Here is a 57,671-nt window from a genome sequence, read left to right as displayed (position 1 = left end):
GAAGCCCTGGGAAATCAGCCACAGCGGGTTGTAGTAAGTCGTTTCATAGCGCTCGCCGCTGTCGCAGAGGATCGCCACCACCGAGCCGCTCTCGCGCCGCGCCACCATCTGCCGCGCCACCAGCAGCGCGCCAACCAGGTTGGTGCCGCTGGAGCCGCCGACATGCCGCCCCAGGCGCTGCGCCAGATAGTGCATGGCGGCCAGCGAAAGGTCGTCCGGCACCTTGCAGCAGGCGTCGAGTACGTTGGGCAGGAAGGACGCTTCCACGCGCGGGCGGCCGATGCCTTCGATGCGCGAACCATAGCTCAGGGTCAGGTCACGGTCGCCGGTGCGGTAGGAATCGAAGAACACCGAGCGTTCGGCGTCGGCGCAGAGCACACGGGTGTCATGCCGGCGGTAGCGCGCAAAGCGCCCCAGCGTGGCCAGGGTGCCGCCGGTGCCGGGGCTGGAGACCAGCCAGGCCGGCTCGGGGAAACGCTCGTGGCGCATCTGCTGGAAGATCGATTCGGCGATGTTGTTGTTCGCCCGCCAGTCGGTGGCGCGCTCGGCGTAGGTGAACTGGTCCATGAAGTGGCCGCCGGTTTCCTTCGCCAGGCGTTCGGACTCGGCGTATATCTGCGTCGGGTCGTCCACCAGGTGCGACTGGCCACCGTAGAAGGCGATCTGCGCGATCTTCTCCTTCGAGGTGCTGGCCGGTACCACGGCGATGAAGGGCACGCCGAGCAGCCGGGCGAAATACGCCTCGGAGATGGCCGTGGAGCCGCTGGACGCCTCGATCACCGGAGCGCCGGGCCGCAACCAGCCGTTGCACAGCGCGTAGAGGAACAGCGAGCGCGCCAGCCGGTGCTTGAGGCTGCCGGTGGGGTGGCTGGACTCGTCCTTGAAATACAGGTCCACGCCCGGCAGGCCGGGCATGTCCAGTGGGATCAGGTGGGTATCGGCGCTGCGTTGGAAATCCGCTTCGATGATGCGGATCGCCTCGCGAGTCCAGTTGCGTTCCTGGGCAGCCATCGTGTCGTTCTCCTGGCAGTGCAAGCAATTCAGTGAGTTCAGTCCAGCACACCGGCGGGCGACGTGGGCGGCGCACTGCGCCACTGGCTGAGGGCGACACCGGCAAACACCAGCCCGGCGGCCAGCGCCTGCTGGCCGCTGAGCACCTCGCCCAGCAGCAGCGCGGCGAAGATCAGGGTGAACACCGGGATCAGGTTGATGAAGCCGGTCGCCTGGCTCGCCGGCAGGCGGCTGACGCCGAAGTTGTACAGTCCATAGGCGCCGACGGTGACCACGCTGCCCAGGTAGACCAGCTCGAACCAGCCAGTCGGGCCGGGCGCCGCCGGCAGCCCGGAGGTTGCCAGCGCCAGCGGCAGGAAGAACACCGAGCCGATGAACGCCTGCATCGCGGTCAGGATGAAGGGCGAATAGCGCGCCGACAGGTGCTTGAGCAGCAGGGTGTAGCCGGTGGCGCAAAGCATTGCCAGCAGCTCGTAGAAGTTGCCCAGCAGCGGATTGGGTGCATGGCTGTCCGGCTCGCTGGCCAGGGTCAGCCAGAGCGAGCCGAGCACCGCCAGGGCAAAACCCAGCCAGGTGTTGCGGGCGATCCGTTCATGCAGCAGGAAAAACGCGCCAACCGCCACCAGCAGAGGCAGCAGTGCGGTGATCATCCCGGCCTGCGCGGCGCTGGTCTGCTGCAGCGCCAGGGACTCGAAGATGAAGTAAAGGCACGGCTCGCAGGCAGCCAGGGCGAGCAGCCACCTCCAGTCACCGGGTCGGTAGTCGATGCGCCCACGCCAGCGCCAGGCGGCGAGGAAGATCAGGCTGCCCAGTGCCATCCGGGCGAAGATCACCCACATGGCGGGCATTTCCTGGAAGGCGAATTTCAGCGCGATGAAGGAACTGCCCCAGAGCGCCATGGCCAGCACCAGGCACGCGAGGGCGAACGGCCGGGATTGCTGCACGGGACGCTCCAGTCAAAAGGTCCCCGGAGTATAGGAGGCGCACGCTTGCGGCCGACAGGTACAGAATCGTGGGGAAACTGTATGGGCCGGATTCGAACTGTAGGAGCGAGCTTGCTCGCGAACAAACTCACCGGCGGCTCCAGCGCCAGGGCGGTTCGCGAGCAAGCTCGCTCCTACGAAGAGCAACACCGCTCTGGCTCTGAAAGGATTCCAGAAAAACACCCGCACGCTCCGACTGCCCCGTTCAACGAGGGTATTTTTCGCCTAAGCGAAAAACCGGATATCCGGGGCAAGCCTTTTGGTTACTTTCCGGGGGGCGGCCATCCGGCGTTTGGAAAAGTAACTCGCCCGAGGGGGCGAAACGAGAAGCCCCAGCGCACACCGAAGCAACGCAGAACACCCAATCCAGAAACAGCACAAACAAGACTCAAAATCAGTCCCAGGGCTTGCCCTTGGTCCCCCGCTCCACCGGCACCCGCTGCTGCATCGCCGCCTTCGCCAGCAGGTGCGCGCTCACCGGTGCGGTGATGAAGAGGAACACGGTGATCAGGATCTCATGCAGGCTCACGCCCTCGCCGCGCGTACTGAAGTACAGCAGCGAGGCCAGCACCACGCCGCCCACGCCCAGGGTCGAGGCCTTGGTCGGCGCGTGCAGGCGCGTGTAGAAGTCCGGCAGCCGGTACAGGCCGATGGCGCCGAGCAGGGCGAACAGGCTGCCGGCCAGCAGCAGGAAGCAGACCAGCGCCTCGATGATCACGTTCATTCGATGATGTCTCCGCGCAGGAGGAACTTGCACAGCGCCACGGTGCTGACGAAGCCCATCACCGCGATCAGCAACGCCGCTTCGAAGTACAGGCCGCTGCCCTTCCAGATGCCGAACAGCACGATCAGCGCGATGGCTTTGATCGACAGCGTGTCCAGCGCGAGGATGCGATCCGCCACCGATGGCCCGCGGATCAGCCGCGCCACGGTGAGCAGCACCGCCACGCCCAGCAACGCCAGGCAGATCGGGATCACGATGCCGAGCATGCGAACACCTCCTTCAGCGGCGCTTCGTAGCGCGCCTTGATATCCGCCACCAGCGCCTGCGGATCGGGCACGTCGATGCCGTGGACCAGCAACGTACGGCGGTCGGCGGACAGGTCGGCGGAACAGGTGCCGGGGGTCAGGGTGATGACGCTGGCGAGGATGCTGATGGCCAGGTCATCGGTCAGCTCCAGGGGTATCTCGACGAAACCCGGTTGCAGGTTGGCCTTCGGCCCCAGCACCAGTTTCGCCACCTGCAGGTTGGCCACCACGATGTCGTAGAGCACCAGGCCGATGAAGCGCAGCAGCAGGCCCGGCCGCTGGATGCGTGGTGCAGCCAGCAGCAGGTTGCGGCACAGCAGCGGGATCGTCAGACCGAGAAAGCCGCCGAGCAGCCAATGGCCAAGGGAGAAATCGTTGACCAGCAGCAGCCAGCTCAGCAGCAGCACACCGCTGAGCAGCGGATGCGGGAAGAAGCGCCGGATCATGCGCCACCTCCCAGCAGGATCGCATGGCGATACAGCCCGGCATCCAGCAATTGCACGGCGGCGGCCTGGGTGTAGTCGATCAGCGGCCGCGCAGCGACCACCATCAGCGGTGCGCTGGCCAGCAGACCGAAGCTTGCCAGCATCTTCACCGGTTCGCGATTGGCGCTACCCAGCACGCTCAGTCCGGTGCGCCAGAACAGCGTGCTGCCAGCGCGGCTCAAGGCAACGATGGTTACCAGCCCGCTGACCAGCACTACGCTCCACAGCGCGATAGCCTCGCTGCCGCCGCTGACCGAGCGCAGCAGCATCAGCTTGCCGAGGAAACCCGACAGTGGCGGCAAACCGGCGACCGCGATAGCGCCGAAGAAGAACGCGCCGCCCAGCAGATGCGGCTGCAGCAACGCCGGGCCTTGCACCAGCCGGCCGGTTTTGTCGCCACGTTGGCGGGCGATCAGGTCGGCCAGCAGGAACAGGCCGCCGGCCACCCAGATGCTGTGCAGCAGGTAATAAAGCGCAGCGGACAACGCTTCCGGCGTGCCCAGGGCGATGGCCGCCAGCAGGGTACCGGCCGATACCACGACCAGATACGACAGCAGGCCTTGCAGCGTGGTCGCCGCGAGTGCACCCAGCGCACCGGCGACGATGCCGGCCAGTGCCAGCGGCCACAGCCAGACCTGCGCGAGGTTCGCCAACTCGCCGGCCTGCTCGCCGAAGATCAGCGTGTACACGCGCAGGATCGAGTAGATGCCCACCTTGGTCATGATCGAGAACAGCGCCGCCACCGGTGCGGTGGCTTCGGCGTAGGCCCTGGGCAGCCAGAAATACAGCGGCAGCAGCGCGGCCTTGAGGCCGAACACCACCAGCAGCAACAATGCCGCCGCACGCACCAGTGGCGCCTGCTCGACGCTCAGCTGCGCCACGCGCTCGGCCATGTGCGCCATGTTCAGGGTGCCGGTGATGCCGTAAAGCGTGCCCACGGCGATGAGGAAGAACGCCGAGCCGACGAGGTTGAGCACCACATAGTGCACACCCGCGCGCACGCGCCCTGCCCCGCCGCCATGCAGCAACAGCGCGTAGGAAGCGATCAGCAGGATCTCGAAGAACACGAAGAGGTTGAACAGGTCACCGGTGAGGAACGCGCCGTTCAAACCCAGCAACTGGAACTGGAACAACGGGTGGAAGCGCTTGCCGCGCTTGTCATCCCCGCGCAGCGCGTAGATCAGTGACAGGCTGGCGAGCAGCGCGGTGGCGGCAATCATCAGCGCGCTGAGGCGGTCCAGCACCAGGATGATGCCGAACGGCGGCTGCCAGTTGCCCAGCGCGTAGAACTGCACCACGCCGCTGTCGGCCTGCTGCAGCAGCACGGCGGCAAGCGGCAGCAGCGCCAGCGTGGCGAGCAGCGACAAGCCGCGTTGCAGGCGATCGCCGACCAGCAGCAGCGCACAGCCGGCGAACAGCGGCAGCAGGACGGGCAGGATCAGCCAGTGGTTCATCGGCCGTCCTCCCCGTTGCCGCCATCGACATGATCGCCACCAGTTTCCGCCAGCCCACGCAGAGCCAGGACGATGACGAAGGCGGTCATGGCGAAACCGATGACGATGGCGGTCAGCACCAGCGCCTGGGGAATCGGGTCCCCAGCGTTGGCGACCTTGCCGATCACCGCCGGGTCACCGGCAAGGCGGCCCATGGCGAAAAGGAAGAGATTCACTGCATAGGACAGCAGGGTCAGCCCCAACACGACAGGGAAGGTGCGTGCGCGCAGCAGCAGATAAACGCCGCTGGCGGTCAGCAACCCGAGGGCAATGGCGAACAGCGCTTCCATCAGTGCGCCTCCTTGGTCAGCGGCTCCGGCGGCGCAGTGACCGAACCCAGCCCGGAAAGAATCAGCAGCGTTGCGCCGACCACGGTGAAGTAAACCCCCAGGTCGAAGAGCATGGCGGTGGCCAGTTCGATCTCGCCCACCAGCGGAATGTGGAAGTGACCGAACGCCGAGGTGAGGAACGGGAAGCCGAAGAACCAGGCTCCCAGGCCGGTCAGCCCGGCGATCAGCACACCGAGGCCGGCGAGGCGGCTGTAGTCCAGCGGCAGGCGCGTGTTCACCCAGCGGCTGCCACAGGCGATGTACTGGAGAATCAGCGCCACCGAGGTGATCAACCCGGCAATGAAGCCGCCGCCCGGCAGGTTGTGCCCGCGCAGGAAGATGAACACCGAGACCAGCAGCGCCAGCGGCAGCAGCAGGCGCGACAGCGCGGCGAGGATGGGCGGGAAGCGATCCTTTGCCCAGGCGTGGCCTTCGTCGTCCTGCTCGCGGCGCAACAGGCGCAGGCCATCGAGCAGCGCGAAGATGCCGACGGCGGCGATGGCCAGCACGGTGATCTCGCCGAGGGTATCGAAGCCACGGAAGTCCACCAGGATCACGTTCACCACGTTGTGGCCGCCGCCACCGGTGACGCTGTTCTCCAGGTAGTAACCGGCGATGCTGTCGTACGGACGGGTCAGCACGGCATAGGTCAGCAGCGTCACCATCAGGCCGGCCCCGAGGGCGATGACGAAATCGCGCAGGCGACGCAGGCTGCTGGAGGTCTTCGGTGTGCGCATGGGCAGGTAGTACAGCGCCAGCATCAGCAGGACCATGGTCACCACCTCCACCGACAACTGGGTCAGCGCCAGGTCCGGCGCGGCGAAGCGCGCGAAGGCCAGCGCCACCAGCAGGCCGGCGATGCTGAGGATGACCAGCGCGGTGAGGCGTTGGCGGTGGAACCATACGGTCAACGGTCCGGCGATCGCCAGCAGCACCAGGCCCAGGGCGGTGATGCCGTCCAGGGCAGTCTGCTGGCGATCACCCTCGATACTCGGCAGCGGCGCGAGCGCGGCGAGCACCACAATGACCGCGGCCAGCACCAGCAACATCGAGTAGCGCTGCAGCGAGCCGTTCTCCAGATAGTCGGTGACCCGCGCGGCAAAACGCACCACGCGCTGCACCTGCTGCTCGAACACCAGCTTGGCATCCATCGCGGGCAACCCCGCGTACCAGTCGAACAGGGGCTTGCGCAGCACATAGAGCAGAACGCCGCCGGCCGTGGCGACGAAGCTCATGGCCAGCGGCACATTGAAGCCGTGCCAGATCGCCAGGCTGTACTCGGGCAGTGGGCCATTCAGGCTCGATGCGGCGGCGCCGGCCAGCAGCGGGCCGACGATGATGCCCGGCATGATCCCCACCAGCAGGCAGATCAGCACCAGGATTTCCACCGGCACCTTCATGTAGCGCGGCGGCTCGTGGGGATGCGGATTGGGCAGGTTGATCGGCTCGCCGTTGAAGAACACGTCGTGGATGAAGCGCACCGAGTAGCTCACCGAGAACAGCGCGCCGACGGTGGCCAGCGCCGGGATCAACCAGTTGAAGCTGCCCATCATGTTCTGCGCCAGGGTCTCGCCGAAGAACATCTCCTTGCTGAGGAAGCCGTTGAGCAGCGGCACGCCGGCCATGGACGCCGACGCCACCATCGCCAGCACAGCGGTATGCGGCATGTACTTCCACATGCCGTTGATGCGGCGCATGTCGCGGCTGCCGGTCTCGTGGTCGATGATGCCGGCGGCCATGAAGAGCGAGGCCTTGAAGGTCGCGTGGTTGATGATGTGGAAGATCGCCGCGACGTTGGCCATGGGCGAGTCCAGACCGAACAACAGGGTGATCAGGCCCAGGTGGCTGATGGTCGAGTAAGCCAGCAGGCCCTTGAGGTCGTTCTGGAACAGCGCAATGAACGCCCCCATCAGCAGCGTCGCAAGGCCGGTGAGGCTGACCAGGTAGAACCACAGGTCATTGCCCGACAGCAGCGGGTACAGGCGCGCCAGCAGGAACACGCCGGCCTTCACCATGGTCGCCGAGTGCAGGTAGGCTGACACCGGGGTCGGCGCCGCCATGGCATGGGGCAGCCAGAAGTGGAACGGGAACTGCGCCGACTTGGTGAATACCCCCAGCAGCACCAGGCACAACGCCAGCGGGAACAGCGGGCTGGCCTGCAGCACCTCGCGCGCGCCGAGCACGGTGCTCAACTCGAAGCTGCCGACCACGTGGCCGATCAGCAGGATGCCGGCCAGCAGCGCGAGGCCGCCACCACCGGTGACTGCCAGTGCCATCCGCGCGCCCTTGCGCGCATCCGAGCGATGGCCCCAGAAGCCGATCAGCAGGAACGACGACAGGCTGGTCAGCTCCCAGAACACCAGCATCAGCAGCAGGTTTTCGCTGAGCACCACGCCGAGCATGGCGCCCATGAACAGCAGCAGGAAGGCGAAGAAGCGCCCGGCGGGTTCTTTCTCGGACAGGTAATAGCGGGCGTAGAGGATGACCAGCAGGCCGATGCCGAGGATCAGCAGGGCGAACAGAAAGCCCAGGCCATCCAGGCGCAGGCTGAGGTTCAAGCCCAGTTCCGGCAACCACTCCGAGCGATACACCCGCGGATCAGCGCCCAGGACCGCGCGCTGGCTCAACAGCAGGGCCAACCCGGCGAGCGGCACCAGGCCGGTCGCGGCAGCACAGGCCGTTCGGCCGAAACGCTCGGCCAGCAGCGGCAGCAATACCCCGAAGAAAGGCAGCGCGATGATCAGCGCCAGAATCATGTCCTGCTCCTTCTCGCCAGCGGATGGCGTCCATACAAACGACCCCGCACCGCAGGGGCCGGCGTACGAAGGCCACGATTATCCATATCTATCGATTACGCGTCATGGATTGAATTATTACGAAAATTCAGCCCTGGTCGCGTCGGCAGTACCCCAGGTCGATTTTCCAATCCCCCAAAACGATAGCGCGCGACAGTCGGATCGACTGTCGCGCGCTGAGTTTCGATGGCCGCCACGGGTCGGCGGCCGGCAACCGGTCAGTGGGCGACGCGGCTGGTACCGTTGACGGTCAGGATGCGCACGCGCTCGCCAACACGGAACACGGCACCTTCGTCGACCTGCTGAACGTAGGCGCGGGTGCTGCCGTCGTCTTCGCGGACGGTGATTTCCACGCCCTGGGTACGGGTCAGGCCTTCCTCGGTAGCCGCACCGAGCAGGCCGCCGGCCACGGCGCCAATAATGGCGGTGACATAGCTGCCCTTGCCGCCACCGATGGCGCTGCCACCGATGCCGCCGACCGCAGCGCCGGCAACCGAACCGATCGGGGTCTTGGTGCCTTCGATCTTCACGGGGCGCAGGGCCTGGATGGTACCCATGCGAACATTCTGCACGGTACGTGCTTCTTCACGGGTGTAGGTATCGCCGGTCAGGCTGGACTGGCAACCACCGAGGGTCATGGCCAGGGCAGCAAACGTCACGGCGATCAGGGCAGTTTTACGCATTAGGGAACCTCCGAGTAGGGCTACGACTATTAGACTCCGACGACAGCCCGCCTGTCACGCCAGGTCGTGAAACAGCTGATCTCGATTCAGCTTTCGTACAGTTTGTGCCATATCCACCGAAATCGCCTGCCGTGGCTCAGTTTTTCCTGCGGGAGGATCGGTTAGGCTGGTGCCCGCAGAAGAAGCACCCCACCTGGATTCTCGCATGGACTACTTCATCATCGTCGTCACCACCGCTGCCGGCCTGTATTTCCACTGGTGGATCTACTGGCGCATCCGCCGCTGGATGGACCGCGACCTGGCCCTGTCGCTGGCAGGCGATGATCCGCACAAGCGCCATTACCTGCTCGAACGCCTGGCGGATGCCAAGCGCCAGAAAGTGAAACGCCGCGACCTCCCCGACTGGCTGCAACGCGCCGCCGACGACTACCGCGCCGCCTGAGCCAGCGACCAGAAGCGTGCCAGCGCCTCGGCGCGGTTTTCCAGTTCCTGCGCCGCCCGTGCGCAGGCATCGGCCAGGGTGATGGGCCCCGGCGCCAGGCTGAACGCCGCTTCGATCCCCGCTTCGCGCAATTCAGCCAGCCCTTCGCCAACGCTGCCCGCCAGTGCGATCACCGGCACGCCCGCGCGACGGGCGACATGGGCCACGCCCACCGGCGTCTTCCCATGCAGGCTCTGGCCGTCCAGCCGCCCCTCCCCGGTGATGACCAGCGACGCGCCGGCAAGCGCCGCTTCCAACTCCGACAGCTCGGCGATCAGCTCGATGCCCGGGCGGAACCGCGCCTTGAGGAAGGCCCGGCAGGCGAAGCCCAGACCACCCGCGGCACCGACGCCGGGGAACAGGCTGTGATCCTGCCCGAGAGCCTGCGCCGCTACTTCGGCGAAGCGTTTGAGAGCGGCGTCCAGTTGCTGCACCTGCGCCGGGTTCGCGCCCTTCTGCGGTCCGAAGACAGCGGAGGCGCCATGCGGGCCGCAAAGGGGATTGTTCACGTCAGCAGCGACTTCGACCTCGACCGCGCCCAGCCGCGGGTCGAGGTTCGACAGGTCGATGCGCTGAAGTTGCGAGAGCTGCGCGCCGCCGGCGCCCAGCTCCTTGCCCTGGTCATCGAGGAAACTCGCGCCCAGCGCCTGCAGCAGACCCAGGCCGCCGTCATTGGTGGCACTGCCGCCCAGGCCGATGATGATCTTCTTCGCGCCGGCATCCAGCGCCGCGCGAATCAATTCGCCCGTGCCGCGGCTGGTGGTGCGGGTGGCATCGCGCAGGCTTTCGGGCACCCAGTGCAGGCCGCTGGCGGCAGCCATCTCGATCACCGCCGTGGCGTCTGCCAGGCAGCCCCAGTGGGCTTTCACCGGCTGCTCCAGCGGGCCGCAGACCTCCAGCTCGCGACGTTCGCCCGGCCGCGCGGCCAGCACCGCATCCACCGTGCCCTCGCCGCCGTCGGCCATGGGCCGCAGCACGGTTTCGTCGTCAGGCCGGGCGCGCAGCCAGCCACGGGAAATGGCTTCGGCGACCTCAGGGGCGGAAAGGCTTTCCTTGAAGGAGTCGGGAGCGATGACGACTTTCATGGGACAGGTCCGTTGTGCGAGAGGATGGAGGGCATCCTACACCGCAGCACGGTTTTCCTGACGCGCGCAGGGGCGGACTTCGTCCGCGATTGTTCCGATTCAGACCTGAAACCCGAGTTGACCTGTAGGAGCGAGCTTGCTCGCGAACAACCCCAACGGGTGAGGCGGTTCGCGAGCAAGCTCGCTCCTACGAAGAGCAGGAGATCAGGGAGCGAGACGTTCGCGCACCCAGGCGCCGTTCTCGACGCGGAAGTTGAGGCGATCGTGCAGGCGGCTCGGACGACCCTGCCAGAACTCGATGCGGCTCGGCAGCAGGCGGAAGCCACCCCAGAAGTCCGGGCAGCTCGGTGCGCTGTCGGCAAAGCGCTGCTCCGTCTCGGCCAGCAATTGCTCCAGTTCGCCGCGGCCATCGATCACCCTGCTCTGCGGCGAGGCCCAGGCGCCCAGACGGCTGCCCAGCGGGCGCACGCGGTAATAGGCGGCGGACTCTTCGGCGGAGACTTTCTCCACCCGCCCTTCGATGCGCACCTGGCGTTCCAGCGCCGGCCAGAAGAAGGTCATGGCCGCGCGCGGGTTCTCCAGCAGTTGCTGGCCCTTGGCGCTTTCGTAATTGCTGAAAAAGGTGAAACCACGCTCGTCCAGGCCCTTGAGCAGGAGCACGCGGCAGTGCGGCTGGCCGTCGGCGTCCGCGGTGGCGAGCATCATCGCGTTGGGTTCGACCGGCAGTTGCTCGGTCTTCACCGCGTCTTCGAACCACTGGTTAAACAGGCTGAACGGTTCGGCGGGCGCCTGGGCCTCGGTGAGTCCATCACGGGTGTATTCGCGGCGCATATCGGCCAGGGTCTGGGCCATCGGAAATCTCCTGCAGAAGAAGTCCTTAAGCTTATCCAGAGTTGCGCCTTCGCGCTTGATCCACGACAAGCGTCATTCCAGGCGGAATGACGCTTTGCGTGCGGCGGATCAGTTGGCCTGGGCGAGCGCCAGCAGGCTGGTGCGCTGGGTTACCAGCACTTCGACGCGACGGTTCAGCGCGCGGCCTTCGGCGCTGGCGTTGTCAGCGCGCGGCAGGCTGGAGCCGACGCCCTTCAGGCGCAGACGGTCGGCGCCCAGGCCGCTGAGGCGGAAGATCGAGGAGACCGCCTGGGCGCGCTGCAGGCTGACCTTGTCATTGGTCGCCTTGTCGCCCGAGCTGTCGCTGTGGCCGAGTACCAGTACGCCGCTCTCCGGATCGTTCTGCAGCATCTTCGCCACGTTGCCCAGCGGCGCCAGGGTGATCGGCAGCAGCAATTCAGGGCGCTTGGGATTGAAGGAGCCTTCCACCGGCGCGATCAGTACCAGGGCGTTTTCGCGGCGCTCGACGGTGAACTTGCTGCCGGCTACCGCTTCACGCAGGGACTTCTCGTGCTGGTCCAGCCATTCCTTGCTGACCTTGGTGTCCTGCGGCTTGGCGGCCTTCTCGGCGCCAGGCTTGCTGTCGCTCACACCGAATGGCCACCACCAGTGGCCACCGGGCTGCTGGCTGCCGGCATCGGCGACCTTGGCTGCCTCGACCGTCTTCTTCTGCGGTGTGGGCGCGGCCGCGCTCGCTTCCTCGTCGCCACCGAAGGGCCACCACCAGTGAGCGGTGCCGGGCTTGGCAACGGCCACGGCGCTATCCGGCGCCTTGGCCTGGTCCTGGGACTGGAACTGGCTGCAGGCGGAAAGACCGACGCACAGCGCAAGAGTGGAGACTTTCAGCGAATTCGAGAACAGCAGGTTCATGGGAGCGATTCCACAAGTCGGAACATGAAGGGAGGCCAGGCGCCACCGGTAGGCGGTGGCACCCTGACTTCAGCAATCGGCTTAAGAGTTGTACATAACTTACTCAGTTGGAACGAGATTTTAATCGCGAACTGACGAGCGGCGCATGTTTGCACGCGGGGAACGCCGTCACGCACGCAAGCGCGACGGCAAAAGCGGACGACCTTAAGAAGGTGCGGCGGAAGGAAGGTTCCTCCCGCTCGTCGCTACAGGCAGTCGCCGGCGAGGCGCGCCAGGCGCTGGGCGCGTGGGTCCATCAGCACGTAGGGGCCAAGGGTGTTGACGACGAACCCGAAGGCCAGCTCACGCTCCGGGTCGGCGAAGCCGATGGAGCCACCGGCCCCAGGATGGCCGAAGGCCTGCGGGCCAAGGCCGTAGGTGGCGTTGGCGACATTCGGCTGGTCAAGCATGCAACCAAGACCGAAGCGCGTACAGGTCAACAAAGTTCGATCCTCGCCGACGGCATGTTCGCGGGTGAGCTCGGCCAGCAGCGCTTCGTCCAGCAACTTGCCCTGCAGGAGGCCATCGTAGAAGCCCGCCAGCGAGCGCGCATTGCCATGGCCATTGGCCGCCGGCTGCGACATGCGTCGCCATTCCGGCTTGTTGGTGCTGGTGAGCACCGACGGCGGATTGGTGAAGGCGCGGGTGGAAAGTGCGGCGGCGTCGGTCATCATGGTCCGTAGCAGCCGTTGCGCCGCGGCGTCGCCCAGGTTGCCCTTGCCGCGGGCGATGTGCGCTACACGGTGGAATTCGGCGTCATCCAGGCCGATGTGGAAATCCAGCCCCAATGGCTTGGCCGTTCGCTCGACGATGGCGGCGCCCGGCTCGCGACCGTCGACACGGCGGATCACTTCGCCGATCAGCCAGCCGTAGGTGATGGGGGCATAGCCATGCTCGGCGCCGGGTGTCCACCAGGGCGTTTCGCCGGCCAGCGCGGCCGTCATGGTGTCCCAGTCGTACAGCGCCTCGGGCGCCAGCGGCTCGCGAATCGCCGGCAGGCCCGCGCGATGGCACAGGAGCTGGCGCACGGTGATGCCCTGCTTGCCGGCCTGCTCGAACTCCGGCCAATAGCGCGCCACCGGCGCATCAAGGTCGAGCCGCCCTTCTCCCACCAGTTGCAGCGCAGCGACGGCAGCGAAGGTCTTGGTGCAGGAGAACAGGTTGAGCAGCGTATCGGCCTGCCAGTCCTGGCCCGGTTCCTTGCCCGCGCTGCCAGCCCAGAGATCGACCACGGTTTCGCCGCCGACCTGGACGCACAGCGCCGCACCGCGCTCCTGCGGGTCCTCGAACAGCGCGCTGAAAGCATCGGCAACGGGAGTGAAGCGCGGATCGCAGTGGCCGTTCAGGGTCATCTCAAACTCCGGAAATGAGCAGGGGCGAAGGCGCCATTCTTTCAGCGCGCTCCGCCCCTGGGAACCCTGCCGAAGGCAGGGTGCGGCTTCACGAATGACGAATCATTGCTCCGACGCCTGCTCCTCGTCATCGCTGTCGTCGGCCGGCACCGGTTTCGGTGCGGGCTCCGGCGCCACCTTGGCCGCAGCGCGGGCCAGTTCGTCGATACCTTTGAGCGTCTGCTGGTTGGCCTTGCGCACGGCGTCGACGAAGCCGGAGAACGGCAGGTCGGTGATGCCGACCAGGCCGATGTGACCGTTCTCGCCATCGAGCAGGCGGCCGGTCACCGGCTGGTCGAGGTACTGGAACCAGTGCGCGCCGACGATGTTCGGCTGCTTCGCCGCCTCGGCGAGAAAGCGCTGGTACGCCTCGCCACGCTGCTGCTCGTTGTACACCTCGGCGACACCGCCCCAGAACGGCCCGCGGTCACGGGAGCCGAAGTGGAACTCGGTGATGAGTACCGGCTTGTCCAGGCTGCGCACGTAGTTGGCGTCGAAGCCCTGCTCCGGCAGCGGCACGTAGAGGTTGAAGCTGAGGATGTCGCAGTACTGCGCGCAGGAGGCCAGCGCCTCCGGCGTGCTGACGGCGAAGCGCGGGCCGAGCAGCAGGTGGTTCGGCGCATGCCATTGCAGCGAGTCCTTCAGGGTCTTGAAGTACTGGTCGGCATACAGGCGCAGGAAGGCGCTGTAGTCCTGGGCAATGGCCGGGTGCGCTTCGCTCGGAACCGGCGCCTGGTAGCCCGGCGCATCGAGGTCTTCCCAGGAGCCCAGCTGCACGCCCCAGGCCTCGGCGAGCTGTTCGTGATCCTCGTACTTGTCCTTGAGCTGCTTGATGAAGGCGCGCTTGGCCGGGCTGTCGGTGGACAGCTTGAGCGTGCCGAAGGCCAGGGCGAAGTGCGCCTGGTCGTCGTCGCCACGGCCGGCCCAGGCCAGTTCATTGTCGGCGTAGTAGCCCAGCAGCCACGCATCCTCGCGATGGTCGCGGGCGGCGATGGCGATGGCGCGCTCGGCGGCCATGGCAAAGCGTGGGTCGAAGGGGTCGGGCATGGCGCCCCACCAGTCGTAGCCGGTGCTCACCGTGGCGTAATCGCCGCTGATGGACAGTGGCACGCTGTAGGGCATGCGCGGATCGTCGGCGAAGGCCGGATCACTCCAGTCGCCCAGCGTATTGAAGCCCCAGGAGCCCAGGCGCTGTACGGTGCGCTCGCGCCAGGCGGCTGCCGCGGCGTCGCCGGTCAGCCCACCATCGGCGCGGAAGCGGTTGGCGGCATAGAAATCGAACCAGCGCCCGTTACCGAACGCACGGCCCTGCTGGGCGCCGACGCCGCTGCGGTCGTCGCGCTGGCCGTAGAAGGCGGCCAGCGGCTCGTCCTCCTTGGGCAGGCTGGCGAACATGTATTCGCGGCCTTCGACGTAGGTCTGGCTGCTGTCGGCATTCACCGCGTTGACGCCCATGGACCAGAACGAGTGCCCTTCCGGCGTGACCAGCCACCAGCGGCCATTGCGCTTTTCGGTGCGGAAGAAGCCGGTGCCTTCGAAGGCCGGGCCATCCAGCAGCCCGCCAAAGGCGTCGCGGCCGGGCGCGGGCTTCCATTTGCCCAGCTGTTCGCCTTCGCCTTTCCAGGCGTTGGCCAGTTGCTCGGCACTCTTGACCTTTTCCGGCCAGTCGCTGCGGGTGGACTGGCCGAAGCCATCGACGATACCGGTGTACGCCTTGTGGTATTCGTCGTTGCCGGCGCGGGTGCCGAAGCGGCCGACGAGAATGTCCTGGGCTGCCTTGGGCGAAGTCAGGAACAGCTTCACCGCACCAACCTGGCTGCGATTCAGCTCGCCGGTGACCTTGCTCGCCAGCAACAGGCGCTGGCCGTCCTGGGTCACGGGCATGGGCACGCCGGCGCGCATGCCGAAATCTTCCGGGGCGATGGCGTGCAGCGGGATCACCAGGGTCTGCGCCGGGCCCGGCGGCAAGGCGATGCTCGCGCGCAGGCCGGGGGCGCCGGCAATCCCTTCGATTTCCACTTCCAGGGTGATGGCCCAGTCCATGGCGTTCTGGATGCGCAGGCTCATGCTGTCCGACTGCGACCAGTCCCAGCTGCCGCTGGACGGTGCCAGGCGCAGGGTCGGCTGCGGCGCCGGGTTGAAGTTCACCCGACGCAGGATCTCGCCCTCGGGCGTGGCTTCGGCGGTGGAACTGGGCAGGTCGGCGTTCTGTGTGGTGATCGAGACCACAGCCATCGGCTTGACGAAATTGAACAGGGTTTCATTACCGCCAGCCGACCAGGCCGGGGCACTGGCGATGGCCAGGCTGAGCAGCAACGGCAGATGCCAACGCATCGAAGTCATGGATTCGAATCCTTGCAACACGCCCGCCGGACGGCGGGCGATCGTTTGACAGCCAGCGCGGGAACTCGCTCCCGCACACTCAAGCAATTTCGCGGCGGAACGGCGGCAATGCATTAAGAATGGCCTTGCCATAGCGTTGCGTCACGACGCGACGGTCCAGCAGCGTAATGGTGCCGCGGTCCTGCTCGGTCCGCAGCAGCCGGCCGCAGGCCTGCACCAGGCGCAGCGAGGCGTCGGGCACGGCGATCTCCATGAAGGGATTGCCGCCGCGCGCCTCGATCCATTCCGACAGCGCCGCTTCCACCGGATCGTCCGGCACGGCGAAGGGAATCTTGGCAATCACCACATGCTCGCAATAGGCGCCGGGCAGGTCCACGCCCTCGGAGAAGCTGGCCAGGCCGAACAGCACGCTCGGCTCGCCATCGTCCACGCGGGAACGGTGCTTGTTCAGGGTTTCCTGCTTGGACAGATTGCCCTGGATCAGCACGCGCTTGCGCCAGTCGCGGTCCAGGCCGTCGAAGACTTCCTGCATCTGCTTGCGCGAGGAGAACAGGATCAGCGAGCCACGCGAACCTTCGACTATCTCCGGCAACTCGCGAATGATCGCGCCGGTATGCGCGGCAGCATCGCGCGGGTCGGCCTTGAGGTCCGGTACGCGCAGCACGCCGGCATCGGCATGGTGGAACGGGCTCGGCACCACGGCGGTGACCGCCGCGCGCGGCAGGCCGGCGCGCATGCGGTAGCGGTCGAAGGTGCCCAGGGCAGTCAGGGTCGCGGAGGTCACCAGTACGCCGTAGGCCACGTTCCACAGGTTGCGGCGCAGGGTCTCGGCGGCGAGGATCGGGCTGGCGTTGGCCTCGATGTCGTAGAAGGTGCCGCTCTCGGCGAGGGTCAGCCAGCGCGCCATGGGCGGGCTGTCTTCCGGGTCCTCGCTGGTGAAGGCGGTCCACAGTTCCCAGTTGCCCTGGGCGCGGGACAGCAGGCTGCCGAACAGCGGGTACCATTCTTCGGCCTGGTGGCTGGCGATGCCGACACTGCCCTCCCCGTCCATGGCTTCCTTGAGCAGTTCGGTCAGGCGGGTAAAGAGGTCGGTGAGCTTGGAAAAGCCCTTCTTCAGCTCGATGCCCATCTCGCGGATGTGCTCGGGGATCACCCCGCCTTCGAAGCGATGGCGCGGCCGCTCACGGCCTTCCATGTCCTCGCCGGCACGGAAGTCGCCGACCTCCTCGCAAGCAGTGAACATGAACTGCTGGTGCGTGCGCAGCTCGCGGGCCAACTCCGGCACCTGCTCGATCAGGCGGCCGAGATCGCCCGGCAGCGGGTTCTGCGCCAGCAGCTTGGTCAGGTTCTTCTCCACCTGGCCCAGCCAATCCGCGGTGGCGCGCAGGCGGGTGAAGTGGGCGAAGTGGCCGATGGCCTTGTCCGGCAGGTGGTGACCTTCGTCGAACACGTAGAGGGTATCGCGCGGGTCGGGCAGGATCGCCCCGCCGCCCAGTGCCAGGTCGGCCAGCACCAGGTCATGGTTGGTGACGATCACGTCGACCTTGGTCATGCCTTCGCGCGCCTTGTAGAAGGCGCACTGCTGGAAGTTCGGGCAATGGCGGTTGGTGCACTGGCTGTGGTCGGTGGTGACCTGCGCCCACTGCGCGTCCTCGATGGCTTCGGGCCATGAGTCGCGGTCGCCGTCCCAGCGGTTGCCGGCCAGGCGCTCGATCATCTGGTTGAACAGCTTGGTGGAGGTCTCGTCCACGTCGATGCGGAAGCCTTCCTCCTCGAACAGCTGGGCGGTAGCGCTCTGCGCCTGGCCTTCCTGCAGCAGGTGGTCGAGCTTGGACAGGCACATGTAGCGCCCGCGCCCCTTGGCCAGGGCGAAGCTGAACGACAGGCCGGAGTTGCGCAGCAGGTCGGGCAGGTCCTTGTGGACGATCTGCTCCTGCAGGGCGACGGTGGCGGTAGCGACGACCAGGCGCTTGCCGGCGGCCTTGGCGCAGGCGATGGCGGCAAGGCTGTAGGCGACGGTCTTGCCGGTGCCGGTGCCGGCTTCCACGGCGACCACGGCGGCATCGCCCAGGCGATGGCCTTCCTCGTCGCTGGCAATGGTCCCCAGGACCTTGGCGACTTCGGCGATCATCAGGCGCTGGCCGTAGCGCGGCTTGAGTTCCTTGGCCTCGAGGAAGCGCGAGTAGGCGCCCTGGATCGTGGCCTTGAGTTCGTTGCTGAGCATGGACTTCCCGGGCCCCGGAGCGTGTCTTGCGGACACATCCGGATGCTGGATAAATTTTCAGTGGTTCGAATCGGCGGCTATGATAGCGCGCTTGTCTTCAATCGCCAGCGGAGATCGTCCGAATGACACCCTTTGCCTTCGTCTATGCCCTGCACCTGCTGGCCGCCCTGGTCTGGGTCGGCGGCATGTTCTTCGCCTGGATGGTGCTGCGCCCGGCCGCCGTCGCCGCACTGGAAGCGCCGGCCCGGCTGAAGCTGTGGCTGGAGGTATTCCCGCGCTTCTTCCGCTGGGTGTGGGCGGCGGTGATCCTGCTGCCGGTGACCGGCGTGGGCATGCTGCACCTGAGCTTCAACGGCATGGCCGGCGCACCGCGCTACGTGCAGGTGATGATGGGGTTGTATGTGGCGATGCTCGCGCTGTTCCTGCGCATCCAGGCGCTGCAGCTGCCGGAACTGCGCCGCGCGGTAGGCGCCGAGGACTGGCCGGCTGGCGGTGCCGCGCTGGGCAAGATCCGCAAGACCGTGGGCTTGAACCTGCTGATCGGCATGGCGCTGGTGGCCTTCGTCGCAGCACGCCCGCACTGGTAAACAAAAGGCCCGCCTGGCTTGCCGGGCGGGCCTTGAGTTGGAACGAACCTGGGATTCAGAAGCGTTTCACGTCCAGGCGGCCTTCGCTGCCCTTCGCCCCTTCCGCACCGCCCTTGCCTTGCGCGCCGGGTCTCTCGCCCGCCACTGAATAGAACCAGCAGCCTTTCTCGCCGCTGCGCTGTCCGGCCTTGCCAGGCTTGCCGCCCGCACCGCCGGCACCGCCTTCCAGGCGTACCTTGACCTTCTCGACGTCGAACTGCTCCGGCACCTCCAGGCGTACCACGCCACCCGGTGCGCCCGTCTTGCCATCGGCGCCATCCTGCCCGTCACCGGCGGATTTGCCGCTGCCCCAGAGGCAGCCGGAAGTCTGTGCGCTGCCGCCGTCCAGGCCGTCATAGCCCGGTGCGCCGACACCGCCGCGGACGTCGATCAGCAGGTTCTCCACCGCCACATCCTGCAGCCGCAGCAGCAGATTGCGGCCGCCGCTGGCGGGCTTCTCGAAGCTGCCGGAGCTACCTTGCGCGGCGATCACGCTGCCGTCGGCGAGGTTGCCGTGCTGCACTTCGATCTGCAACGCATCATTGCCCGGGAAAACGCCGATCCGCGCATTCTTCGCCAGGTCCAACTCGCCGATCTTCAGCTCCTTGACCCGCGACGGGATCAGCAGCGCGCCCTCCGGGCCGACACTGATACGGTCCAGGCTCAGGCTGTCGCCCTTCACCGGCAGACGCAGCACGGTGTTGGCTTCCACCGAGACGGTGCCGGCAGCCGAACAGGCCAACGGGGCGAACAGCGCCAGGCCCAGCAGCGACTTACGCATGGGTATCTCCTTCTACTTTTGCGGGTGCCGGTTGTGCCACTGCCGGCTGCGGCAGGGTCGCGAAATGAAAGACGCCGAACAGCAGGATCTGCAGGCGATCCATGCCCGGATGCGGGCGCCCCTGCAGGCGCTTGCGCAGCGCCAGGACTTCGAGGATGTGGATCAGCAGGATCAGCGCGCCGGCCGCATTGAGCAGCAGGGCGAAGGGATGTGCGAAGGGTTGGATCAGGTTGGCCAGCACCGCCAGCCAGAACAACAGGGCAATCAGCTTGCCCAGCCCCAACAACGCTTTCATGAAATGCCCCCGGTTTTTTCTTTGCCGGGGAACATACGCCTCTGCTCCCGGCTATGCCAGTGGCAACCGGGAATGACAAAGGGGGCCACCAGGCCCCCTTTGCGGACTACATCACAGCGACTTACTGACGCGTGATCTTGATCTCTACGCGACGGTTCTCGGCGCGGCCTTCCTTGGTCTTGTTGTCTGCGACCGGCTGGCTCTCGCCATAACCGACCACCGACTTGATGCTGCTGGCAGGCACGCCGGCATCGACCAGGTAGTTGGACACGGCGTTGGCGCGGCGCTCGGACAGTTTCTGGTTGTAGGCGTCGGTACCGATGCTGTCGGTATGGCCGCCGATGTTCAGCTCGGTGCTCGCGGCCTCGCCTTTCAGGCGGGTAGCGATGGTGTCGAGCTTGTCCTTGTCCTGCGCATCGATCTTCGACGAGTCGAAGGCGAAGTGCAGGTCACGCACCACGATGGTCTCTTCCTTGGGCAGCGGAGCCGGAGCAGGCTCAGGAGCCGGCGCAGGCGGCGGGACCTCGGCCACCTGTTCGGCGGCGCCATGTACCCAGCAGTAGGACGCACCCAGCACGCCACCGATCAGGGCTCCCCAACCGGCCCAGGCGCTGCTTTCGATGGAACCCAGACCTGCGCCACCGACACCGCCAACCACGGCGCAAGTCGGCCAATCGGACTTCTGCAGCCCTGCGCAACCGGTGAGCAACGTGCTTACCAGCAGCAGGGGTAAAGCGGTCCTTGTGATGCTCATAAAGTTATGTCTCCTCTAATGATCGGGTCTTGACCGACAATTACCGAGTAAAGACGTGACTGACAGAATGCGCCAGCACTAGGCCATATGGGTGTCACACGCTAGTCTTCGTTCATTATTTTTTGCCTTTTGACGAGCCCGATGATTTCGACACGCACGCCGCAACAAGCCCTCGCCGCCCTGCTCGACCGCTACGCACCGCAGCGTTTGCTGCTGGTGGGCGCCAGCCAGATCCCGGCCGTGGATGCCTTCCTCGCGGCGCATCCGGATTGCGAGCTGTTCCACGCCGATGCCGGCGCATTGCCAGCGGAGCTGGCCGCTCAGCGCTACGACCTGGCGCTGCTGGCCGACTGCCTGGAGCACTTGCCGCGCCGAGAGGCACAGCAACTGGTGGGCGGCATCCGCAACCTCAACAGCAGCCGCGTGGCCGTACTGGTCGACCTCGACGCCGCCCAGGCGCAGGATGCGGACTTCTACGCCCTGGCCATGCAGGCCAGCGAGCGCTTCCAGCGCGACGCCCAGGTGATCACGCTGTTCACCTACGATCTGCACGAATACAAACAGGTCCCGGACTGGCTCAACGCGAAGTTCTGGGCCAACCCGGAAAATTTCGGCAAGTACTGGTGGTGACCATGATCGAACCGACCTGCCCCTGCGGCAGCGGCCGTCCATTACCGGACTGCTGCGGGCGCTTCCATGCCGGCGTCGCGGCCCCCACCGCAGAGGCGCTGATGCGCTCGCGCTACAGCGCCTACGCGCTGGGCCTGGTGGATTACCTGCGCAACACGACGCTGCCGGCCCAGCAGCAAGGGCTGGACCTGGAGGCCATCCGTACCTGGAGCCTGGGCAGCACCTGGCTGGGTTTGGAAGTGGTCAGCCATGAAGTGCTCGGCGGCCAGCCGGAGCACGCGCGGGTGACCTTCATCGCGCGCTGGCACGACGCCGGCGGCGAGCACAGCCACCGCGAATGCTCGGGATTCGTCCAGCGCGACGGCCGCTGGTACTTCCTCGACCCCACCGTGCCGATGAAGCTGGGGCGCAATGACCCCTGCCCCTGCGGTGCCGGAGGCAAGCTGAAGAAATGCTGCGGCCCGTGGATCGAGTGAAGTGCCCGCTCGCCCCCCTTGGGGGCGTTCGGTGTCTGGGCTAGAATCCGCGCTTTTTTCCGGGGCGGCGGTGATTCGCCGCACCGGCTACTCCTGCCGGACCTCGCCATGCTGCTGACCGTTCTCTACATCATCGCCATCACCGCCGAAGCCATGACCGGCGCTCTGTCCGCCGGCCGGCGCAGCATGGACCTGTTCGGCGTAGTGCTGGTGGCCTGCGTCACCGCCCTGGGCGGCGGCTCGGTGCGCGACATGCTGCTGGGCCATTACCCGCTGACCTGGGTGCGCCACCCGGAGTACCTGGCGCTCACCGCTGGCGCCGCACTGGTCACCGTGTTCATCGCCCCGCTGATGCGCCACCTGCGCTCGATGTTCCTCGCGCTCGACGCCGTGGGCCTGGTGGCCTTCACCCTGATCGGCTGCCAGGTCAGCCTGGAGATGGGCCACAGCCTGCTGATCGCTGCCGTGAGCGGCGTGATCACCGGGGTCTTCGGCGGCATCCTGCGGGACATCTTCTGCAACGACGTGCCGCTGATCTTCCGCCGCGAGCTGTACGCCAGCGTGTCCTTCGCCAGCGCCTGGTGCTACCTGATCTGCCTGCAGATCGACCTGCCCAAGGAGCAGGCCATGCTGATCACTCTGTTCGCCGGCTTCCTGTTCCGCATGCTGGCAATCCGTTTCCGCTGGGAAATGCCCAAGTTCGTCTACAAGGACGACCCGCACCAGGGCGACTGATCAGTCCTGCAGCTTGAGGTGGCTGGTGTCCGGCGCAGGCCCTGCCGGCGCGGGCTTGGCCTGGCCCATGTCGCTGCCCACCGGGGCGACGCTGAACTGGCTGAGGTCCACGCGCGGCGCGGCGGCCTCGGGTTTCTCGTCCTGCAGGTCGGCGCCTACCGGGGCGAGGCCGAAATCCGGCGCCTCCACATCGGCGAAAGCGGCCATGTACTCGTCGCGCGGCGCTACTTTCAGGCGTCCCTGCGCTCCGGAGGCAGGTGCTGCCGGCTGTACTGCGGTGCCGACCGGCTCGGCCGGCGGCGGTGGAGCCAGCTCGATCTCCTCGATCTGCGCGTCCATGTCGACCACTTCGACGACAGCGCCGGCGCGTTCGATCACGCTGCGGTACTTTTCCGCCGCCTCGGCGTCGAGGTTGTTCTTGATCACCATGCGGCGGCCGGAGAACAGCAATTCGATGCGCTGGGCGTCGGCCTGGAACAGCCTGGCCAGGTTGGCTTTCACCGTATCGAGCTGTGCACCCGGAATAGTCTGTCCCGAGAACGCGATTTCATAACGGCTCATCTTCACTCTCCTGTGTTAACCCGCCGGTTACATTCGGCCAGTATGGTGCAGCTTCTTTTAACGTAACAACAACTTGCGGCCGAGCAGGTGCTTGGTACACTGGGGCGTCTTGAGGGGTAGACATGAATTATCAGGCGCAAATGATAAGAATTCTCAGCCTGTGCTGGCTGTTCAGCCTTGTTTCGGGCTGCGGCTGGATGACAGGTAATTTCGAGCAACCCGACGTGAAGCTGCAGAAAGTCGACGTCGTGAAAGCTCGTTTGCTGGAGCAGGAATTCGTCCTGCATTTCCGCATCGACAACCCGAACGATTTCAGCCTTCCGGTCCGCGGCCTGGCCTACAAGGTCAAGCTGAACGATATCGACCTGGCCGAAGGCGAGTCGAATAACTGGTTCACAGTGCCAGCCAACGGCCACGAAACCTTCGAAGTACCGGTGACCACCAACCTGTGGCGGCACATGAAGTACATCGTCAAGCTGCTGGAAGACCCGGACAAGCCCATCCGCTACCGCCTCGACGGCGAAGTGAAGACCGGCCTGCTGTTCGGACAGAGCGTGCACATCGCGCGCAATGGCGAGATAATTCCCGGCGATTTCATCCCCGAGTGAGCGTCACCATGAGCCAGGAACCCCACGTACACGGTCCGAACTGCAACCACGACCACGATCATGACCACCACCATGACCATGGCCACGTGCACGGCCCGCACTGCAACCACAGCCACGAGCCTGCGCGTAACCCGCTCAAGGACGTGGGCCGCAACGATCCGTGCCCCTGCGGCAGCGGCAGCAAGTACAAGAAGTGCCACGGCGCCTGACCCAGGTTTCGAGCACTGCCCCGAAGGCCCGCCGAGCGCGGGCCTTCTGCTGTCTGGCCCAACTATTCGTCGGCTGCTGAAAATCCCGCCCCGCGCGGCTTGCACAGCTATCCTCGGCTCACTAACGTAGCGCCTTTTCCGCGACCCTCTTTGTGCAGGAGCACATCCCCATGGCCCCGCGTGCCTTCCGCCGGCTTCCCAGCTTCGGCCTTGCCGCCACCGTCACTGCCGCTGTCAGCCTTACCGGCTGCCAGGGCTGGCTGAATGACCGCTATTCCGACAGCCTGCCGCCGAGCTACGGCGTGCAGCCGATCAAGGGACTGGCCGACAACGTGTCGATCCGCCGCAACAGCCTGGGCATGCCGCTGATCGAGACCAGCACCTTCCACGACGCGCTGTTCACCCTGGGTTATGTGCACGCCAGCGACCGCATCAGCCAGATGGTCGGCCTGCGCCTGATGGCCCAGGGTCGCCTGTCGGAAATGGTCGGCCCCGGCGCTCTGGAAACCGACCGCTTCATGCGCACGGTGAACCTGAAGAAGGCCGCGGACGCCCTCTACGCCGGTGCCTCGCCGCGCCTCAAGCGTTTCTTCGAGACCTACGCGCGCGGCGTCAACGCCTACCTGTACCGCTACCGCGACAAGCTGCCGATGGACCTCGCCGAGTCCGGCTACCGCCCCGAGTACTGGAAGCCGGAAGACTCTGCGCTGGTCTTCAGCCTGCTGAACTTCGGCCTGGCGGTGAACCTGCAGGAGGAAATCGCCTCCCTGGTGCTCGCGCAGAAAGTCGGTGCCGACAAGCTGCCCTGGCTGACGCCGATCTACCCGGACGAAGCGCTACCGTTCGAGGAAGCGGACAAACTCAAGGGGCTGCGCCTGGACGGCAGGATCGCCGGCCTCGACGCCCTGGATCGTGCGGCAGGCCAGGTCGCCGCCCTGCAGATGATGGGCGTCGCCGCCTCCAACAACTGGGCCATCGCCCCGCAGCGCACGCGCAGCGGCAAGAGCATCCTGGCCAACGACACCCACCTGCCACTGTCCATGCCCTCGGTGTGGAACTACGTGCAGATCCGCTCGCCGAAATACAGCGCCGCGGGCGTCTCCATCGCCGGCGTACCAGGCGTGGTCGCCGGTTTCAACGGCAAGCTGGCATGGGGCATGACCATGGTCATGGGCGACAACCAGGACCTCTTCCTGGAACAGGTGAAGCGCCAGGGCAGCAAGCTCTACTACCTCGCCGATGGCCAGTGGAAACCGGCCATCGAGCGCAATGAAACCTTCTTCATCAAGGGCCAGAGCCCGGTCCGCGAAGTCATCTACGAGACCCGCCACGGCCCGCTGCTCAACAGCGCCCTGGGCGAGCGCAAGCACGACCTGCAACCGCTGCCGCTGTCCAGCGGCTACGGCATCGCCTACCAGAGCATTCAGGGCGAGACCGACCGCACCCTCGACGCCTTCTTCGACCTGTCCCGCGCGAAGAACGTCGAGCAGGCCTTCGACGCCACCCGCGACGTGCGCGCCATGGCGCTGAACATCGTGTTCGCCGACGAGAAACACATCGGCTGGCAGGTCACCGGGCGCTTCCCCAACCGCAAGGAAGGCCGCGGCCTGCTGCCTTCGCCCGGCTGGGACGGCCGCTATGACTGGGACGGCTACGCCGATCCGATCCTCCACCCGTCCGACCAGGACCCGCAGCAGGGCTGGCTGGGCACCGCCAACCACCGCAGCGTGCAACCAGGCTATGGCGCGCAGCTGTCCAGTTCCTGGTACTACCCGGAGCGCTACGAGCGCATCGCCCAGCTCGCTGGCGGCAGCAAGAGCCACGACTACCGCAGCATGATCGCCATGCAGTACGACCAGACCACGCCCTTTGCCGGCAAGCTGCAGGCCATGTTCGATGCACCGGGCATGGCTCAGCCGCTGAAGAAGGCCATCGACGCCCTACCCGCCGACCAGCGCGCCCGCGCCCGCGAAGCGCTGGACCGGATCATGGCGTTCGACGGCAAGCTCTCGGCCACCTCCGGCGACGCCGCCCTGTACGAAGCCTTCCTGCAGGAGAGCAGCAAACAGATCTTCCTCGATGAACTGGGCCCGGAGGACAGCCCATCGTGGAAAGCCTTCGTCGAGACCGCCAACCTCTCCTACTCGGCCCAGGCCGACCACCTGCTGGGCCGTGACGACAGCCCGTTCTGGGATGACACCCGCACCCCGCAGAAGGAAGACAAACCAACCATCCTCGCCCGCAGCCTCGCCGCCGCCACCGCCTTCTGCGAACAGAAGCTGGGCAGCGACCGCCGCGCCTGGCAGTGGGGCAAGCTGCACACCTACGAGTGGGTCAGCGACAGCACCAAGATGGCGCCCAACCTCAGTGCCGGCGAGCGCGCCAGCCTCGGCGCGATCAAGGGCTACCTGGACCGCGGCCCCTACCCGGCCGGCGGCGACCACAGCACGCTGAACGTCTCGGCCTACCACTGGGGCCAGGACTTCAACACCTGGCTGATCCCGGCCATGCGCATCGTCGTCGATTTCGGCCAGAGCGAGCCGATGATCGGCCTCAACAGCAGCGGCCAATCCGGCAATCCGGCCAGCCCGCACTACGCAGACGGTATCGACGCCTGGCTGAAGGGCAACTACATGAGCTTCCCCTTCCAGTCGCAGAACCTTGAAAAGGTCTACGGCGTGAAGCGCCTGACGCTGGTGCCGGAGAAGTGATGATCTGAAAAATTTTTCCGGGGGCCGGGAACTTCGCTTCCGCCCCGGAATCAGATTTGTCGACTTACTCCATGATCATATTCAGGCACCCCTTGGGTGCCTTTCTTTTTTCCCGCCTCCTCTCCGCTGCATTTCCTACCTGCAAGACCTTCCCCCGGCTGGTACTCCCCTGCATCCTTTCCCAGGAGTCATCGCCATGCCCGAATCCCTCATCGTCATCACCGGCGGCCCCGGCGCTGGCAAAAGCACACTGCTCGATCACCTGCACCGCCATCACGGCCTGAACATCGTCGAGGAAGGCGGCCGCGCCATCATCCGCGAGCAACTGGCCAGTGGCGGCAATGCGCTGCCGTGGGCAAACCGGGAAGCCTTCTGCCAGGAAATGTTCGAGCACGCGCTGGCGACGCGTGCGCGGGCGCTTGATAGCGGTGGGTTGTGGCTATTCGATCGCGGCCTGCCGGACGTGCTGGGGTACGCGCGGCTGTGCGGCTTGCCGATCCCCGAAGCGCTGGTAACCGCTGCACAGGAGCTGCGCTACGGGCAGACCGTGTTCCTGGCGCCCGCGTGGGAAGCCATCTACCACAATGACGCGGAACGCCGGCAGGGCTTCGCCGAAGCGCAGCGAACGGCGGCGATGATGGCCGAGGTGTACGAAGAGCTGGGCTATCGAGTACTGGAACTGCCCCTGTGCAGCCTGCGGAGCCGTGCGGAGTTCGTCCTGACGCACTGCCCCTCGTAGGAGCGCGCTTGCTCGCGAACCCTTCTTGCGGTGGAAATCGAGCCGGGCGCTCGCGAGCAAGCCCGCTCCTACAGATTCTTCGTTCCAACAAAAAACCGGGCCAAGGCCCGGTTCTTTGTGCAGCACAGGGCCATCAGGCCTTGGGCAGGGTAACGCCGGTCTGGCCCTGGTACTTGCCACCGCGATCGCGGTAGGAGACTTCGCAGGCCTCGTCCGACTGCAGGAACAGCATCTGCGCCACGCCTTCGTGGGCGTAGATCTTCGCCGGCAGGTTGGTGGTGTTGGAGAACTCCAGGGTCACGTGGCCTTCCCACTCCGGTTCCAGCGGGGTCACGTTGACGATGATGCCGCAGCGCGCGTAGGTGCTCTTGCCCAGGCAGATGGTCAGCACGTCGCGCGGGATACGGAAGTACTCGACGGTGCGGGCCAGGGCGAAGGAGTTCGGCGGAATGACGCAAACGTCGCTGTTGATGTCCACGAAGCTCTTCTCGTCGAAGTTCTTCGGGTCGACCACCGCCGAGTGGATGTTGGTGAACACCTTGAATTCGGCGGCGCAGCGCACGTCGTAGCCGTAGCTGGAAACGCCGTAGGAAATCACCCGGCTGTCATCGGCACCACGAATCTGGCGCTCGACGAACGGCTCGATCATGCCGTGCTCCTGAGCCATGCGGCGAATCCACTTGTCCGATTTGATGCTCATGGCGGGTGTCCTGTGCGGCGGTTGAAAAAGAAGGCGAATCTTACCGGCAGGCGCGCCAGCCGGCAAAGGGGCGCGCCCGGTGGCATTGTCGCGCCTTCAATCGTCGCTGATGGAAATATTCGGCATGGCCGGCGCGGCCTTCTCGCTCAGGGCGATGCGGGCGCCGACGCAGCGCGCGGTTTCCTGGTAGATCATCGCCAGCTGGCTTTCCGGGTCGGCAACCACGGTGGGCTTGCCGCCGTCGGCCTGCATGCGGATGGCCATGGACAACGGCAGCGAGGCCAGCAGGTCGACGCCGAACTGCGCCGCCAGCTTCTCGCCGCCGCCTTCGCCGAACAGGTGCTCGGCATGGCCGCAGTTGGAGCAGATGTGCACAGCCATGTTCTCCACCACGCCCAGCACCGGGATGTTGACCTTGCGGAACATCTCCACGCCCTTCTTGGCGTCCAGCAGGGCCAGGTCCTGCGGGGTGGTGACGATCACCGCACCGGCCACCGGGACCTTCTGCGCGAGGGTCAGCTGGATGTCGCCGGTGCCCGGCGGCATATCGATGACCAGGTAATCCAGGTCGTTCCAGGCGGTCTGGGTGATCAACTGGATCAGCGCACCGGAAACCATCGGGCCACGCCAGACCACCGGGGTGTTGTCGTCGGTGAGGAAGGCCATGGACATGACTTCCACGCCGTGGGCTTCCAGCGGGATGAACCACTTCTGGTCGCGGATCTTCGGCCGGGTGCCCTCGGGGATGCCGAACATGATGCCCTGGCTCGGGCCATAGATGTCGGCGTCGAGGATGCCGACCTTGGCACCTTCGCGAGCCAGTGCCAGCGCGAGGTTCGCGGCGGTGGTGGACTTGCCCACGCCGCCCTTGCCGGAGGCGACGGCGATGATGTTCTTCACGTTGCTCATGCCCGGCACCTGGGCCTGGGCCTTGTGCGCGGCGATGTGGGTTTCCACCTTGACCTGGGCCGAGTCGACGCCGTCCAGCGCCTCCAGGGCCATCTGCACGGTCTGCGCCAGGCCATTCCTGAACAGGCCGGCGGCGTAACCCAGTTCCAGGGTCAGCGCGACGCGTCCGCCCTGGATGTCCAGATCGTGCAGGTAGCCGGCGTCCAGCAGGTTCTGGCCGGTGTGGGGGTCGTTGATCTGGCGGAGGACGGCCTCCACAGTGGCACGGGTAACGGCGCTCATGGGTACTCCCGATGAAAGACTGAGCAGAATAGGCGGGCATCTTACGCCTCTCGCCCGCCCCTTGCTCGGGATCATCGGGGGTAGGCCGGGTGCGCGAGCAAGCTCGCCCCTACATTCCGGGCCTGCGCAATCATGCTCTTCGTAGGAGCGAGCTTGCTCGCGAACGGCTCCAGCACCAATCCGTCGCAGTCGCCCCTCCCCTACAGCCAAGCGGCCTACGGATGAAAATTTCGCCCCAGCCCTATATAGTTGCCGATTCTCTCGTTTTAACCGGAACGGCCGATCATCATGTCCGAAGCCCGCAAGATCCTCGTCACCAGCGCCCTGCCCTACGCCAATGGTTCGATCCACCTCGGTCACATGCTGGAGTACATCCAGACCGACATCTGGGTTCGCTTCCAGAAGATGCGTGGCAACCAGGCGGTGTATGTGTGCGCGGACGATGCCCACGGTTCGGCCATCATGCTGCGCGCCGAGCGCGAAGGCATTACGTCCGAGCAACTGATCGACGGCGTGCGCGCCGAGCACATGGGCGATTTCGCCGATTTCCTGGTGGAGTTCGACAACTACCACTCGACCCATTCGGAAGAGAACCGCGAGCTATCCTCGGCCATCTACCTGAAGCTGCGCGACGCCGGCCACATCGCCACCCGCCCGGTGACCCAGTACTTCGACCCGGAAAAGCAGATGTTCCTGGCCGACCGCTTCATCAAGGGCACCTGCCCGAAGTGCGGCACCGCCGACCAGTACGGCGACAACTGCGAAGCCTGCGGCGCGACCTATGCGCCCACCGAGCTGAAGGACCCGAAATCGGCCATCTCCGGTGCCACCCCGGTGCTCAAGGAGTCGCTGCACTACTTCTTCAAGCTGCCTGACTTCCAGGCCATGCTGCAGCAGTGGACCCGCAGCGGCGCCCTGCAGGAATCGGTGGCCAACAAGCTCGCCGAATGGCTGGACTCCGGCCTGCAGGAGTGGGACATCTCCCGCGACGCGCCGTACTTCGGCTTCGAGATCCCCGATGCGCCGGGCAAGTACTTCTACGTCTGGCTGGACGCACCGATCGGCTACATGGCCAGCTTCAAGAACCTCTGCGCACGCCGCCCGGAACTGGACTTCGACGCCTACTGGAAGCAGGGCTCGGACGCCGAGCTGTACCACTTCATCGGCAAGGACATCGTCAACTTCCACGCGCTGTTCTGGCCGGCCATGCTCGAAGGCGCCGGCTACCGCAAGCCGACCGCGCTGAACGTGCACGGCTACCTGACCGTCAACGGCCAGAAGATGTCCAAATCGCGCGGCACCTTCGTCAAGGCGCGCACCTACCTGGATCACCTGGACCCGGAATACCTGCGCTACTACTACGCCTCCAAGCTGGGCCGCGGCGTGGACGACCTCGACCTGAACCTCGAGGACTTCGTGCAGAAGGTCAACTCCGACCTGGTCGGCAAGGTGGTCAACATCGCCAGCCGCTGCGCCGGCTTTATCCACAAGGGCAACAACGGCCTGCTGGTGGACGCCAACCCCGCGCCGGAACTGGCCCAGGCCTTCAAGGACGCCGCACCGAGCATCGCCGCCGCCTACGAAGCCCGTGATTTCGGCCGCGCCATGCGCGAAATCATGGCCCTGGCCGACCAGGCCAACGCCTGGATCGCCGACAAGGCGCCCTGGTCGCTGAACAAGCAGGAAGGCAAGCAGGACGAGGTCCAGGCCATCTGCGCCCTGGGCGTGAACCTGTTCCGCCAGCTGGTGATCTTCCTCAAGCCCGTACTGCCGAAGCTGGCCGTTGCCGCCGAAGCCTTCCTCAACGTCGCCCCGCTGAAATGGGCCGACCACGAGCAACTGCTGGCCAATCACCAACTGAACCCGTTCAACCCGCTGATGACCCGTATCGAGCCCGCAAAAATCGAAGCCATGATCGAAGCCTCCAAGGAAGACCTCCTCGCCAGCGCCCCGAAACCTGCGGGCAACGGTGAACTGACCAAGGACCCGCTCGCCGCGGAAATCAACTTCGACGCCTTCGCCGCCGTCGACCTGCGCATCGCGCTGATCGAGAAGTGCGAGTTCGTCGAGGGCGCCGACAAGCTGCTGCGCCTGTCCCTGGACATCGGCGACGAGAAGCGCAACGTGTTCTCCGGCATCAAGAGCGCCTACCCGGACCCGAGCAAGCTCGAAGGCCGCCTGACCCTGTACGTGGCCAACCTGGCCCCGCGCAAGATGAAGTTCGGCGTCTCCGAAGGCATGGTCCTGGCCGCCGGCCCCGGCGGTGAAGATATCTACCTGCTCAGCCCGGACAGCGGCGCCAAACCGGGCCAGCGCGTCAAGTAAGCATCGGACGGCAAGGAGGCCATCGATGAAACTGCACCACTGGGCAGCGCTCGCCCTGAGCGCCGCCCTTACCGGCTGCGGCGCTCCCTCGGAGCACGCCGCCGGTTCCGGCGCCGCTTTCCAAGGGGAAGCGGCAAAAGCCGGTTCCTTCCTCGCCTATGAACACCAGGTCAGCATCCGCCTGGCCAGCGAGCGCATCGACGCGCAACTGGCCGCCTCCCGCGATGCCTGTACCCAGGACCGCTTCGGCCCCTGCGAGCTGATCGCCATCGAGCAGAGCGGCGACAGCCAGATGCGCAACGCGCATCTCGTGGTTCGCATCGTCCCCGACGGCGTGGAAAAGCTCGTCGCCCTAGCGGCCGAAGGCGGCCAACTGCAAAGCCGCCGCACCCAGGCCGAAGACCTCGCCCAGGCGGTGAGCGACAACCAGCAGCTGCGCGAGCGCCTGGAGCGTGAGTACCAGACCCTGCAGGGCTTCCAGGGCCGCAAGGACATGAGCGTCAGCGACCTGCTGGCCCTGGCCAAGGCCACCGCCGAAGTCGAGCAGCAGTTGCAGGCCGCCCGCCAGGACTCCGCCCAACAACAGCGACGCATCGCCACCAACCTGCTGACCCTGGACTTCTCCAGCGAATACCAGCCGACCGGTCGCTGGTCACGCATCGGCAGGGCCTTCGGCAACTCGCTGGACGAACTCACCGACGGCACCGTCAATGCCATCCAGGTCGCCGCCTTCGGCCTGCCGCTGCTGGTCGTGCTGCTGGTCGCCGGCCTGATCCTGCGCTGGTTGTGGCGAAAACTCGGTTCCAGGCGCGCCGCGAACAAAGCATGAAGAAATCCAACATCGTCTTCACCACCCTGCTCACCGGCGGGGTGCTCTACAGCGTGCTGCACCACAACCCGGTGTACCGCGACCTCTACGCCAACCGCGAGGACTGCCTGAAGGACTGGGGCAACACGCCTAACGCCTGCGAGCCGGAATCTGCCAGCAGCAGCGGCGGAAGTTACGTCGGCAGCAGCTCCGGGCGCTATCGCGGGCCGAGCTACGAGGACGGCTCACGACCGAAGACCGCGCAGACCTACCAGGTACAGTCGCGTCAGTTGGTCACCCGCGGTGGCTTCGGCCACTCCGGCGCCCGCTTCTCCGGGGGCGGCTGATGCGTCGTCTGGCGATGACGCCGCGCCCCGACTGGCGCGAGCGCTGCGAGGCGGTCGGCTTCACCTTCCACAGCATCGACGGCCTGTACTGGGACGAATCGGTGGCCTATGAATTCGGCCTCGAACAGATCGAGACGCTGGAGGCCGCCAGCGAAGACCTGCACCAGCGCTACCTGGAGTGCGTGGAATGGGTGATCCGCACCGGCCACTTCGAGCCCTTCCAGCTACCGCCGGGTGCCCGCGAGGAAATCATCCGCTCCTGGCAGCGCCAGGACCCGAGTCTCTATGGCCGCTTCGACTTCGCCTGGAACGGCGAAGGCCAGCCGAAAATGCTCGAGTACAACGCCGACACGCCGACCGGCCTGCTGGAGGCCAGCGTGGTGCAGTGGCAATGGCTCAATGACGTGAACCCGGACGCCGACCAGTTCAACTCGCTGCACGAGAAGCTGATCGCGCGTTGGAAGGCCATCGCCCCCGACGGCACGCTGCACTTCACTGCCATCGATGGCCACGAGGAAGACACTGGCAATGTCCTCTACCTGCTCGACACCGCGCACCAGGCCGGCTTGCCGACACGCTACCTGCCGCTGGAATTCATCGGCCACCACGCCGGGCGCGGCACCTTCATCGACCAGTACGAGCAGGACATCCGTCACTGCTTCAAGCTCTATCCCTGGGAGTGGCTGCTGCAGGACAGCTTTGCCGAACACCTGGAACGCAGCGATGTACGCTTCCTGGAGCCCGCCTGGAAGCTGCTGATGTCGAGCAAGGCCATGCTGCCAATCCTCTGGAAGCTCAATCCCGGCCATCCGAACCTACTACCGGCCAGCTACCGCCAGGACGTTCCCGGCGCCTACGTGCGCAAGCCGCTGTATTCGCGTGAGGGCGAGAACATCCGCATCGTCGCCGGCGATCTACAGCTGGAAAGCGACGGCCCCCACGCCGACGCGCCCTGCATCTACCAGGGCTACGCACCGCTGGCCAGGCACGGCGACAACTACGCCGTACTCGGCTGCTGGGTGATCGACGGCCAGGCCGCCGGCCTGGGCATCCGCGAGGACGCCAGTGCCATCACCCGCGACAGCAGCCGCTTCGTCCCCCACTATTTCGTCTGAAGGATTTGCCATGAACCTGCTGCAGACCCTGCCCAACTTTCTCGCGTATTTTGCCGCGGCCATTGGCCTGTTCGGCCTGTTCACCAGCCTCTACATCCGCCTGACGCCCTACGCGGAAATCCAGCTGATCCGCCAGGGCAACATCAGTGCCGCCGTGGCGCTGGTCGGCACCTTGCTCGGCTTCGCCCTGCCGCTGGCAAGCGCCATCGCCCACAGTGTCAGCATCATCGACATGCTGATCTGGGGCGCGATCGCCATGCTGGTGCAGGTGCTGGTATTCCTCGGGCTGTCGCGCGTGGTGCCGGAGCTCAAGGGCGGCATTGCCGACAACACCCTGGCCCACGGCGTGCTCCTCGGCGGCGCCTCGCTGTGCGTGGGGCTGCTCAACGCCGCCTGCATGACCTACTGAGCGTCCTCGCAGTCCACATCGCCGCCGCCCAGGTGCTCGAAGCCTTCCAGATAGAGGCAGGAGGCGTCTTCGGCGCAGTCCTGCAGCGAGGCGTTGCTCAGGTTTTCCCGTGATGTCGGGTCTTCCAGGTTCACGTCCGGGAAGATGTCCGCGACTTCCTCCGCGGTCATGATCTTGTCGAAGGTGACGTTCACCGACTGCAGGCGGCCGTACTCCCAGTCCAGGTCCACCGCCGTGACATGCGGGTTCAGTTGCCGCGCCAAGGCTTCGGGCAACTGCGGGCCGGCGTAGCTGAGGTCGGTGTCATGGCAGGCGTCGCCCCAGTTGCTCAGCTTCTTGCTGGCGGCGCAGCTGAACTGCGCGTCGGCGTGACCGGTGCGCTGTTCCAGCAGGCAGGCGAAATCGGCGACATTCATCCGCGGCCAACTGACCAGGTCAGACGTGGTCAAGGGGGCAGCCGAAGCCAGGCCACTGGAGAACAGCAGGCAGAGAGCAGTGAGGCGTCCGGACAGAGTTTTGCGCATCGCGACTTCCGTGAGGGGAACCGATCAGGTTCGGCAGCCGCTGATGTTCCTCCCGCCGCCCCTGGCACCGCAACTGATTTCGGGGAGGTACAATTACCTACTTCGCACCTTGTATTCGACCTATGCACTCTCGTCGCCATCAACCCGCCGACCACCGGTCTCCGAGCATGATCCGCCTCCCCTCGCGCCTGGCTGCGAGTGCCCGGCCATGACCGAACTCGCCCTGATCCTGGTCAGCGCCATCCTGGTCAACAACTTCGTGCTGGTGCAGTTCCTCGGCATCTGCCCGTTCATGGGCGTGTCGCGCAAGATCGAGGCGGCGTTTGCGCTGGCCCTGGCGACCACCTTCGTCCTCACCCTCGCCTCGGCCTTCAGCTACATCCTGCAGCGCTACGTGCTGCAACCGCTGAACCTGGAGTTCCTGCGTACCATCGGCTTCATCCTGGTGATCGCCCTGGTGGTGCAGTTCACCGAGCTGCTGGTGAAGAAGACCAGCCCGCTGCTGGCCCGCGGGCTGGGCATCTTCCTGCCGCTGATCACCACCAACTGCATCGTGCTGGGCGTGGCCCTGCTCAATGCCCGCAAGCCCGAATTCGGCTTCCTGCAGTCCATCGTCCAGGGATTCGGCGCCGGGCTGGGCTTCACCCTGGTGCTGGTGCTGTTCGCCGCCCTGCGCGAGCGCATCGCCATCGCCGACGTGCCCAAGCCGTTCAAGGGCGCGGCAATCGGCATGATCACCGCCGGGCTGATGTCCCTGGCGTTCATGGGCTTCAGCGGGCTGCTCAAGCCATGATCGCGGCGCTGCTGATCATCCTGCTCTGCCTTGCCGGCGCCGTGGCGTTGCGCCTGGCGTCGGCGCGGGTGAAGGTCGCTGACGAATCGATCTCCGTGCAGATCAACGACCTGCTGCCGCAGACCCAGTGCGGCCAGTGCGGCTATGCCGGCTGCAAGCCCTACGCCCAGGCCATCGCTGACGGCGATGCGATCAACAAGTGCCCGCCCGGCGGCGCCGCGACCATCGCCGCGCTGGCCGACCTGCTGGACGTCGAACCGCTGCCGCTGGACGCCGCCGAAGAAACGCCGCTGCGCGTGGCCTACATCCGCGAAGCCGAATGCATCGGTTGCACCAAGTGCATCCGTGCCTGCCCGGTGGACGCCATCGTCGGCGCCGCCAAGCTGATGCACACGGTGATCGTCGACGAGTGCACCGGCTGCGACCTGTGCCTGGAACCCTGCCCGGTGGACTGCATCGAGATGCGCGACCTGCCGGTAGGCGTCGCCGACTGGAAGTGGCCGCTGCCGCAGGGCCGACTGATCCACAGCGACCGGGAGCAGGCGGCATGAACATGCAGGTCTGGAATTTCCCGGGCGGCCTCACATTGCCGGCCAACAAGCAGCAATCCACCGCCACGCCGATCCAGCATCCGCCACTGCCACGCCGGCTGGTGTTGCCCCTGCAACAGCATATCGGCGAGCCCGCGCGCCCCTGTGTCGAGGCCGGCCTGCGCGTACTCAAGGGCCAACTGATCGCAGAGGCCGGCAGCACTATCAGCGCCGCGCTGCATGCGCCGACTTCCGGTGTCGTGGTCGAGGTGAGCGAGCAGCCTTACCCACACCCATCCGGCCTGACAGCGCCCGCCATCGTCATTGAAAGCGACGGCGCAGAGGAATGGGCCACGCGTGTGCCCCTGTCCGACTACACCTCGCACTCCGGCGTCGAAGTGCTGGAACGCATCCGCCAGTCGGGCATCGCCGGCCTCGGCGGCGCCGGCTTCCCCACCGCCGCCAAGCTGGCCTCCCGCGCGCAGGACGACCTGCATACCCTGATCATCAACGGCGCCGAATGCGAGCCGTACATCAGCGCCGACGATCTGCTGATGCGCGAACGCGCCGTCGAACTGGTGGAAGGCATCGAGATACTGATGCACGTCCTCCAACCCCAGCAGGTGCTGGTCGGCATCGAGGACGACAAGCCCCAGGCCATCGCCGCCGTGCAGGCCGCCATCGGTGAGCGGAACATCCGGCTGCAGGCGATCCCGACCCGTTACCCTTCGGGCGGCGAGCGCCAGCTGATCCAGGTTCTCACCGGCCGCGAAGTCCCTTCCGGCGGCCTGCCGGCAGACATCGGCATGCTCTGCGTGAACGTCGCCACCGCCGTTGCCGTGGCCGACGCCGTGCTGCGCGGGCAACCGCTGATCTCTCGCATCACCACCCTGGCCGGCGCCGCGCTGGCGCGCCCGTGCAACGTCGAAGCGCTGATCGGCACGCCGGTGGGCGAGTTGCTGGATTTCGCCGGCCTCGATCTCGACAAGCTTGACCGGCTGATCCTCGGCGGCCCGCTGATGGGCGACAGCCTGCCATCGCTCGACGCTCCGCTGCTCAAGACCGCCAACTGCCTGCTGGCCGCCACCCGCGAAGAGCTGCCATTGCCGGCGCCAGCCATGCCGTGCATCCGCTGTGGCGATTGCGCGCAGGTCTGCCCGGCCAGCCTGTTACCGCAGCAGCTGTATTTTTTCACGGAGGATCATGAGCGACTCGTGGCGCACAATCTGTTCGACTGCATCGAGTGCGGCGCCTGTGCCTACGTCTGCCCGTCGAGCATTCCGCTGGTGCAGTACTATCGCGCGTCCAAGGCCGAGATCCGCGAACTGGAACAGCGGCAGTTGAAGGCCGAGCAATCGCGCCTGCGCTTCGAACAACGCCAGGAGCGCCTGCGCAACGAAGAAGATCGGCGCGCCGCCGACCGCCTGGCCCGCCAGGAACGCGCCGCGCGTGTGCAGGAAGAACAGCCCGAGATCGCATCGCCGAGCGCGCCGGCCGCGCAATCGGTCATCGAACGGGTGAAGGCCGAGAAGGCCGTGGGCAATGCGCCGGACCAACTCAAGCGCCTGAAGATCGAAGCGAGCATGGCGCAGGTGGCGCTGAAGAAAGCCGAGAAGCAACTGGCCACCCACGACACCGACCAACTGCGCGCCCAGGTGGCCGAATTGCGCGTCGCCGCCGAGGAGGCCAAGGCCGCACTGGCGGCTGCCGAATCGGAGGGCACCAGCGCCGCGCCGACGCCATTCGCTGCGCCGGCCACCAATGAAGCCGCGCTGAAGAAAGCGAAGATCGACGCCGCCATGGCCCGTGCCCAACTGAAGAAATCCGAAAAGGCCTTCGGCGAATCCCCCACGGACGAGCAGCGCGCCACCCTCGCCTCCTTGCGTGCGGACGTGGAGCGCATCGAACGCCAACTCAACGAATTGCAGGGGGCCGCTGTGCCGACCGATCCGCAAGCCGCCCAACCCGTCGACGGCGTACTCGCCCTGCGCCAGGCCAAGCTGGCCTACATCACCCAGCGCGATGCCTTGCGCGCCGCTGAACGCGAAGGTGCCACCGCCGAGGAACTGGACACGATCCGCCTGACCCTCGCTGCCGCGGAAGCCGCCCTGCACGCCGCCGAAGACGCCAGCGGCAAGGCGCCGCCAGACCTCGTGCGTACCGACAAGCGCCCGGTGACAGCCGCCCTGCGCGCCGCCAAGACCGAACTGGCCTACGCCCGTGCCGACCTGAAGAAGCTCGAGCGCGAAGGCGCCGGCGACCACGCCCTGGCCTCCGCCCACGAACGCCTGCAAGCGGCCGAACGTGCCGTCGCCGATGCCAATGGCGAGGCGCCTGCATGAAGCTTCCTCGCGTCAGCTCTCCTCACACCACCGGCAGCAACCGTACACAGAGGGTCATGCTGACGCTGCTGGCCGCCTGCGCGCCTGGCGCGCTGGTGCTGATCGGCCTGTACGGCGTGGGCACCCTCTTCAACCTGCTCTGGTGCAGCCTGCTCGCCCTCTCCACCGAGGCCGTGATGCTCAAGCTGCGCGATCGGCCGCTGGCATTCTTCCTCAAGGACGGCAGCGCGCTGGTCACCGCCGTGCTGCTCGCCCTGGCCTTGCCGCCCTACTCGCCATGGTGGCTGAGCGCGGTCGCCACGGTGTTCGCGCTGGTCTTCGGCAAACACCTCTACGGCGGCCTCGGGCATAACCCGTTCAACCCGGCGATGGTCGGCTACGCGGTGGTGCTGGTGTCCTTTCCGCAACTGATGAGCCAGTGGCCAGCGCCGGACAGCGCGCTTGGCTTCGGCGAAGGGTTGCGGCAGATCTTCGGCTTCGCCAGCCAGGCGCCGGACGCCTGGGTTGGCGCCACCGCGCTGGATGTGGTGCGCAACAACCACAGCCTGACCATGGAGGAACTGCTGGCGCAGTCGCCGGCTTTTGGCAGTGTCGGCGGGCGCGGCGTGGAGCTGGTGAACCTGGCCTTCCTCGCCGGCGGCCTGTTCCTGCTCTGGCGCAAGCTGTTCACCTGGCACGCGCCGGTGGGCATGCTCGGCGGGCTGTTCGTCATGAGCCTGCTGTTCTGGAACGGCTCCGGCTCGGACTCCCACGGCTCGCCGCTGCTGCACCTGTTCAGCGGCGCGAGCATGCTCGGCGCTTTCTTCATCGTCACCGACCCGGTGTCCGGCGCCACCAGCAACCGTGGCCGACTGGTGTTCGGCATCGGCGTCGGCGTGCTCACCTACGTGATCCGCGCCTGGGGTGGCTACCCGGACGGCCTGGCCTTCGCCGTGCTGCTGATGAACCTGGCCGCGCCAACCATCGACGCCTTCACCCGCCCGCGCACCTACGGGCACAAGAAGCCCGAGCAGGGTTTCAAGACAGGTGAGCAATGAACCGCGAACTGCTCAAGAGCGCCCTGGCACTGGGACTGGTCGCGCTGATCGCCACGGGCGTGGTGGCGACCGTTCACCAGCTCACCGCCCAGCGCATCGATACCGCCCAGCGCGAAGCGCGTGGCCGCACGCTGCTGGAGCTGCTGCCCAGGGGCAGCTATGACAACCATCCGCTGGAAACCGAAGTCAGCGCTTTCGATCCCAAGCTGCTGGGCCGCGACGAGCCGGCACCCGCCTACATCGCCCGGCTCCGGGGCCAGGCCACGGCGGTCGTACTCCAGCCCGTGGCGCGGGATGGCTATGGCGGCTCGATCCAGTTGCTGGTCGGCGTGACTGCGCAGGGCCGCCTGCTCGGTGTGCGGGTCGTGGCCCACCATGAAACGCCGGGCCAGGGCGACCGTATCGAACTGGGCAAGAGCGACTGGCTGCACGGCTTCGACGGACGGTCGCTGACTGATCCGGGCGACAATGGCTGGAAGGTGAAGAAGGACGGCGGCCAGTTCGACCAGTTCGCCGGCGCCACCGTCACCCCGCGCGCGGTGGTCAAGGCCACGCACCTGGCGCTGCAGTACTTCGACGCGCACAAAGCAGAGCTGCTCGCCCCCGCCTCGGGAGAAAACCATGAATGACCCCGGCTACCGCGAAATCGCCCTGCAGGGGCTGTGGAAAAACAACCCCGGCCTGGTGCAACTGCTCGGCCTGTGCCCATTGCTGGGCACCAGCAGCTCCATGGTCAACGCCCTCGGCCTGGGGCTGGCGACACTCTTCGTGCTGGTCTGCTCCAGCGTCAGCGTCTCGCTGATCCGCAGCACGCTGAGCGAGGCCGTGCGCCTGCCGGCGTTCCTGCTGATCATTGCTACCCTGACCACCTGCATCGAACTGCTGATGCAGGCCTGGCGCTTCGAGCTGTACCAGGTGCTGGGCATCTTCGTGCCGCTGATCACCACCAACTGCATGATCCTCGGCCGCGCGCAAACCTTCGCCTCGCAGAACAACGTGGCACGCTCGGCCTTCGACGGTTTGATGATGGGCCTGGGCTTCGCCCTGGTCCTGCTGATCATCGGCACCCTGCGCGAACTGCTCGGCCATGGCACCCTGCTGGCCGGCATGGAGCTGCTGTTCGGCCCGGCCGCCGCCGACTGGAAAGTACAGGTCCCTGGCTACCAGGGCCTGCTGCTGGCGGTGCTGCCGCCGGGCGCCTTCCTGGTGCTGGGCCTGCTGATCGCCCTCAAGAACCGTATTGATGAAAGCCTGGCGGACCGCGCCAAGGCGCAGGCGGGCGACGTACCCGCCACCGAGCGCCAGCGCGTCCGCGTGACCGGAGTGATCGAATGAATGCCGTCAAGCGCGCGGAGATTTTCCGCCGACTCAAGGAAGACAACCCCAACCCCGAAACCGAACTGGCCTACAGTTCGCCCTTCGAGCTACTGATCGCGGTGCTGCTCTCCGCCCAGGCCACCGACGTGGGGGTGAACAAGGCCACCGCCAAGCTCTACCCGGTGGCCAATACCCCGGAAGCGATCTACGCCCTGGGCGTGGAGGGCCTGTCGGAGTACATCAAGACCATCGGTCTGTACAACAGCAAGGCGAAGAACACCATCGAGACCTGCCGCATCCTCATCGAGAAGCACGGCGGCCAGGTGCCGGAGAACCGTGAAGACCTGGAAGCCTTGCCCGGCGTGGGTCGCAAGACCGCCAACGTGGTCCTCAACACGGCTTTCCGACAGCCGGCAATGGCGGTGGACACGCATATCTTCCGCGTTTCCAACCGCACCAACATTGCGCCAGGGCGCAATGTGCTGGAGGTGGAGCGCAAGCTGCTCAAGTTCGTGCCCAAGGAATACCTGCTGGATGCGCACCACTGGCTGATCCTGCATGGGCGCTACGTCTGCAAGGCGCGCAAGCCGCAGTGTGGCAGCTGCCGGATTGAGGACCTGTGCGAGTACAAGCACAAGACTTCGGACGATTGAGCGTTATGGGAAAATTCCTTCAGGCTGATTGAAAAAATCTTTTTTACCGTCCACTCCTTTGTCGATATAAGGGGCGCCAACACACCCCGTGTTGTGGAGTGCACCGAATGGCAAACGACAAAGAAGACCTCGAACTCGAGGACGATGTCAGCACAGACGACAGCGATGACGGCGCAGAAGCCACGGCAGAGGTCGCCAAGACCAACCTGACCAAGCGCCGCATCATCGACAACTACCTGGAAGAGCGTCGCCTGCAGCGCCAACTGTCCGACTACGATTTCGATCTGTAAGCCTTCTCCGAAAGCAATACCGGTATGAAAAGCCCCGCATCCTGGCGGGGCTTTTTGCTTTGCGCTCTTCGTAGGAGCGAGCTTGCTCGCGAACACTTCCCGGCAACTCCGGTGCTGTGCGGTTCGCGAGCAAGCTCGCTCCTACAAAGTCATACTGCCGCCACTCCGGAGCGCTGCACGACCCGGTAACAAGGCTCGTACGCCGCACCGCCCGGCAGTTTCATCCGGTGCTGCTCGACGAAGGCCTGCAGCAGCGCATCCAGTGGCTCCATGATGGCCGCATCACCGTGGATCTCGTACGGGCCGAACTCCTCGATCATGCGGATGCCGCGGTCCTTAACGTTGCCCGCGACGATGCCGGAGAACGCCCGGCGCAGGTTTGCCGCCAGTTCGTGGGGCGGCACATCGCGGCCCAGGTCGAGGGCGGCCATGTTCTCGTGGGTCGGCTCGAACGGGCGCTGGAAGCCCTCGTCGATCTTCAGCAGCCAGTTGAAGTGGTAGGCGTCGTTGCGCTCGCGGCGGAACTGCTTGACCCGCTTGAGCCCTTCGCTCATTTCCCGCGCCACTTCTGCCGGGTCGTCGATGATGATGCGGTAACGCTGCTGCGCCGCCTCGCCCAGGGTCGCGCCGACGAAGGCGTGCAGTTGCTCGATGTAGGCCGCTGCACTGCGCGGGCCGGTGAGAACCAGGGGGAACGGCATGTCCTGGTTCTCCGGGTGCATGAGGATGCCCAGCAGGTAGAGGAACTCCTCCGCCGTACCGACGCCGCCGGGGAACACGATGATGCCGTGGCCGACGCGAACGAAGGCCTCCAGGCGCTTTTCGATGTCCGGCAGGATCACCAGTTCGTTGACGATGGGGTTCGGCGCCTCGGCGGCGATGATTCCCGGCTCGGTCAGGCCCAGGTAGCGGCCGTCAGTGATGCGCTGCTTGGCGTGGCCGATGGTGGCGCCCTTCATCGGGCCCTTCATCACGCCCGGGCCACATCCGGTGCAGACGTCGAGGCTGCGCAGGCCCAGTTCGTGGCCGACCTTCTTGGTGTACTTGTACTCGTTGGTGCTGATGGAGTGGCCGCCCCAGCACACCACGATCTTCGGCTCCACGCCGGCGCGCAGGGCGCGGGCGTTGCGCAGCAGGTGGAAGACGTAGTCGGTGATGCCGGCCGAGCTGTCCAGGCCGAAGCGCCGGCTGTTCAGCGCATTCTGGGTGTAGACGATGTCGCGCAGGGCGCTGAAGAGCATCTCGCGGGTACTGGCGATCATCTCGCCGTCGACGAAGGCATCGGCCGGCGCGTTGAACAGTTCCAGGCGCACGCCGCGGTCCTGCTGGTGGATTTCCAGCTCGAAGTCGCGGTAGGCGTCGAGGATGTGCTTGGCGTTGTCGATCTGCGTGCCGGTGTTGAGGATGGCCAGGGCACACTGGCGGAAAAGCTTGTAGGTACTGCCCGAGCCCGCTTCGCTGAGCTGGTGCACTTCACGTTGGGAAAGGGTTTCGAGGCTGCCCTTGGGGCTGACCGAGGCGTTGTTAACCGGTCTTGGGGACATGCTGTATTCCTTGACGAAGGAAGCCGGGCGCCGGGGCGCGGGCCTTCCGAAATATCGATGCGGCCGTCCATTCGGCCGTCATTGCCGGGGGCGTCGCGGCGGGGATTCTCCGGCCCGCAGCGCGCTCCTTCTGGCTATGACAAGCGAATGGCGGAAACTGCTTCCGCAATCGACGCGTCCGGCGTCGATGCCCCTTGAGTATGAACGCTGCGGTGACTTTCTGATGACAGCGGAAAAGAAAAACCCCGCCAGGGTGGCGGGGTTTCCAAGCCATCGTGGATGGCCATCAGGTGTCGCTGCTGGCTCAGCGCTCGCGCAAGGCCTCGCGGGCCTTGTTCAGCGGTTTGAGCAGGTAGTCGAGGATGGTCTTGTTGCCGGTGTGGATATCCACCGTGGCGATCATCCCCGGAACGATATCGAAACGCTTGCCGTCCTTGTTGGTCAGGTGATCGACGTCGGTGCGGATGAACACCCGGTAGTAGAAGACCTCGCGCTTCACCTCGTCCTGGATGGTATCCGGGGAGATGGTCGTGACCTTGCCATGCAGGCCGCCGTAGATCGAGTAGTCGTAGGCGGTGATCTTCACCGTGGCGTCCAGTCCGGGACGGATGAAGGCGACATCGCGCGGTGAGATATGGGCCTCGACCAGCAATTTCTCATCCACCGGGACGATCTCCATCAGCTTGCCGTCCTGCGGCACCACGCCGCCGACCGTGGTGACCGCGATGTCCTTGACGATGCCGCGTACCGGCGAGGTGAAGGTGGTGCGGTGCAAAGCGTCCGAGCGGCCACGGGTGACCGAACTCTGTGCCTCGATCTCGGCATTGGCCCTGGCCAGGTCTTCGCGGGCCTTGACCACGTACTGGGTCTGCAGCTCGGTGGCCTTGCGCTCCAGTTCGTTGGCCTGGCGCCGCAACCGCAGCACTTCCACGTCGCTGGCGGCGCCACGCGCCACCAGCGGCTGGGTCATCGCCAGTTCACGGCGCACCAGCCCCAGGGCGTCATTGATGCCCGCCAGGTTCTTCGCCAGGCTGTCCTTGCGCGAGTGATAGAGCGCCGTCTCGCTGCTCACCAGGTCGGGGAAGGCCTGCACATCCTCGGGGAAGTTCAGCGGCGTACCGTTGACCTCGGCGTACAGCCGCGCGGCCTCGGCCTTGGCGGCGCGCATGCGCGAAGCGCTCTCCTCCACCGCTGATTCGCTGCGGGTGCGGTCGAGTTGGGCAAGGACCTGGCCGGCTTCGACCAGATCGCCCTCGTGAACGTTGAGCGAAACCAGGATGCCGCCCTCCAGGGACTGGATGACCTGTTCGCGGGAGGAAGGCACCACCTTGCCGCTACCGGTGGAGACTTCATCCAGGGAGAACAGGCTGGCCCACACGGCAAATGCCCCGAGCATGGCTGCAATCAGCCACACCACCAGGCTGGAGCGCGGCAGGGGCGGCTCCGCCGGGGCGCCACGCTGGTGCGCACGTGGTGTGGAAACCGTGGTCTGCGGGAGAGCCGGCGGGACGTCCGCCTTGGCTACCGGGAGCTTGAGGTCGGTCATTGGGTCAGCTCCTTGAGGACTTTGTCTTTGGGACCGTCCAGCACTACCCGCCCGTTGTCGATGAGGATGATCCGGTCGACCCATTTCAGGACCGGCATGCGGTGGGTCGCGACCACCAGCGTGCGCGGCGCCATCCACGGGCCCATGGCGTCGATTACCTGGCGTTCGGTCATCTCGTCGAAGTTGGCGGTCGGTTCGTCGAGCAGCACGATGGACGGATTGCGGATCAGCGTGCGGGCCAGCAACAGGGTCTGGCGCTGGCCGCCGGAGAGGCCCTGGCCGCCTTCGAGGATCACCTCGTCGAGACCATCGGGCAGCGCCTGCACGAAGGACAGCGCCCCGGACAGGGACAGTGCCTGGGTGACCATGGCATCGCTGGCCATCGGCGCGCCGAGCAGGATGTTCTCGCGGATGGTGCCGTAGAACAGCCGCGAGCTCTGCGGCAGCATAGCCATGTCGCGGCGCACGTCGGCGGTGTCGATCATCGCCAGGTCCAGGCCGTCCAGCGAGACGCGACCTTCCTGCGGGCTGTGCATGCCCGACAGCAGGTTGAGCAGGGTCGACTTGCCGGAGCCGATGCGGCCGAGGATGGCGATCTTCTCGCCAGCGCGGATCTGCAGCTGCGGCACCATCAGCGCCGGGCGCTTGTCGTTGTCGCCGTAGCGGAAGCTCACGCCATCGAGCTGGTAATTGCCATTGAGGGCCGCGCGGTGAACACGGCGGGCGCGTTCGGGCTGGTCCACCGGCCGGCTCATCAGCTCGTCGAGGCCCTTGCGCGCGACCTTGGCGGTCTGCCAGCGGGAGAACACCGAGGCCATCTGCGCCAGCGGCGAGATCATCCGCGAGGCGAGGATCGACGAGGCCACGAGGGCACCGGTGGTCATGTCGCCCTGCATCACCAGGTAACTGCCCAGGGCCAACACCAGGGCATAGACAATGCCCTGGACTTCCTGGGTCCAGCTCATCAGCAGGCTGGTGAGAAAGCGCTGGCGCATGCTGATGCCGGCGGACACATCGTTGACGTTGTTCCACTGATTCTGGAAACGCGCCTCGGCACGCAGCAGCTTGATGTCCTCGATGCCCTGCACCGCCTCCACCAGCATCGCGTTGCGCAACGCCGACTCGCGCATCCCTTCGTTGGACAGACGTTCCAGCGGTTTCTGGATCAGCATGCCGGGGATCACCAGCAGCGGCACGGCGCCCAGGGCAACAAACACCAGCGGGCCGCCGACCATCCACAGCACCACCAGGAATAGCAGGAAGAACGGCAAGTCGGCCAATGCCCCGACGGTGGTCGAGGTGAACAGGTCGCGCACCTGGTCGATCTCGCGCAGTTGGGAGATAAAGGTGCCGGTGGAGCGCGAGCGTGCAGAGTTGCGCAGGCGCAGCGCGCGGCCGAAGACCACGTCGGAGATGCGCAGGTCGGCGCGCTTGCCGACCGTGTCGGAGATATGGGTGCGCGAAACGCGCAGGCAGAACTCGAAGACGATCGCCAGCATCACCCCGCCGAACAGCACCCACAGGGTCGCTTCGGAGTTGGCCGGGACTACCCGGTCGTAGACCTGCATGGAGAAGATCACCCCGGCCAGGGCCAGGACATTGGCCACCAGCGAGGCGAGCATGACATCGCCGTAGCGCTTCCAGTCGCGCAGGGCGATGCTCCAGAACCAGTTGCGCCGGTATGGCCGGATGTACTGGTCGACGCGCGCGTCGGGGACCGCCACCTGCGGCCGGAGGATTGCCACGCGACGCACCCGCTGACGGAACTCTTCGACGCCGATGCGGGTTTCCAGGCCTTTGTCGCCACTGAACAGCACGCCGAGGTTGCCCTCGCCGTCGATGGTCTGCACGACGCAGACGCTGCCGTCGTCGAACTCCGCCACCAGCGGCAGGCGCCAGGCGTCGAGCAACTCGACCGAGAGTTTGCCGAAGCGCAGGGCGAGCCCCAGGCTCTTGGCCATGTGCAGCAGCATCAGGTCGGCGGAGGCGCCCTGCTCCCAGGCCAGGGCGACACGTGCGCCCTCCTCGGAGACACCGATGCCGTAGTGGCGGGCGACGGCGAGCATCGCGTCCAGCCAGCGTGCGGATTGCGGAGCCAGGCTCATGGCAGCACCTCCATGCCCTGTACGGTGGTGTAGTTCAGGCCATAGAACTCACGGCCACGGCCCTGGGCATCGACCAGGCCGACCTGGCCCAGCCAGAGGTCATGGCGGACCATTTCCTCGTCGGAGAGTGCCTGGTAGTACTCCTGCTCGGTGTTGAGCAGGTCGAGGATCGAGCGGGTACCGAGTTTGTACTGCTCGCGGTACAGCTCGCGGGATTCGTCGAGGTTGCGCTTGCGGCTGCCGAGCACCCCCAGGCGCGCGCGGTTGCCGATGATCTGTTCGCGCATGTTGCGCATCTGGTCGCTGGCCGACAGGCGCGCGTCCTCGATGCGTTGCCGCGCGGCTTCCAGGGCGTTGGTAGCGGCGCGCACCTGGGCACGCAGGCCGCCCCCCTGGTAAAGGGTCGAGGTGAAGTTCAGGCTGATGCTGTTGTCGCTGCCATGGCGCTCATAGGTGCTGGGGTTGTCGCCACTCAGCGCCTTGGTGCTGGCAGCCTCAATGCTCACGGTTGGCATGCGGTCGGCCTTGGCGACCCGCAGCTGCGCCTCGGCGGTCTGGCGCTCGGCTTCGGCAGCCAGCACATCGGGCAGGATGCTGGTGTCCAGGCGCCGCGCCAGGTCGACGCGGGCGGCCTGGTCGTCGGAGAGCGCGGCGATCTCGCCGGAAACCGGGCCACCGACCAGGGTGCGCAGACGCTCCTGGGCCTGGTGGTACTGCGAGCGGATCTGCAGTTGGTTGGCGCGCGCGGCGTCGACCCGGGCCAGCGCCTGGATCGGGTCGGAACGGCTGGTAACGCCGGCCCCCGCACGGTCCTGGGTCATCGCATAGACACGTTCCATGGCGCTCACCTGCTCATCGGCGATACGCCCGAGGAGACGGTAGCGGTGCAGGTCGATCGTCGCTTCGGCGGTCTGCCGGGAGATCAGGTCGATCTGCTTGAGGACCAGCGCCTGTTGCCGCCGTGACTGCGCTTGGGCGCTGTCGACGCTGCCGGCGACCTTGCCGAAGTCATAGAGCAGTTGCGAGACCGACAGCGAGGCGGTCTGGCTGGTGCCGTTCTGGGTGGTGTCGCCCCGGCCCAGGCCCATTTTCACCTGGGGGTAGTAGCCGGAACGGGCCATGGCAATGCCGTCGCCCTGTTGCGCCAGGGTGGCGATGGCATCGGCAATGGAGGGGTGGCGGTTGACGGCCATCTGCACGGCCTGGTTGAGGTCCAGCAGACGGTGCGCGGCCGGCGCGTCGAGCTCTGGTGTCAGGCGCTGGCCGCCGGTCTGTTCGATCAGTTGGCTGGGGGCCAGGCTGCGCTGCTCAGGGCTGCTGGCGCCGAACCAGCCCTCATCGAGGACGCCGGCGAGCGTTGCGGTGGAGAAGCTGGACAGGCAGAGCCAGGCCAGAGGTCCGAATTTCCAGGCGTTCACCGAGGGCCTCCCGGAGTCAATAGAGGCGCGCCGGAACGGTCTTCCGTACTCGTATTCGGGGAACTCATCCTGGAGTGCCGGCGCGCGTTGGATACGCGACGTTCGTCTGCAGCGCCCTTGGTGGGCGTGGAGAGATGGGCCTGCCTGCGGCCGCCGGACGGCTGACCTGGGGATGCCCGCTGTAGAAGAAGGCCGCTCAGAACGGCCTGTTGCGAATCGTCCGGGCCATTATCTGAAGCCCGCTCGGACGCATGAATGAGACGTTTCCTAAACGACAAGCGCCCAACCCCCGGGACGCGACGCGCACCCCTGGGGTCAGGCAGGAAAATCGCGGCCACGGACAAGGCCGAGAGGCGCCGGCCACGCAGCGCCCCTCGGCCCGGTCGTCAGACCACGTTGATGCCGTGCTGGATCAGCAGGTCCGCATTGGTGTTGCTCCCCATGCTCGCGTTGTGCCAGATGTCGTAGTCGACGCCGTTCACGGTCTTGCTGCCGCTGACTGCCCAGCCACCAGAGCCCACGGTCTCGGCCAGGTCCACGGTGGAGCTGCCGTCGCCCTTGATCATCAGGTTGGGCACCTCGGCACTGGTGGTGTCGACCTGCTTGAGCACGTCCGCGAGGCGCAGCGAGAGGGTGTTGTTGCCACTCCCCTCCTGGCTGCTGCCCAGGTCGAAGATCTCGAAGCCCTTGACCCGCGTGCCGTAGCTGGTGAGATCCAATTGCAGGCCGGAAGCCTCGAACTTCAGGGTATCGATGCCCAGGCCGCCATCGACCCGCGTGAAGGTCGTCCCGACCAGGCCGATGGTGTCGTTGCCGGCACCGCCCATGGCCACGTCATGCTGCACGCTGGTATCGGTGGTGCCGGTGGTATCGGTACCGATGCCATGGATGATGTCGTTGCCCTGGCCACCGCTGATGATGTCCACCCCGTTGTTGATGGCGGACGCTCCCGGGCTGGTGGTGCCGGCCCAGATTTCATCGTCACCCACGGTGTAGCTGTGGGTCAGCAGCGCGATGGAGCCGCTGTAGATGTTGTAGCCCCCCGCGTTGGTCGCCCCCGTGTCGCTCTGCCAGACGCCGTAGCCATAGTCGGCGATGCCGTCGCCATTCCAGTCGCCCATGGCCAGGCCGGTACCGGCATAGTCATTGGCGTTTACCCCGGTGTACTTCACCGCCAGCCCGGCCGCGACCAGCGCGTCCAGGTCGGTGTTGGCGTCGAAGCTGCCGTCGGCACGGCCGTAGACCAGGTACACCGCGCCACGGTTGGTGACGCCGTTGTCGTAGCCGGGCATGCCGATCAGGAAGTCGTCGATGCCGTCGCCGTTGACGTCGCCGCCGGAGCTGACGGCATAGCCGAGCATGCCGTCTGCAGTAGTCTTCGAGCCGCCGATGGCGGTGCCATTGCTGCCGCTGGAGATGATGAAGCCATCGGTGCCGTTCAGGTTGCCCAGCTTGATGTCGCCCCAGGCCACCCCGCTCTCCTTGCCGTAGATCACATAGACGCGGCCCGGTGCGGTGGTGTCGGCAGTCGAGTCGCCCCAGCCCGGAGAACCGATGGCGAAGTCTTCGATACCGTCGCCATTGATATCGCCGATGTTCTGGATCGAGGAAAACTCGGCGTACCACTGACCCGCGCTCTGCGATGCGCCACCCTGGTCGTAGGTCGCTCCACCAAGCCACTCGCCGGCTTCCGAACCCACCAGGCGCACGCCCTGGTCCGGAGTTAGGTTGGCCAGGTTGTAGCTGTTGCCCAGTCCATTGGCGCTCCCCCAGATCAGGTAGGCGGTGCCACTGTTGGCGATGGTGCTGCCATTCAACCCGTTACCACGCGGTGCGGTCACGATGTAGTCGGCGTAACCGTCGCCATTGACGTCACCGATGACCTTGATCACCGAGCCGAGGTCGGAATCGGCGTCGGGCGCATAGGTGGTGCGCACGTTGGTCTGGTTCTCCACGCGCGAGCCGAGGGTGGACGAGGTCGCACCGGTGGCGTAGTACAGGCCACCCGGATCGGCGTCGCTGGCGTAGTTGCGCAGCAGCAGGTTGCTCCAGGCAGAGCTGCCCGCGCTGCCGGCGTGGCCATAGAGCACCACGTACATGCCGTTGCCACCGTTGCCATCGGCCGAGCCGATGATCAGGTCGGCATAGCCATCACCATTGATGTCGCCACCGCTGATACTGTTGGCCGGCCAGCCACCCGTGTTGTTGTTCTTGATCACGAAGCCATTGGCGGTGGCGCCGTTCTCCAGACTCAGCAGGTCGAGGGTGCTGAGGGTGTTGCCTTCGCGGCCGAAGATCACGTAGGCGCGGTCGTTCAATGTGCCGGTGATGGCGAAGTCGTCATAGCCGTCGCCGTTGATATCGCCGAGGTTGGTGACCAGTTGTCCCTGGATACCGACGTCGGCGCCGGTACCGGTGACACCGGTCTGCTTGATGCGGAAGCCCTGGTCCGGTGTCAGGTTGTCGATGTTCTTCAACGACGGCAGGCCATTGGCGCTGCCGTAGAGCACATAGATGTCCGACTGGTAGGCAGCGGTGGAGCCATAGATGTCATGCGGCGCGGAGACCACGAAGTCCTCGTAGCCGTCGCCGTTGAAGTCGCCGATGGAGGACATCGACAGGCCGAGACCGTCGGCTGCCTGGTTGCTGGCGCCCACCGACGGCGTACCGGCCACGTCGATGACCAACCTGGCATCGGCACTGTTATCGAGCAGGCCGACCTGCGAATGGTTGCCCGCCTCGTCCACCAGCACCGCCTTCATGTTGTAGCTGCCATCGAACATCGACGGCAGCGTCACGGTGAAGGTGCCACCGGTGCCGTTCATCGTCAGCGTCAGGTCCTGGGCATAGATCACATCGCCCGGGCCGTAGACGCCGTCGCCATTCTTGTCGTCGAATAGCATCACGGTGATCTTGCCCGCCGCGGCCGCCGCAGCATCCGCCGCGGAGAGACCGGCGACGGTGCCAGTGAAGCTCGGCGTCATCACACTGGTCTTGTTGTCGGTGGTGCTGCTGCCGTTGTCGCTGGCGGTATCCAGGTCGAGTACGAAGCTGGTGAACGTCGGCGCCTGGGTGTCGATGCTCAGGTCATGCTGGGCGCTCTGGCCGATGTTACCGGCGTCGTCCACCACCCGTACGACCACGGTGTAGCTGCCGTCGGCGATCACCTTGCCGGTGTTGTCGAAGCGCCAGTCGGTGCCGGAAACTTCGGCGCGCTGCCAGGTGCGACCACCATCCAGGCTGATCTCCACGCCTTCACCGGCGCCGAGCGCAACGCCCAGCTTGCCGGAGAACACCAGGGTGTTGTCGTTGGTGATGAAGTCATTGCCCTGGGCACCGTTGTCGTCGCTGATGGCGTCGAGGGTAATGGTCTTGTCGGCGCTTGGCCCGTCGGTATCGATCACCACGGTATGGCCGGCGCTGTTGCCGACGTTGCCGGCATCGTCAACCACCCGCACCTGCACGTCGTACTCCGCGTCGCCCAGCACCTTTCCGGTGTTGTCGAAGGTCCAGTCGGTGCCGTTGACCTCGACGCGCTGCCAGGTATGGCCGCCGTCGAGGCTGATTTCCACGCCCTCGTCGGCCGCCAGGCTCTGGCTCAGGTGGCCACGGAACAGCAGGGTGTTGTCATTGGTGACGAAGTCGTTGCCGAGGTAGCCGTTGTCGTCGCTGATGCCATCGAAGGTGACGGTCAGGCTGGCGGACGGTCCCTGGGTATCGATCTGCACCGCCTGGCTGTCGGCCAGGCTGACGTTGCCTTCGCTGCCGACCACGCGGGCCATGAACACATAGTCGCCATCGCCCATGACAGTGCCACTGTTATCGAAGACATAAGTGCCGTTGCCCTGGTCCACGGCGTCGTGCCAGGTCTGACCGCCGTCGACGGAGATCTGCACCTTGTCACCGGCGTTGAGCTGGCCGTCCACGGTGGCGCTGACCACCAGGGTGTTGTCGTTGGTGATGAAGTCGCCGCTGTTCAGACCGTTGTCTTCGGAGATGCCGCTGACGGTCGCCAGCGCGTAGTGCGCGCTGCCGCTCTCGCTGCTGTTACTGGCGGCATCGGTGGCCACGGCGCTGACCTCGCCGCTGCTCTGGGCCCCGGCGCTGGTGACGCTGTAGGTGCCCGCGGCGCTGGCGGTGACGGTCTGCTGCGTGCCATCCGGGAAGGTCACGGTGACCTGGCTACCGGCTTCGGCGTTGCCGCTGACCACCAGGGTACCGTCGGCATTGGCGTTGACCAGCACGCTGGGTGCCAGCGGCGCGGTGCTGTCGGCGTAGTCCGCGGAGGCGGATGCGCCGGTGTTGCCGGCCGCGTCAGTGGCGGCGGCGCTGACTTCGCCCGTGCTCTGCGGGACGTGGGTGGTGACGCTGTAGCCGCCGTCGGAACCGGCGATGGCCGTACCGGTGGCGCCGCTGGGGAAGGTCACGGTGACGGTGCTGCCCGCCTCTGCCATCCCTGTCACCGTCAGGCCGCCATCGGCGTTGACGGTGATGTTCACGCTCGGCGCACCCGGTGCGGTGGTGTCGGTGAAGTCGGCCGTCGCTGCCGGTCCGGCGTTACCGGCCAGGTCGGTAGCGCTGGCGCTGACTTCGCCGCTGGGCTGGCCAACCGGCGAGGTGACGCTGAAGCGGCCATCGGTCCCGGCGGTCACCGATCCAGTGGTGCCATCCGGGTAGGTGACGGTGACGCTGCTGCCTGCTTCGGCGCTGCCGCTGACAGTAACGCTGCCATCCGCATTGTTCACCAGCGGGTCGAGCACCGGAGCCTGCGGCAAGCTGGTGTCGGTGTACGTGGCGGTGGTGGACGAGCCGTCATTGCCGGCAGCGTCGGTTGCCAGTGCACTGACTTCGCCCGTGGTCTGCGGCACGTGGGTGGTGACGCTGTAGCTACCATCGGTGCCGGCGACTGCCGTGCCGCTGGTGCCATCCGGGAAGGTGACGGTGACGGTGCTGCCCGCCTCGGCCGTACCCGTCACGGTCAGGCCGCCGTCGGCGTTCGCCGTGACGTTGACGCTCGGAGCGGCCGGCGCGGTGGTGTCAGTGAAGGCAGCGCTGGCCGACGGGCCAGCGTTGCCGGCGGCATCGCTGGCGCTGGCACTGACCTCACCACTGGGCTGTCCGACCGGCGAGGTGACGCTGAAGCGACCATCGGAGCCGACGGTGACCGATCCGCTGGTGCCATCCGGGTAGGTGACAGTGACGCTACTGCCCGCTTCGGCGCTGCCGCTGACGGTGACGCTGCCATCGGCATTGTTCACCAGCGGATCGAGTACCGGCGCGAGCGGCGCGGTGGTGTCGGTGTAGGGCTCGACCGTCGACGTGCCGGCATTGCCCGCGGCATCGGTGGCGGACGCGCTGACCTCGCCGCTGGTCTGCGGCACCTGGGTGGTGATGCTGTAGCTGCCATCAGAACCGGCTGTGGCCGCGCCGGTGGTGCCATCGGGGAAGGTCACGGTCACGGTGCTGCCCGCTTCCGCCGTGCCCGTCACGGTCAGGCCGCCATCGGCATTGGCGACGACATTCACACTCGGCGCCATCGGCGCAGCGGTGTCGGTGTAGTCCGCCGTGGTCGGGTCGCCGGTATTGCCGGCTGCATCGGTGGCGGTCGCACTGACCTCACCGCTGGTTTGCGGAACATGAGTCGTGACGCTGTAGCTGCCATCGGCGCCGGCAGTGGCGGTGCCGCTGCTGCCATCCGGGAAGGTCACGGTGACGGTGCTGCCCGCCTCCGCCGTACCCGCCACGGTCAGGCCGCCGTCGGTGTTGGCGCTGACGTTCACGCTCGGCGCCAACGGTGCGCCGGTGTCGGTGTAGTCCACCGTGGCGGCGTCGCCGATATTGCCGGCCGCATCGGTGGCGGTCGCGCTGACTTCACCGCTGGTTTGCGGAACCGTCGTGGTGACGCTGTAGCTGCCGTCGGAACCCGCAGTCGCGGTGCCAGTGCTGCCATCCGGGAAGGTCACGGTGACGGTGCTGCCCGCCTCCGCCGTGCCTGTCACGGTCAGGCCGCCATCGGCATTGGCGCTGACATTCACGCTCGGCGACTGCGGCGCGCCGGTGTCGGCGTAGTTCACCGTGGTGGCGTCGCCGGTATTGCCGGCGCTGTCGGTCGCCGTGGCGCTGACTTCACCCGTGGTCTGCGGCACTGTCGTGGTGACGCTATAGGCACCGTCGCTGCCCGCGGTCGTGGTGGTGCTGCTGCCATCCGGGAAGGTCACGGTCACGGTGCTTCCCGCTTCCGCCGAGCCCGTCACGGTCAGGCCGCCATCGGCATTGGCGCTGACGTTCACGCTCGGTGCGTCCGGCGCGGTGGTGTCGGCGAATTCGCCGGTGGCCGACGGGCCGGTATTGCCCGCTTCGTCAGTGGCCTTGGCGATGACATCGCCGTTGGGCTGCGCCGCCGGCGAGGTGATGCTGAAGGCGCCATCGCTGCCCGCGACCACGGAGCCGGTGGTGCCGTCCGGGAAGGTCACGGTCACGGTGCTGCCCGCTTCGGCGCTACCGGTGAGGGTGACGCTGCCATCGCCGTTGGTCACCAGCGGATCCAGTTCCGGTGCCAGGGGCGCGGTGTTGTCGGTGTAGGACTCGACCGTCGATGCGCTGGCATTGCCAGCGGCATCAGTGGCGCTTGCGCTGACGTCACCGCTGGTTTGCGGGACGTGGGTAGTGACGCTGTAGCTGCCATCGGTGCCCGCGGTCGCCGTGCCGGTGCTGCCATCCGGGAAGGTCACGGTGACGGTGCTACCCGCCTCCGCCGTGCCCGTCACAGTCAGGCCGCCGTCGGCATTGGCGCTGAGGTTCACGCTCGGTGCCAGCGGCGCGCCGCTGTCGGTGTAGTCCACGGTTGCCGCAGCGCCAGTGTTGCCGGCGGCATCGGTGGCGTTGGCGCTGACTTCACCGGTGGTTTGCGGAGTCGTGGTGGTGACGCTGTAGCTGCCATCAGTGCCCGCGGTCGCCGTGCCGGTGCTGCCATCGGGGAAGGTCACGGTCACGCTGCTGCCCGGTTCGGCGCTGCCGGCAACCGTCAGGCCGCCGTCGGCATTCGCCGTCACGTTCACGCTCGGTGCCTGCGGGCCCTGGGTGTCGGTGTAGTTCTCGACGGTGGGCGCGCCGGCATTGCCAGCGGCATCTGTGGCGCTGGCGCTGACCTCACCGCTGGTCTGCGGGATGTGGGTGGTGATTTCGTAGCTGCCGTCGCTACCGGCGGTCACCGAGGCGGTCGAGCCGTCCGGGAAGGTCACGGTCACGGTGCTACCCGCCTCTGCGCTGCCGCTGACGGTCAATCCGCCATCGTCGTTGGCGCTGACCGTCACGCTCGGCGACTGCGGAGCGGCGGTGTCGGTGTAGCCCACGGTGGTGCTGTCGCCCACGTTACCAGCCGAATCACTGGCGCTGGCGGAAACGTCGCCGCTGGTCTGCGGCACGTTCGTGGTGATGCTGTAACTGCCATCGCTACCCGCCGTGACGGTGTCGGTGGAACCATCGGGGAAGGTCACGGTGACGGTGCTGCCCGCCTCCGCGCTGCCACTCACGGTCAGACCGCCGTCGGCATTGGCGACGACATTCACGCTCGGCGCATCCGGCGCGGTGGTGTCGGTGTAGCTCTCGGTCGCCGAGGCACCGGTATTACCGGCCTCGTCGGTAGCGCTGACGCTGATCTCGCCGCTGGGCTGGTTGTCCGGCGAGGTGATCGACCAGGAGCCGTCCTCACCCACCACCACGGAGCCGCTGGAGCCGTCCGGGTAGGTGACGTTGACGGTACTGCCCGGCTCGGCGCTGCCGCCGACGGTAATGCTGCCGTCTTCGTTGGTGACGACCGGATCGAGGACCGGCGCTTGCGGCGCGGTGCTGTCGGTATAGGTCTGGGTGGTGGCATCGCCGGTGTTGCCGGCCGTGTCAGTGGCGGTCGCGCTGACTTCTCCACTGGTCTGCGGCACGTGGGTGGTGATGCTGTAGCTGCCATCGCCACCCGCCGTGGCGGTCGCGCTGCTGCCGTCCGGGAAGGTCACGGTCACCGTGCTACCCGCCTCGGCAGTACCGGCCACGGTCAGGCCGCCGTCGGCATTGGCCGTGACGGTGACGCTCGGAGCGTCCGGTGCGGTGGTATCGGCAAACTCGCCGGTGGCCGATGGGCCGGTATTGCCGGCTTCGTCGGTAGCCTTGGCGGTGACGTCGCCACTGGGCTGGCCGGCGGGGGACGTGAGGGTGAAGCTGCCATCCTCACCGGCCACCACGCTGCCGGTGGTTCCATCCGGATAGGTCACGGTCACCGTACTGCCCGGCTCGGCCGAGCCGCCGATGGTGACGCTGCCATCCTCGTTGGTCACCAGCGGGTCGAGCACAGGCGCCAGCGGAGCGGTGCTGTCGGTGTAGCTCTGCGCAGTGGCGTCGCCCGTGTTGCCGGCGGCGTCGGTGGCGGTCGCGCTGACCTCACCGGTGGTTTGCGGCACCGTGGTGGTCACGCTGTAGCTACCATCGGAACCYGCAGTCGCGGYGCCAGTGCTGCCRTCCGGGAAGGTCACGGTAACGGTGCTGCCCGCCTCAGCCGTGCCGGWCACGGTCAGGCCACCGTCRGCATTCGCCGTGACGTTGACGCTTGGTGCMTCCGGYGCGGTGGTRTCSGCRTAGTTCTCGGTCACCGAGGCACCGGTATTGCCGGCTTCATCGGTGGCGTTGACGCTGATTTCACCGGTGGGCTGATTGTCCGGTGAAGTGAGGGTGAAGCTGCCGTCCTCGCCCGCCACGACACTGCCGGTGCTGCCGTCGGGGTAGGTCACGGTGACGGTGCTGCCCGGCTCGGCCGAACCGCCAATGGTGATGCTGCCGTCGTCGTTGGTGACGATCGGGTCGAGGATCGGCGCTTGCGGCGCGGTGCTRTCGGTGTAGGCCTGGGTGGYGGCGTCGCCGATATTGCCAGCCGCGTCGGTCGCGCTGGCGCTGACGTCGCCGGTRGTTTGCGGAACSRTGGTGGTGACGCTGTAGCTGCCRTCRCTGCCGGCGGTGGCAGTACCGGTRGATCCATCCGGGAAGATGACGGTCACGGTCGTGCCTGGCTCGGCGCTGCCAGCCACGGTCAGGCCGCCATCAGCATTGGCCGTGACGGTGACGCTCGGCGCGTTCGGGGCGGTGGTATCGGTGTAGTTCTCAGTCACCGAGGCACCGGTGTTGCCGGCTTCGTCGGTGGCGTTGACGCTAACCTCACCAGTGGGTTGGTTCTCCGGCGAGGTGACGCTGAAGCTGCCATCTTCGCCCACCACTACGGAGCCAGTGCTGCCATCCGGGTAAGTGACAGTGACGGTGCTGCCCGGTTCTGCCGAGCCGCCGATAGTGATGCTGCCGTCTTCGTTGGTGACAATCGGGTCGAGGATCGGCGCTTGCGGCGCGGTGCTATCGGTGTAGGCCTGGGTGGCGGCGTCGCCG

49 protein-coding genes (1 of these 49 running past the window's edge) are annotated in these 57,671 nt (G+C 66.4%); 22 read left to right on the top strand and 27 right to left on the bottom strand.

Features of this window, described 5'->3' with window-relative positions:
* The 9 genes from A6723_RS00940 to A6723_RS00900 all read right to left on the bottom strand — a co-directional run.
* On the bottom strand, positions 1-1,011 hold the 5' portion of the coding sequence (locus A6723_RS00940; RefSeq protein WP_054908818.1) for a PLP-dependent cysteine synthase family protein. 90 nt of this gene lie to the left of the window's left edge; only the first 1,011 of its 1,101 coding nucleotides appear in the window; the start codon lies at positions 1,009-1,011; its stop codon lies beyond the left edge, outside the window.
* A 38-nt stretch (positions 1,012-1,049) separates the two neighbouring features.
* Positions 1,050-1,955, bottom strand: a complete 906-nt coding sequence (locus A6723_RS00935) for a DMT family transporter (protein ID WP_054908819.1) — start codon at positions 1,953-1,955, stop codon at positions 1,050-1,052.
* A 433-nt stretch (positions 1,956-2,388) separates the two neighbouring features.
* On the bottom strand, positions 2,389-2,718 hold the full coding sequence (locus A6723_RS00930; protein WP_054908820.1) for a Na+/H+ antiporter subunit G: 330 nt from the start codon (positions 2,716-2,718) through the stop codon (positions 2,389-2,391).
* Entirely contained in the window at positions 2,715-2,984 is a 270-nt protein-coding gene (locus A6723_RS00925) for a K+/H+ antiporter subunit F (RefSeq protein ID WP_017521062.1), read from the bottom strand. Before A6723_RS00925 ends, A6723_RS00930 begins: the two co-directional genes overlap by 4 nt.
* Positions 2,969-3,469 (bottom strand): Na+/H+ antiporter subunit E, encoded by a 501-nt coding sequence (locus tag A6723_RS00920; protein ID WP_054908821.1) that lies wholly within the window; start codon positions 3,467-3,469, stop codon positions 2,969-2,971. Before A6723_RS00920 ends, A6723_RS00925 begins: the two co-directional genes overlap by 16 nt.
* Positions 3,466-4,962: a monovalent cation/H+ antiporter subunit D gene (locus tag A6723_RS00915; protein ID WP_054908822.1), complete on the bottom strand. Its 1,497-nt coding sequence runs from the start codon at positions 4,960-4,962 to the stop codon at positions 3,466-3,468. Before A6723_RS00915 ends, A6723_RS00920 begins: the two co-directional genes overlap by 4 nt.
* Positions 4,959-5,291: a Na+/H+ antiporter subunit C gene (locus tag A6723_RS00910; RefSeq protein WP_054908823.1), complete on the bottom strand. Its 333-nt coding sequence runs from the start codon at positions 5,289-5,291 to the stop codon at positions 4,959-4,961. The genes A6723_RS00915 and A6723_RS00910 overlap by 4 nt, the downstream gene beginning before the upstream one ends.
* Positions 5,291-8,086 (bottom strand): monovalent cation/H+ antiporter subunit A, encoded by a 2,796-nt coding sequence (locus tag A6723_RS00905; RefSeq protein WP_054908824.1) that lies wholly within the window; start codon positions 8,084-8,086, stop codon positions 5,291-5,293. The genes A6723_RS00910 and A6723_RS00905 overlap by 1 nt, the downstream gene beginning before the upstream one ends.
* Before the next feature lie 257 nt (positions 8,087-8,343).
* A complete protein-coding gene (locus A6723_RS00900; RefSeq protein WP_045209875.1) occupies positions 8,344-8,808 on the bottom strand; it encodes a glycine zipper 2TM domain-containing protein in 465 nt (154 codons plus the stop codon).
* Between the two features lie 205 nt (positions 8,809-9,013).
* Here A6723_RS00900 and A6723_RS00895 point away from each other — a divergent pair, with 205 nt between their 5' ends.
* Complete coding sequence (locus A6723_RS00895; RefSeq protein ID WP_054908825.1) at positions 9,014-9,250, top strand: hypothetical protein; 237 nt, start codon at positions 9,014-9,016, stop codon at positions 9,248-9,250.
* On the opposite strand, the gene A6723_RS00890 is transcribed toward A6723_RS00895, so the two are convergent.
* From A6723_RS00890 to dinG, 6 genes are all read right to left on the bottom strand, one after another.
* Entirely contained in the window at positions 9,235-10,374 is a 1,140-nt protein-coding gene (locus A6723_RS00890) for a glycerate kinase (RefSeq protein ID WP_054908826.1), read from the bottom strand. The genes A6723_RS00895 and A6723_RS00890 overlap by 16 nt on opposite strands.
* 204 nt (positions 10,375-10,578) lie before the next feature.
* On the bottom strand, positions 10,579-11,226 hold the full coding sequence (gene pdxH / locus A6723_RS00885; RefSeq protein WP_024765220.1) for a pyridoxamine 5'-phosphate oxidase: 648 nt from the start codon (positions 11,224-11,226) through the stop codon (positions 10,579-10,581).
* 108 nt (positions 11,227-11,334) lie between these two features.
* Positions 11,335-12,135, bottom strand: a complete 801-nt coding sequence (locus tag A6723_RS00880) for an OmpA family protein (protein WP_054908827.1) — start codon at positions 12,133-12,135, stop codon at positions 11,335-11,337.
* 245 nt (positions 12,136-12,380) lie between these two features.
* Positions 12,381-13,526 carry a serine hydrolase domain-containing protein gene (locus A6723_RS00875; protein ID WP_054908828.1) on the bottom strand — a complete coding sequence of 382 codons (1,146 nt, stop codon included), beginning with the start codon at positions 13,524-13,526 and terminating at the stop codon, positions 12,381-12,383.
* A 102-nt stretch (positions 13,527-13,628) separates the two neighbouring features.
* Entirely contained in the window at positions 13,629-15,908 is a 2,280-nt protein-coding gene (locus A6723_RS00870) for a beta-galactosidase (RefSeq protein WP_054908829.1), read from the bottom strand.
* A gap of 79 nt (positions 15,909-15,987) precedes the next feature.
* Positions 15,988-18,132, bottom strand: coding sequence for an ATP-dependent DNA helicase DinG (gene dinG, locus A6723_RS00865; RefSeq protein WP_054908830.1), 2,145 nt, complete (start codon positions 18,130-18,132; stop codon positions 15,988-15,990).
* 122 nt (positions 18,133-18,254) lie between these two features.
* Here dinG and A6723_RS00860 point away from each other — a divergent pair, with 122 nt between their 5' ends.
* On the top strand, positions 18,255-18,719 hold the full coding sequence (locus A6723_RS00860; RefSeq protein ID WP_024765224.1) for a CopD family protein: 465 nt from the start codon (positions 18,255-18,257) through the stop codon (positions 18,717-18,719).
* A 55-nt stretch (positions 18,720-18,774) separates the two neighbouring features.
* Here the strand turns inward: A6723_RS00860 and A6723_RS00855 are convergent, their stop codons facing one another.
* From A6723_RS00855 to A6723_RS00845, 3 genes are all read right to left on the bottom strand, one after another.
* Positions 18,775-19,539: a hypothetical protein gene (locus A6723_RS00855; protein WP_054908831.1), complete on the bottom strand. Its 765-nt coding sequence runs from the start codon at positions 19,537-19,539 to the stop codon at positions 18,775-18,777.
* Positions 19,532-19,834 carry a DUF1145 domain-containing protein gene (locus A6723_RS00850; RefSeq protein WP_054908832.1) on the bottom strand — a complete coding sequence of 101 codons (303 nt, stop codon included), beginning with the start codon at positions 19,832-19,834 and terminating at the stop codon, positions 19,532-19,534. Before A6723_RS00850 ends, A6723_RS00855 begins: the two co-directional genes overlap by 8 nt.
* 121 nt (positions 19,835-19,955) lie before the next feature.
* Complete coding sequence (locus A6723_RS00845; RefSeq protein ID WP_024765226.1) at positions 19,956-20,588, bottom strand: OmpA family protein; 633 nt, start codon at positions 20,586-20,588, stop codon at positions 19,956-19,958.
* 141 nt (positions 20,589-20,729) lie between these two features.
* Between A6723_RS00845 and A6723_RS00840 the strand changes: the two genes are divergently transcribed.
* From A6723_RS00840 to A6723_RS00830, 3 genes are all read left to right on the top strand, one after another.
* Complete coding sequence (locus A6723_RS00840; protein ID WP_037007296.1) at positions 20,730-21,218, top strand: DUF6231 family protein; 489 nt, start codon at positions 20,730-20,732, stop codon at positions 21,216-21,218.
* 2 nt (positions 21,219-21,220) lie between these two features.
* Positions 21,221-21,694 carry a YchJ family protein gene (locus A6723_RS00835; protein WP_054908833.1) on the top strand — a complete coding sequence of 158 codons (474 nt, stop codon included), beginning with the start codon at positions 21,221-21,223 and terminating at the stop codon, positions 21,692-21,694.
* Positions 21,695-21,802: 108 nt separating this feature from the next.
* Positions 21,803-22,429, top strand: coding sequence for a trimeric intracellular cation channel family protein (locus A6723_RS00830; RefSeq protein WP_024765229.1), 627 nt, complete (start codon positions 21,803-21,805; stop codon positions 22,427-22,429).
* Here A6723_RS00830 and A6723_RS00825 read toward each other — a convergent pair whose 3' ends face one another.
* Positions 22,430-22,990 (bottom strand): hypothetical protein, encoded by a 561-nt coding sequence (locus A6723_RS00825; protein WP_054908834.1) that lies wholly within the window; start codon positions 22,988-22,990, stop codon positions 22,430-22,432.
* 122 nt (positions 22,991-23,112) lie between these two features.
* Between A6723_RS00825 and A6723_RS00820 the strand changes: the two genes are divergently transcribed.
* The 4 genes from A6723_RS00820 (at position 23,113) to A6723_RS00805 (ending at position 27,257) form a co-directional block, all read left to right on the top strand.
* A complete protein-coding gene (locus tag A6723_RS00820; RefSeq protein ID WP_024765231.1) occupies positions 23,113-23,598 on the top strand; it encodes an LEA type 2 family protein in 486 nt (161 codons plus the stop codon).
* Positions 23,599-23,606: 8 nt separating this feature from the next.
* Positions 23,607-23,807, top strand: coding sequence for an SEC-C metal-binding domain-containing protein (locus A6723_RS00815; protein ID WP_024765232.1), 201 nt, complete (start codon positions 23,607-23,609; stop codon positions 23,805-23,807).
* Positions 23,808-23,977: 170 nt separating this feature from the next.
* Positions 23,978-26,518: a penicillin acylase family protein gene (locus A6723_RS00810; RefSeq protein ID WP_054908835.1), complete on the top strand. Its 2,541-nt coding sequence runs from the start codon at positions 23,978-23,980 to the stop codon at positions 26,516-26,518.
* A 196-nt stretch (positions 26,519-26,714) separates the two neighbouring features.
* Positions 26,715-27,257: an AAA family ATPase gene (locus A6723_RS00805; protein WP_054908836.1), complete on the top strand. Its 543-nt coding sequence runs from the start codon at positions 26,715-26,717 to the stop codon at positions 27,255-27,257.
* A 133-nt stretch (positions 27,258-27,390) separates the two neighbouring features.
* Here the strand turns inward: A6723_RS00805 and dcd are convergent, their stop codons facing one another.
* Together dcd and apbC are read right to left on the bottom strand one after the other, a co-directional pair.
* Complete coding sequence (gene dcd / locus A6723_RS00800; RefSeq protein ID WP_054908837.1) at positions 27,391-27,957, bottom strand: dCTP deaminase; 567 nt, start codon at positions 27,955-27,957, stop codon at positions 27,391-27,393.
* Between the two features lie 96 nt (positions 27,958-28,053).
* On the bottom strand, positions 28,054-29,148 hold the full coding sequence (gene apbC / locus A6723_RS00795) for an iron-sulfur cluster carrier protein ApbC (RefSeq protein WP_054908838.1): 1,095 nt from the start codon (positions 29,146-29,148) through the stop codon (positions 28,054-28,056).
* A 288-nt stretch (positions 29,149-29,436) separates the two neighbouring features.
* On the opposite strand from apbC, the gene metG reads away from it, so the two are divergent.
* From metG to A6723_RS00770, 5 genes are read left to right on the top strand one after another with little or no spacing between them, the layout of a single operon-like run.
* Positions 29,437-31,473, top strand: coding sequence for a methionine--tRNA ligase (gene metG / locus A6723_RS00790; protein ID WP_054908839.1), 2,037 nt, complete (start codon positions 29,437-29,439; stop codon positions 31,471-31,473).
* Between the two features lie 31 nt (positions 31,474-31,504).
* Entirely contained in the window at positions 31,505-32,302 is a 798-nt protein-coding gene (locus A6723_RS00785; RefSeq protein ID WP_054908869.1) for a DUF4349 domain-containing protein, read from the top strand.
* Positions 32,299-32,628, top strand: a complete 330-nt coding sequence (locus A6723_RS00780) for a hypothetical protein (protein WP_054908840.1) — start codon at positions 32,299-32,301, stop codon at positions 32,626-32,628. Before A6723_RS00785 ends, A6723_RS00780 begins: the two co-directional genes overlap by 4 nt.
* Complete coding sequence (locus A6723_RS00775) at positions 32,628-33,743, top strand: glutathionylspermidine synthase family protein (RefSeq protein ID WP_054908841.1); 1,116 nt, start codon at positions 32,628-32,630, stop codon at positions 33,741-33,743. The genes A6723_RS00780 and A6723_RS00775 overlap by 1 nt, the downstream gene beginning before the upstream one ends.
* Before the next feature lie 10 nt (positions 33,744-33,753).
* Positions 33,754-34,152, top strand: coding sequence for a DUF350 domain-containing protein (locus A6723_RS00770; RefSeq protein ID WP_054908842.1), 399 nt, complete (start codon positions 33,754-33,756; stop codon positions 34,150-34,152).
* Here A6723_RS00770 and A6723_RS00765 read toward each other — a convergent pair.
* Entirely contained in the window at positions 34,146-34,676 is a 531-nt protein-coding gene (locus A6723_RS00765; RefSeq protein WP_054908843.1) for a hypothetical protein, read from the bottom strand. The genes A6723_RS00770 and A6723_RS00765 overlap by 7 nt on opposite strands.
* 208 nt (positions 34,677-34,884) lie before the next feature.
* Between A6723_RS00765 and rsxA the strand changes: the two genes are divergently transcribed.
* The 8 genes from rsxA (at position 34,885) to A6723_RS00725 (ending at position 41,638) form a co-directional block, all read left to right on the top strand.
* Positions 34,885-35,469: an electron transport complex subunit RsxA gene (rsxA, locus tag A6723_RS00760; RefSeq protein WP_054908844.1), complete on the top strand. Its 585-nt coding sequence runs from the start codon at positions 34,885-34,887 to the stop codon at positions 35,467-35,469.
* On the top strand, positions 35,466-36,020 hold the full coding sequence (rsxB, locus tag A6723_RS00755) for an electron transport complex subunit RsxB (protein ID WP_054908845.1): 555 nt from the start codon (positions 35,466-35,468) through the stop codon (positions 36,018-36,020). The genes rsxA and rsxB overlap by 4 nt, the downstream gene beginning before the upstream one ends.
* Positions 36,017-38,341: an electron transport complex subunit RsxC gene (gene rsxC / locus A6723_RS00750; protein WP_054908846.1), complete on the top strand. Its 2,325-nt coding sequence runs from the start codon at positions 36,017-36,019 to the stop codon at positions 38,339-38,341. The genes rsxB and rsxC overlap by 4 nt, the downstream gene beginning before the upstream one ends.
* Entirely contained in the window at positions 38,338-39,378 is a 1,041-nt protein-coding gene (locus A6723_RS00745) for an RnfABCDGE type electron transport complex subunit D (RefSeq protein WP_054908847.1), read from the top strand. Before rsxC ends, A6723_RS00745 begins: the two co-directional genes overlap by 4 nt.
* A complete protein-coding gene (gene rsxG, locus A6723_RS00740) occupies positions 39,375-40,007 on the top strand; it encodes an electron transport complex subunit RsxG (protein ID WP_054908848.1) in 633 nt (210 codons plus the stop codon). The genes A6723_RS00745 and rsxG overlap by 4 nt, the downstream gene beginning before the upstream one ends.
* Positions 40,000-40,713, top strand: a complete 714-nt coding sequence (locus A6723_RS00735) for an electron transport complex subunit E (protein WP_054908849.1) — start codon at positions 40,000-40,002, stop codon at positions 40,711-40,713. Before rsxG ends, A6723_RS00735 begins: the two co-directional genes overlap by 8 nt.
* Positions 40,710-41,348 carry an endonuclease III gene (nth, locus tag A6723_RS00730; protein ID WP_054908850.1) on the top strand — a complete coding sequence of 213 codons (639 nt, stop codon included), beginning with the start codon at positions 40,710-40,712 and terminating at the stop codon, positions 41,346-41,348. Before A6723_RS00735 ends, nth begins: the two co-directional genes overlap by 4 nt.
* 107 nt (positions 41,349-41,455) lie before the next feature.
* Positions 41,456-41,638: a PA3496 family putative envelope integrity protein gene (locus A6723_RS00725; RefSeq protein WP_017521020.1), complete on the top strand. Its 183-nt coding sequence runs from the start codon at positions 41,456-41,458 to the stop codon at positions 41,636-41,638.
* A 149-nt stretch (positions 41,639-41,787) separates the two neighbouring features.
* On the opposite strand, the gene ppnN is transcribed toward A6723_RS00725, so the two are convergent.
* From ppnN to A6723_RS00700, 5 genes are all read right to left on the bottom strand, one after another.
* The gene (ppnN, locus tag A6723_RS00720) at positions 41,788-43,182 is read right to left on the bottom strand and encodes a nucleotide 5'-monophosphate nucleosidase PpnN (RefSeq protein ID WP_054908851.1); all 1,395 of its coding nucleotides are present in this window, start codon (positions 43,180-43,182) and stop codon (positions 41,788-41,790) included.
* 304 nt (positions 43,183-43,486) lie between these two features.
* The gene (locus tag A6723_RS00715) at positions 43,487-44,728 is read right to left on the bottom strand and encodes an HlyD family type I secretion periplasmic adaptor subunit (protein WP_256233806.1); all 1,242 of its coding nucleotides are present in this window, start codon (positions 44,726-44,728) and stop codon (positions 43,487-43,489) included.
* Positions 44,725-46,833 (bottom strand): type I secretion system permease/ATPase, encoded by a 2,109-nt coding sequence (locus A6723_RS00710; RefSeq protein ID WP_054908852.1) that lies wholly within the window; start codon positions 46,831-46,833, stop codon positions 44,725-44,727. Before A6723_RS00710 ends, A6723_RS00715 begins: the two co-directional genes overlap by 4 nt.
* Entirely contained in the window at positions 46,830-48,251 is a 1,422-nt protein-coding gene (locus A6723_RS00705) for a TolC family outer membrane protein (RefSeq protein ID WP_054908853.1), read from the bottom strand. Before A6723_RS00705 ends, A6723_RS00710 begins: the two co-directional genes overlap by 4 nt.
* A 386-nt stretch (positions 48,252-48,637) precedes the next feature.
* A partial coding sequence (locus A6723_RS00700) for an Ig-like domain-containing protein (RefSeq protein ID WP_064979534.1) occupies positions 48,638-57,671 on the bottom strand: 9,034 nt, incomplete at its 5' end.

Source organism: Pseudomonas sp. AU11447 (assembly GCF_001672555.2).
Classification (GTDB): Bacteria; Pseudomonadota; Gammaproteobacteria; order Pseudomonadales; family Pseudomonadaceae; genus Pseudomonas; species Pseudomonas nitroreducens.
This window is presented reverse-complemented; position numbering and strand designations above follow the sequence as displayed.

Coding starts and splice junctions, on each gene's coding strand:
- A6723_RS00715 (WP_256233806.1), bottom strand. CDS start 44,728: ATGACCGACCTCAAGCTCCCGGTAGCCAAGGCGGACGTCCCGCCGGCT.
- A6723_RS00855 (WP_054908831.1), bottom strand. CDS start 19,539: ATGCGTAAGTCGCTGCTGGGCCTGGCGCTGTTCGCCCCGTTGGCCTGT.
- A6723_RS00920 (WP_054908821.1), bottom strand. CDS start 3,469: ATGATCCGGCGCTTCTTCCCGCATCCGCTGCTCAGCGGTGTGCTGCTG.
- A6723_RS00925 (WP_017521062.1), bottom strand. CDS start 2,984: ATGCTCGGCATCGTGATCCCGATCTGCCTGGCGTTGCTGGGCGTGGCG.
- A6723_RS00910 (WP_054908823.1), bottom strand. CDS start 5,291: ATGGAAGCGCTGTTCGCCATTGCCCTCGGGTTGCTGACCGCCAGCGGC.
- A6723_RS00765 (WP_054908843.1), bottom strand. CDS start 34,676: ATGCGCAAAACTCTGTCCGGACGCCTCACTGCTCTCTGCCTGCTGTTC.
- A6723_RS00870 (WP_054908829.1), bottom strand. CDS start 15,908: ATGACTTCGATGCGTTGGCATCTGCCGTTGCTGCTCAGCCTGGCCATC.
- A6723_RS00810 (WP_054908835.1), top strand. CDS start 23,978: ATGGCCCCGCGTGCCTTCCGCCGGCTTCCCAGCTTCGGCCTTGCCGCC.
- rsxA (WP_054908844.1), top strand. CDS start 34,885: ATGACCGAACTCGCCCTGATCCTGGTCAGCGCCATCCTGGTCAACAAC.
- A6723_RS00845 (WP_024765226.1), bottom strand. CDS start 20,588: ATGAGCATCACAAGGACCGCTTTACCCCTGCTGCTGGTAAGCACGTTG.
- A6723_RS00805 (WP_054908836.1), top strand. CDS start 26,715: ATGCCCGAATCCCTCATCGTCATCACCGGCGGCCCCGGCGCTGGCAAA.
- rsxC (WP_054908846.1), top strand. CDS start 36,017: ATGAACATGCAGGTCTGGAATTTCCCGGGCGGCCTCACATTGCCGGCC.
- dcd (WP_054908837.1), bottom strand. CDS start 27,957: ATGAGCATCAAATCGGACAAGTGGATTCGCCGCATGGCTCAGGAGCAC.
- A6723_RS00905 (WP_054908824.1), bottom strand. CDS start 8,086: ATGATTCTGGCGCTGATCATCGCGCTGCCTTTCTTCGGGGTATTGCTG.
- A6723_RS00850 (WP_054908832.1), bottom strand. CDS start 19,834: ATGAAAGCGTTGTTGGGGCTGGGCAAGCTGATTGCCCTGTTGTTCTGG.
- A6723_RS00825 (WP_054908834.1), bottom strand. CDS start 22,990: ATGAGCCGTTATGAAATCGCGTTCTCGGGACAGACTATTCCGGGTGCA.
- A6723_RS00770 (WP_054908842.1), top strand. CDS start 33,754: ATGAACCTGCTGCAGACCCTGCCCAACTTTCTCGCGTATTTTGCCGCG.
- dinG (WP_054908830.1), bottom strand. CDS start 18,132: ATGCTCAGCAACGAACTCAAGGCCACGATCCAGGGCGCCTACTCGCGC.
- metG (WP_054908839.1), top strand. CDS start 29,437: ATGTCCGAAGCCCGCAAGATCCTCGTCACCAGCGCCCTGCCCTACGCC.
- A6723_RS00815 (WP_024765232.1), top strand. CDS start 23,607: ATGAGCCAGGAACCCCACGTACACGGTCCGAACTGCAACCACGACCAC.
- nth (WP_054908850.1), top strand. CDS start 40,710: ATGAATGCCGTCAAGCGCGCGGAGATTTTCCGCCGACTCAAGGAAGAC.
- ppnN (WP_054908851.1), bottom strand. CDS start 43,182: ATGTCCCCAAGACCGGTTAACAACGCCTCGGTCAGCCCCAAGGGCAGC.
- A6723_RS00880 (WP_054908827.1), bottom strand. CDS start 12,135: ATGAACCTGCTGTTCTCGAATTCGCTGAAAGTCTCCACTCTTGCGCTG.
- pdxH (WP_024765220.1), bottom strand. CDS start 11,226: ATGGCCCAGACCCTGGCCGATATGCGCCGCGAATACACCCGTGATGGA.
- A6723_RS00775 (WP_054908841.1), top strand. CDS start 32,628: ATGCGTCGTCTGGCGATGACGCCGCGCCCCGACTGGCGCGAGCGCTGC.
- A6723_RS00725 (WP_017521020.1), top strand. CDS start 41,456: ATGGCAAACGACAAAGAAGACCTCGAACTCGAGGACGATGTCAGCACA.
- A6723_RS00840 (WP_037007296.1), top strand. CDS start 20,730: ATGATTTCGACACGCACGCCGCAACAAGCCCTCGCCGCCCTGCTCGAC.
- A6723_RS00830 (WP_024765229.1), top strand. CDS start 21,803: ATGCTGCTGACCGTTCTCTACATCATCGCCATCACCGCCGAAGCCATG.
- rsxG (WP_054908848.1), top strand. CDS start 39,375: ATGAACCGCGAACTGCTCAAGAGCGCCCTGGCACTGGGACTGGTCGCG.
- A6723_RS00780 (WP_054908840.1), top strand. CDS start 32,299: ATGAAGAAATCCAACATCGTCTTCACCACCCTGCTCACCGGCGGGGTG.
- A6723_RS00745 (WP_054908847.1), top strand. CDS start 38,338: ATGAAGCTTCCTCGCGTCAGCTCTCCTCACACCACCGGCAGCAACCGT.
- A6723_RS00895 (WP_054908825.1), top strand. CDS start 9,014: ATGGACTACTTCATCATCGTCGTCACCACCGCTGCCGGCCTGTATTTC.
- A6723_RS00735 (WP_054908849.1), top strand. CDS start 40,000: ATGAATGACCCCGGCTACCGCGAAATCGCCCTGCAGGGGCTGTGGAAA.
- apbC (WP_054908838.1), bottom strand. CDS start 29,148: ATGAGCGCCGTTACCCGTGCCACTGTGGAGGCCGTCCTCCGCCAGATC.
- A6723_RS00915 (WP_054908822.1), bottom strand. CDS start 4,962: ATGAACCACTGGCTGATCCTGCCCGTCCTGCTGCCGCTGTTCGCCGGC.
- A6723_RS00710 (WP_054908852.1), bottom strand. CDS start 46,833: ATGAGCCTGGCTCCGCAATCCGCACGCTGGCTGGACGCGATGCTCGCC.
- rsxB (WP_054908845.1), top strand. CDS start 35,466: ATGATCGCGGCGCTGCTGATCATCCTGCTCTGCCTTGCCGGCGCCGTG.
- A6723_RS00890 (WP_054908826.1), bottom strand. CDS start 10,374: ATGAAAGTCGTCATCGCTCCCGACTCCTTCAAGGAAAGCCTTTCCGCC.
- A6723_RS00900 (WP_045209875.1), bottom strand. CDS start 8,808: ATGCGTAAAACTGCCCTGATCGCCGTGACGTTTGCTGCCCTGGCCATG.
- A6723_RS00875 (WP_054908828.1), bottom strand. CDS start 13,526: ATGACCCTGAACGGCCACTGCGATCCGCGCTTCACTCCCGTTGCCGAT.
- A6723_RS00820 (WP_024765231.1), top strand. CDS start 23,113: ATGAATTATCAGGCGCAAATGATAAGAATTCTCAGCCTGTGCTGGCTG.
- A6723_RS00860 (WP_024765224.1), top strand. CDS start 18,255: ATGACACCCTTTGCCTTCGTCTATGCCCTGCACCTGCTGGCCGCCCTG.
- A6723_RS00835 (WP_054908833.1), top strand. CDS start 21,221: ATGATCGAACCGACCTGCCCCTGCGGCAGCGGCCGTCCATTACCGGAC.
- A6723_RS00930 (WP_054908820.1), bottom strand. CDS start 2,718: ATGAACGTGATCATCGAGGCGCTGGTCTGCTTCCTGCTGCTGGCCGGC.